Raw genomic sequence first — 57,671 nt, forward strand, 5'->3', positions numbered from 1 at the left:
CCTGCAAGTTTTTGTCAACTTCGGTGCGTTCGGCTGAAATGATGAAGTACAGCTGCAACAACTTCCATGCGCTCAAGATCACCTTCGCCAACGAGACAGCCCGCCTTTGCGATGCATTGGGTGTTGATGCGTTTGAGGTGATGGACCTGATGTGCCAGGACACCCATCTCAATATTTCACGCGCTTACCTCAAGCCTGGCTTCGCATTCGGTGGCTCCTGCCTGCCCAAGGATTTGCGCGCCACCACCTATCTCGCAAAAATACATGACGTCGAGATTCCCATGCTGGCGGGCATCATGCCGTCCAACCGCGATCATCTCGACCTGGCGCTGCAAAAGCTGTTGGCCACTGGCAAGCGCAAGATTGGGTTTGTTGGCCTGTCATTCAAGACCGGGACCGACGACCTGCGCGAGAGTCCGCTGGTCAGCCTGGCCGAACAATTGATTGGCAAGGGCATGCAGCTTTCCATTTATGACCCCGAGGTCCGTCTGGCCCAACTGCTGGGTGCCAATCGCATCTTTATCGAGAAGCATCTGCCACACATTGGCAAGATGTTGCGTGCCGATATGGAGGGCGTCATTGAAGAGTCTGAAGTGCTGGTTGTTGGGCTCGCCGATCGCACGGTTTTTGACACACTGGCTAGTCGCTGCCGACCCGACCAGGTCGTGCTTGACCTGGTCAATGTGCCCAACCGTGCTGCCATTCGGGCCAAGGTCGAAGGCTTATGTTGGTAGAGCGAGACCCTTGGCCGCGCTCCACATTTCGGTGGCGTCGCGGCGTCTGGCTCAGCCTGGCTGTGCTCGTACTTTCCGTGTTGTCGCTGGCCCCGTACCTGACTAGCTCCACCGAACTGGTGCGCATGCGCAATGCGTTGGTTTTGATCGATCATGACCAATCCAGCGCCGCCGACTTCAACTGGACGCCGGCCAGCGTTCCTCCCAGCTACCTGCAGGAGCGTGGGCCGACTGACCCGTTTTTTATTAATGTGGCACAGCAGCTAGGGCTGGCAGCATTGCCGGACGACTGGGCGCGCGCGTTAGCCATTGGCAGCCACCTGCTAGGCAGCAGCCCGGTGCTGAGAGGGGAGGCCATCAAGCTGGACCTGCGCGGAACCTACCGCAGCATTGTTGGCAGCGGGGAAGGCTACTGTGGCGATTTTGCGGATGTGTTCATAGCCATTGCCCTCGCCGCGGGCATGCCTGTGCGGTCCTGGGCGTTCTCTTTTGACGGGTTTGGTGGCGATGGGCATATTTGGCCCGAAATATGGAACCGGCAACTGGGGCGCTGGCAACTGGTTGATATTTTCAATAATTACCAATTTTTCGAATCAGTGGGGGTGCCACTGTCTGCCCTTGAGCTTCGTCAGGCCTTGCTCAGCAATTCAACACAGCTCAAGCTTGCTCCGCTTTACCCGGGTGCCAGGGTTGGCTGGTCTATTGAAGAAAAAGCCTGGCGCTATTACCGTAGCGGGTTACCCGAGTGGTATATGTGGTGGGGCAACAATGTGTTTACCTACGATCGGGCCTTGTTGGTTCGTACATTTTCTGGTGTCTCGCGCTCACTGGAGCAATTGGGGGCCATCGCGCAGGGGGTATTTCCGCCGGTGAAATTAATGGTCACTGAGGTTAACCGCGACCAGGCCAGCGCGCTGTGGCGTCTTCGATTCCATCTGTTTGTAGTGGCTTGTGTTTGTGTGTTGGCGTTTGTCGCTTTTCTCTTGTCGCTGTGCTTCTGGTTTTGTGCGCGGAGACGACCGAGCTACCAATCATGATTCGAAAGACTCGCACTCTTTTGTTCTCTAGCCTGTATCCAAGTAGTATCAGGCCGGGGCATGGAATTTTTGTTGAAACGCGGCTACGTGAGCTACTCGCCACTGGGAAAGTTGACGCAAGGGTCGTGTCACCGATTCCGTGGTTTTTTTCCACTCATCCGCGTTTCGGCGACTATGCGCGCATGGCCAGCATCCCTTTGAGGGAGAGTTACCACGGCATTGATGTGCAGCACCCCCGCTACATGTTGCCGCCCAAAGTCGGCATGAACGTCGCCCCCTTTGTCTTGGCCTTGGGGGCGATGCCCGCTGTTAAACGTCTGCTAGACGAAGGCTATAACTTTGATTTGATCGACTCCCACTACTATTACCCCGACGGCGTTGCGGCCGCGTTGCTGGCGTGGCACTTCAACAAGCCGTTCACCGTCACGGCTCGGGGTTCCGACATCAATCTCATTGCTGATCATGCGATCCCGCGCACACTCATGCGGTGGGCCTCAAGCCGCGCGATTGCCTCCATTGGTGTATCTCGGGCCTTGACTCTTGCCATGGAGCAGATGGGAATGTCTGCGTCCAAACTCATGATGATGCCAAACGGTGTTGATCTTGAACTGTTTCACATTCGACCCCAGACGGCCGCCCGGGCGGTACTCGGCTGGCCAGTGGGGCCTACCTTACTCAGTGTGGGCAACCTGGTAGAAAATAAGGGACACCACATTGCCATAGAGGCGCTCGCTTGCCTGCCGGGGTTTCGATTGGCCATTGCGGGCGAAGGTCCGGAGCGGCATGCGCTGGAAGCCTTGGCCGGCAAAATCAGTGTGTCTTCACGCCTCCAGTTCCTGGGTCGTGTCGATCAGACGCAGTTGGCCGAGTATTACAACGCGGCTGACATAGTGGTGTTGCCCTCCAGCCGGGAGGGCTGGCCCAATGTGTTGCTCGAGTCCATGGCTTGCGGCACGCCGGTCGTGGCTACCAGAGTTGGTGGTATTCCGGAAATCGTGACCTCGGCCGATACTGGGCGCTTGATGCGTGGGCGAACGGCGGCTGATCTGGTTGAGGCTGTTTCAGATTTGTGGCAACACTTGCCTGAGCGAACGACGGTGCGATCCTATGCACAGGGACGCAGTTGGAAAAGCACTACTGAGGCGCAGATTGGGCTTTTCAGTCGTATCGCCGATGGGGTGCTGGAGTCCTTCCATGCGTGACTTTGTCATTGGCCACTTTGGCAGAGTCTGCAAAACTCCTGCGATGGCTTGGTACAAGTTCCCGTACGTCCCAAGACAACTAACGGCTATTGGTGACACCTGTGGAGGGTCAAACTATGCGTGACATTTTGTTATTAGGCATTGTCCTTGGGGCATTGCCGTTCGCACTTCGTCACACCTGGATCGGCGTGTTGTTGTGGACTTGGCTCAGCATCATGAATCCGCACAAGCTGGCGTGGGGGTTTGCCTACAACGCACCGTGGGCAGCAACAGTAGCTGGCGTCACGATCCTTTCGCTGTTCATCACCCGCGACAAACTGAGTATGCCGTGGGAGCCGGCGGTAAAGGTGCTGTTTGCGTTTGTCGTCTGGATGTGCGTGACCACTGCCTTTGCTTTTTATCCCCTGCTCTCATGGGATCTACTCGCCAGGGTCTTGAAAATTCAGTTGATGACGGCTATCGCATTGGCGGCTCTGCGAGAGCGCAAGCACATCGAGCTGTTCATCTGGGTGAACGTTCTTTCCGTTGGCTTTTACGGTTTCAAGGGTGGAATTTTCACCATCGCGAGTGGCGGGGCACAGCGGGTTTTTGGCCCCCCGGGAGGCTTTTTTGAGAGCAACAATGAGGTGGGGCTTGCCCTCGTCGTGGTTATTCCGTTGATCAATTACCTGCGGATGGTTGCGACGAGAGGCTGGATTCGTCTAGGTCTATTGGTCTTGATGCTCCTGTCGGCAACCGCCGCATTGGGGACACAGTCGCGCGGTGCGTTCCTTGCCATTTCTGCGATGGGGTTGTTTCTGTGGCTGAAATCCAAGAAGAAAGGCACTTCAGCAATCTTCATAACCATCTTTGCTATCGCGCTGGTAGCGTTCATGCCGTCCACTTGGGAGGCAAGGATGCGATCCATCGGGAATTACGACCAGGACACCTCAGCCATGGGTCGAATAAACGCGTGGGGGATGGCGTTTAATCTAGCTAACGATCGTTTTTTCGGAGGTGGTTTTGAAGTCTATATAGCAGACATATTTCAAAGATACGCGCCCGTTCCAACAGACCTTCATGCTGCGCACAGCATCTATTTCCAAGTGTTGGGTGAACATGGATACGTTGGTTTGATTCTTTTTGTGCTAATTTGGTTTTTTGCTTTTAAAACAGCAGGGGAAATTCGCAAGGACGCGTCAAAAAAAGCAGAAACCCAGTGGCTTCACCATCTAGCAGGCATGTGCCAGGTTTCATTGGTCGGGTATGCGGTTGGGGGCGCATTTTTAAGTCTGGCTTATTTTGACCTTCCCTATAACATTCTCGTGGTGCTAGTGGTTTCCTTGCGTTGGCTTCGGGAAAAGCGATGGGAAAGTGAGCCACAAGGTGCTTTCGGTTCTACCACGCCATCGAGTCCAAGTCTGTTAACTGCCCAGAAAGCGGTTCAATAATGATCGTGAGAAGCATCGCTGGAGCGCTATCGCCAAGTGGGCAGCGGGCCCGTTTGTCAATTTTTATTTTTCATCGGGTTCTTTCGCAAATGGATGCACTGTTTCCTGGTGAGCAAGATGCTCGGCGTTTCAACGAAGTTTTGTCATGGGTGGGCCAGTGGTTTCAAGTCATGCCACTTGATGAGGCTGTATCACGACTTGGTGCTGGAACCTTGCCAGCGCGCGCAGCGGCAATCACGTTTGATGACGGCTATGCTGACAACGCCACCAATGCGCTACCGGTTCTGCAACATCATGGTATGGCGGCGACTTTTTTTATTGCCACTTCGTTTCTGGATGGAGGCCGCATGTGGAATGACTCAGTCATTGAAGCCGTTCGCGTCTTTCGTGGCAAAGAGCTGGATTTAAGTCACGCCGGACTCGGCTCATATTGTCTTGAATCACATGAGCAGCGCCGCGTCGCGATAGAGTCCTTGCTGGGACACATAAAGTACTTCCGGCCGTACCAGCGCCAAGAGGCAGTTGCCAAAATAGTTGATGTTGCCGGCGCACGCTTGCCAGATAACCTGATGTTGCGGTCGGAGCAAGTTCTTGCGCTGCGAAATGCGGGCATGCAAATTGGCGCGCATACCTGTTCGCACCCAATCCTGGAAAAAATCTCCGATGACGAGGCCCTTTCAGAGATTTCAAATGGCAAGGTCGGTCTTGAATCCTTGTTGGGTGAACCGGTCACCCATTTTGCGTATCCGAATGGAAAGCCGGACGTGGATTACTCTGCCAAGCACGTTGCCATGGTCCGGCAAGCGGGATTTGTTGCTGCATTTTCGACGGCGCCTGGCGTCGCAATGCAGACCGGCGACGTTCATCAGCTGCCGCGCTTTACTCCTTGGGATCGGACCCGATCAAGATATGGCATGCGCTTGCTAGCCAACATGCGCCGCAGTGCCCCACAAGTGGTTGCGAGCACCGTGGCTTAACAAGGCGCCTTCACAGGCGCTCGTTTCGAGGTCCGATGTAAGAGCGTGCAATGACCACAGCGTCCATCCTAAAGTGCATGTTTCGAGGGGCAGGAACCATACCGCCGTGGTACCAGTTGAGCCAGAATCCCTGAATTCCCATCTCGGGGTGCCGGCGCCACCGGAAATTTGTCCGTTCATAGGCCTGGACCCCATCCACCCAGACTCTGTACTCTCCATCCTTGATGGCCACGCCGTTGCCGGTTCCATCGAAGGGGCCCGCAATTGAGTTCATCTTGATGTATTGTTCAATGCAATACCAGCGGCCTTTCCCGACGACAATCCCCGGCCACCTGATTGACTCACCGTACGGGCCCTCTTGATCCAGATGGTACATGTAACTACCAATCCAGAAAAGATCATCGTAGGGGTTGCCATCGTTCGATCGAGTTCCACCGTGCCCCCGCATCGACGCTCCTTCGTACTCCCAACGATTTGCTTTTGCATTTCGTACCTTCAGTCCAGTGGGGCGTGACCCACCGTTACCGGTCGTGTTTTCCCAGTGGCCGGTGGAACTCCACCATCCAAATCGACCGTCCCACCCCGGCATCTTGTTGGCGTCGATCTCAGACCCCCAGTCCTCCTCCAGAAAAACATAGTAGCGGCCGTAAAGCTCAGTCTCAGTCTTGACCGGAACTCCGGCGCTGGTCCCGCCAACGATCGTCCGCTCAAGCGTGCACCCTACAGTCTCCCCCCTGGGAATCAGTCCCCGCAGGTAGGTCGATCCCGTGTTGGGGTCTTTCACTTGACTCGTGGTAGCGACCACGCCGCCAGTTTGCCATCGCTTTTTTGATATGTCAGAGAAATCGCCAGCGAAAACGACGCTTGGATGCGCACTCAATCCGCGATCAAACGGAAATTTGTCCGCCAACCCGGACCGTTTCATCAGCGTTACTGCTCCATTGCGAAACTCAGGCGGATTCAGCTCAAAGATATCCAAGGTGCCTGCGTTCTTGAGTGACAAGCAGGTCAGCGACAGCGTCGCGTTCAGGACTGGTTCGGTGATTAGTGAAATATCAAATTGCAGCGCCGCGAACCAGCTGCCTCGCGCGACCATGAACGTACCCCTGCTGTCTTTAGACTGGTACGTGCTGGGCGACCACATTGCATTGCACGAACATTCAATGACCTTCGTTCCGCTGCTCGACACAACTAGCAGTTGCGGACGGGCGCGCACCACGCTATGGGTTCGTCCTGCAAACGTAAATGCCCAGCTCTCTCCAGATCTAAGATAAAAGCCACGATTGACCCCTGAACTTACCCACCGATTCACCAAGCTGGTCACGTCAAGCCCAATAGGACCTAAGGAGACCTTACCTGCTGCATATGGCACGCCTCCCTGTGACGCTTGCTTGGCATCAAGCCAATCGCCGCGACCGGGATTCGCCCATGGCAACAGGAGCTTGCGGCTCCAAAATGCACGACTTGGACCACTGCCACCATCCCAGGTCTGAAACTGCCGGAATTCAAGGGGTTCAGGTTGCGCCGCAGTAGATGAGGTAGTGGCTGCGTTACCGATACCATCCCAACATGCGGGAAAAGTCAAGGCGCTTGCACCTGCAACGGTTCCAACGACAAACTCACGTCTATCCATTTTTATTCCTCAACACAAAAAAATGTCGACGGCCAGTGCTCAGGCGTCGAGCAGTTCTTCGGGCGTCATCGCGTACCGCCCGTTCCTGTGAACAGTTGTCGGAGCCGTTATTGCGAGTGCATCGCGGCAATCCGTAAATTTATAAAAAATCAGTCTCTAGCCCACGTCCCACCTGCGTAATTAGCTGCATAAACAGTAGCAATTTCAGCCACCCATCCTGAACGCAGGTGCCTTGGCGGACAGCCACTGCTCCAGCGTCATCAAAATCCAGACCATCTCGCCGAAGTAGCCCGGGTGTTCAGGCAGCCGTTGGGTCAGAAGAGTCTGGATGAAATCAGCCCGCACTACGCCACGCGCGGCGAGGCTGTGCAGCGAGTCCTTCGCCAGCGCCTTGAGCGCAGGGTGAGTGTTTACCCACACGCCAAAAGGTAGGCCAAAGCCTTGTTTCTTTTTGTTGATGATCTCCTCTGGCAAGAAGCCGCGCAGTGCTTCCTTGAAGAACCAGCGCAGCTGCAGGCCCTTGAGCTTGTATCGGGTAGGCAGCGTGAGCGAAAACGCCAGCAGCCGCTCGTCCAGCATAGGAAAGCCTACGCCCACCCCGGCACAGCCGGTAGCGCCCAGCACTTTGGGCAGGTCGCTCTCGGCCAGGGTGAAGCGCCAGTCATAGGCCAGCTCTCTATTCAGATGGCTGCAGTTCTGGGGCATCTGCCACACCGAGCGTTCCAGTTGCAGCGCTGCTGCCGTGTCAATTTGTGCCATCAGTTGTGGCGTTAGGACTTCGCTGGCACCCAGTCGCATGATCAAGTTGTACATCTGCAGCCGGTCAGGCATGGGCACGCGGGCCTGCTCCACGTAGCTGCCAGCCTTGCGGGTCAGGGCAAAGGCCGCCGCTGCGCGTGTGCCCAACAGTGGCTCCATCAAGCCCGTCTTAAGCAAGCTGGGTATGTGCTCATAGAAACCAAACACCCGCTGTTTGGCATAGCGACTGTTGCCACCAAACAGTTCGTCACCGCCGTCGCCAGCCAGCAGCTTGGTCACGCCGTCGTCACGCGCCATCTTGGCGCAGTAGTAGGTGGGCAGGGCGGATGAATTGCCAAAAGGCTGGTCGTAATGTGCTGCCACGGCCGAGATGCTGCGCACCAGGTCATCAGGCGTGACGTAATACTCGTGGTGCTCGGTCTTAAAATGTTTGGACGCGAGACGGGCGTATTCCATCTCATCGTAGCCCTGCGCATCAAAGCCAATTGAATAGGTGGCTGCCGGCCCGCCACTGGCCAGGGCAATCATGCCTGCCACGGTAGAGCTGTCGGTGCCCCCGCTCAAAAAGCAGGCCGGTTTGCTGCCATCGAGCTGAGTGGCGACAGCGTCGCGCAGCAGTTGCCTGAACTCATCTTTGAGCGCATCGAATGAGGGTGCGGTCTGCTCCTTAAAAATTGGCAACCAATACGGCGCTACCGTGAGCTGACCGTTTTCAAACAGCGCATAGTGCGCAGGCGGTAGCCGATAAATGCCCTTGTAGATAGTGCGTGGCGAGGGGATGACGTGAAAATACAGGTAATCAAAAATTGCCTGTGGGTCAATCTCGGTGTTGGCATCTGCCAGCTCATCTGCGCGGGGCGCAAACCGTAGCTTCCCATTGTCCACGCGGTAGCACAGGGATTGAATCGCAAAGTGGTCTACACGCAGAATCTCAGGGCCGGCGCCCTCTGTTTCTGAGGTGTTGATATCCTTCTGAATTTCTAGATCAGTTTTCAAGATTGTTCTTTTCAAGTCAAGAGGTTGATAGAGCTACCACCGCCCGCTTTGCGATAGTGTCGACGACTGCACGACAACGCAGCCAATAAGATGACCAGCAAAGCGCGTGGCAATACAGAAAAGCGCTGAGGTTCGAACGGTGGGGGAGCAGTGGTACCATAATTCACTTGGCCTGCGCCCGGATCAGTTGAGCGAGTTGCATGCGTTTGGCCAATAGCTTAGACCCTGCAATTGAGAGATGCCCACCGTCGCGGTAAATCATCGTGCCATTGATCAGTGTCTGGCAAATATGGGAATCGCAGAGCCATGAATCAAACCGAATTACGGCAACATCAGCGTCAGCTAATACTGCATGTAGAAAATCAAGCACGTCGGAACGTTTGGTTTCATAATTGGCGCGATCAATCGTGCAACCTTGTCGCCCACCGATTGCAACCTTGCCACTGAGCTGCCGCTCCAAGCAGCCACCGATATCAACATTACTTGACGGTAGCGGCGCAATGATCACGACTTTTTTACCAAGTGCTCTGATCGCCTTTACCGTGCGCCGCAACGCGGCCTGCGAGGCAGCAACGCTGCCAGGCAATGTCACAAATGACTGGCCGTCCTGACTCAACTGTTCATAGTTCTCCAGGTTGACGTAGGCGGAGAATGGACTTGACAAGACGACGACATCAATTGTTGGTGCGCTGTGGAGAAAATCAATGACCGATTGATTAAAGCCAATGCAACTTTCAGCCCATGCCCGATCCATGACAATGCCACCATGTTCCGGGTGAACCATTCTGAACGGCGCCAGCCCTAGAAACGGACCACAGGCGCTGCGGGTGGCTTGCATAACACCTTCGTGCTTCCACTCGTCGGCCAATCCCGGCACCAAGTGCATGGCGTACGAGTCGCCCCAGACTAAGAGCGTTGGATTTCTCTTGCTTTGACACTCGGCTTTTGGAGAAAAGCTTGTCTTGTATTCGCAGGCCTCGCCAAAGCCATAATTTCTTTTCCGAGCTTCGGCGAAATCAAAGTGTATTGGCATGGCTTGCATCGAAATCGGGGTAATCAAAACAAGGAGTACCGATGACAGTGCAGCTTTTCCGAGTAGGGACCTTGAGGAATCAAAGCTGCTCTTCCTGATTGGATCTTCTATAAACCTGTAAAGAAGGAAAGCAACGGAAAAAGAGAGAGTAAGTGCCCCGAATCTTAAATCGAGCGGCAGTTCAGGATCCCTGCCAACCCAGGCATTTTTCATGAAAGCAATGATGGGCCAATGCACCAAGTATAGGGAATACGAGAAATCACCAATACATGCGAGAATTCTGGCGGGCAAGGTGCAGTTGAGCCACGGACTGTTTCTCAGGATGACGACCAGCGTTGCAAAGCAAATGAGAAATGCATTTACCCCAGGATGCGTGCCCTCGAGAGGCATGAAAGGCAGAGCCAACAGACACAGCAGTGCAGGAAAAAACAGCAACTTTAAGATCCCGCTAATGGCTCGAGGAGTCCCAACTTGTGCTTCTAGCAGCCACAGCGCCCCAACGGAACCGATCAGCAATTCCCAAGCGCGAGTTGGCAGTAAATAGAAGGTGGCTATAGGCTTAACCATGCCTCCCACAACGCAAAGCCCAAGGCTGAGCAACACCAAAACAACCGCTCCCCTTAACCAGCGAGAAGGCGGTGTGAACAACAATGCTGCAGGCAGCACGAAATAGTACTGTTCTTCAATGGCCAGCGACCAGACGTGCAACAACGGCTTGAGGTCACCCACGCCTTCAAAATAGCCGGTTTGCTGCCAAAGCACGATGTTGCCGGTGAAGGTGATTGCCCCAACAACCTGGGTGGCAAAATCTCGCAGCTCTTGCTGGTTCAAAAACCAGGGCGCGAAAAGTGCCGTGACAAGAAATGTCACGTAGGCGGCTGGCAATAAACGCTTTGCGCGCCTGAAATAAAACTCTGGCAGCTTGAAAGTTCCGCGATGAATGCCATTGGCAACCAGCGTGGTAATGAGAAAGCCGGATATAACAAAAAAAAACGTCAACGCCCAGGTAGCCCCCATGCAAACCACCAATTTTTGTGTGGTACAGCACCACCATCAACACTGCCAGTCCACGCAGGGCCTGGATGTCTACACGCGCAGATTTCATGGCCTTGTGCCCCGCTCCGCTTGCGTACATTTAACAGCTGCAAAAAGCCAGTAGACCCAAACTTTGGGCTTTAACGGGGAATACTTAAGTGCGGCACTGAAAGCCTCTTGTGCCACTTTGGGGTCGCCATTGCGAATATGGAAATAGCCATGGCTAAAGCACAGGTCAAATAGTCGCGAACGCAGGGAGCTTTTGGATGCTGCCACACCGTCTGGGCCTTTAAGTCCATAGGCCGCTATTGCTTGCAGCAGTACCTTGTATTCATTGTTTTCTTTGCGGGGCACTTGTGTAATGCTGGCCGCATGCATGCGGTAGTAGGCCAAAGTTCGGGCCAATTTGTCGGCGCGAAACTGTTGCGAAACCCTGAGCCAAAATTCATAATCTTCACCCGTGCTCAGTGACTCATTCATGTTGCCCACTTCTTCAACCACTGTCCGGCGGATCATCGCGGTGATGATGTGGATCACGTTGTCAAATAGTAGCGCAGTGTAAACCCAACCCGAGTGCTCTGCGACCAGTGAAAATTCTTTGCAGGTAGTGTTAGAGGCAGAAAGCGGAGCAGAAAATGTGCCATCAGGCTGACAATGCCATCGCACAAAAGCACCAAACACCACGCCTACATCTGGGTGATCTTGTAAGTATTGCACCTGTAGCGCTACCTTGCCAGGCAGCCAAACATCATCCGCATCTAGAAAGGCAATGAATTCGCCGCTTGCCGCCGCAATGCCACGGTTTCGGGCGGCTGCCGGCCCGGCATTTTGCTGGCGAAGTACCTTCACTCTGTGGCCGTATTGCTCCGCCAACTCAGGAGTGCCATCGCTTGAGCCGTCGTCGATCACCACTAACTCAATGTTCGGGTAATCCTGAGTCAACACACTTCGAATAGCCTCTTCGACAAATGGTCGCGCGTTGTAGGCAGGCATGATCACGGACACCAATGGGTGTGTGCAAATGGTCTCATGTTTGACTGGCATGAATCGCGGGATACGACTGGTGCAGCAATCTTGAGGTCTCATGACCTCGTTGATCTTCTGCTCAGCTTTACCAGTCCTTTTTCGCATTCAAGATGAGTTTGTTCAAACTCGGCAAACTCCTGTTTCCATCGCCTCAATATTTCGACTTCATCACTTCGGTCTGCATCGTCGAGCATCACGGTGCAGTTTTCAGACATGCGTGGATGCAGTCGTGGTAACGCAGGGTATCGTGCCAACGGGGCTGTTGATGCAGGCGGGCCATCCACAACCAACATATCAATAGCCGTCAGTTCTGCAGGAATTGCGCTTTCGTCATACCACGGCGATTGAGTAGACTGTGTGACGAGTGGCGCATCCAAAACAGTTGCCCAGTCTGCGAGTCCGTGCTGCTCCAACAGCGCACGGGTTTTGATCGCGAATTCTGGCGAATTCTCCAAACTGTACACATGACCAGTGCCATTGAGTTGCAGGCAACGCGCAAGCACAACGGTTGACACGCCAGAACTGCACTCCATGACGGTTTGCGGTTTGCGACGCAGGGCTTCTTCTGCTGTCTTCAATAAGAAGTCAGGTGAACCCGCCCAGCCCCGCATCGACGGTAAAGCATCGTGTAGGCCAAGCTTTCGCTCCAGCGCCAGCAAGTATTGCACTTGTGAAAACAGGCTCTCAACCTCTCGCCGGGTGGCGTTACTGTTACGGAGCAGCTCAAAGCTCACTAAATGCACTTTTTTTATTTTATAAAGACAGACAGTCAGATATGCGGTGATCAGGCTCAATAGAATGGCCGTCGACACTAGAAGTATTAATTCAATAGTCATTCTGAAATCCTGTTTGGTGTGGGAAAGGGGCAAAACTGGTTGGAGGAGAACATTATTGGATTCTGATATCGTCGGCTAAGCGTTGCTTGAAAACTTGTTTATCTCAATGCTTGAAAACGGCGGGTCAAGCATTTAATAATCAAGAAACACGGCTTCTGTCATATAAGTGATAATATGTGTGAGTGGAGATATGAAATGAATTTATCGATAACCACTTCTTTTGATATATCTTCCTGTCTGCTCCGTTCGAGTGCTGCAGCAGATATACTCGAATACACCTCTGACTTATCCCACAACAACGAGAGCGCGTGGTCCCACCGCTCAATATTTGCCTCGTGTGGCACTATCAATCCCCCAGCTCCGACAGATTCAGGCAATCCCCCACGATCGGAGGCAATTACTGGAATGCCACTAAACTGCGCCTCCGTAACCACCCGTCCCCACGCCTCTTCACAAAGACTTGGCGCCAACAAAACGCTGGCTCGGCCGTAGAACTCTTTCATATTAGTCGAACGTCGTAGGATTTCCACATTCCTAAGTTCTTTAGCGCGTTCTTGATAACCGATGAACTCGTTTTTTGAAACAGGCCAAGATTCAATGAACCTAAAAGGGATATCTGGTCGACGGCCCGCTAGAGCAAAAGATATCTCAATACCCTTTTCCTGCGCGAGGCCGACATGTACGACTGTTTCACGGCTGCTCTCTACCCTGTATATTTCGGGATCAACAAGTGGCGGGAGAACAAGAGCATGAATCGCAAGCAGGTCTGCTAATCTACTTGCTGTGAATTTTGAGTTTGCAATGAATCCAACATATCTATTAAGTTCCAATGGTTCCGTGTTGCGCTGAAACTCAATATCTCTTGCGTAAAGGACTACTGGAATTTTCATTGCGGAAAAAATATTAACGAGCTCGAAAGGCAATCCCGCCTGTACAACGACGATGTCGGGGGGGAATCTCTTAATAACCTCAGGAATCCCTTTCTTCACGTTGTACCCACGAAATACAGGATAGGGTAGGCGTCGATCCTGGACAAATTTATAGCCAGACAACTTCGAGGCAATTCTGTTGGCAATCCAGACCGCATCAAACATTCCAAGCGAACAGATCACCGCAACTTCGACCCCCCTCTCCAAGAGGGCAATGCAAAGATCATTCGTCGATGATTCTGATCCACCGGTTCGCTGCGGTAAATAGTTAAAGTTACTGGCGAAAAGAATCTTCATAAAAATTCCGAATTTAATTCGATTGCATTAATTGCTGATATATATTATTAGTATAATTTATTGACAGCCTGAATTCGAGAAAAATTGGCAATTTTCGTAACTATTGCTATTTGTGATATTAGAACTTTCAATTTTTCCGGAATGCTTAAGCCGGCCCAGCCAATTTTTTTTGATGTCTTTATTACAGTATGAAATTCTTTTTTTGAAAATCCGGACCAAACTATTTCATGCTGACTTTTGTTGATGGCATTGATCAGGGCGCTGCGCTCGTCATCTGTGAGATCGTGGTTGAGCAGGATGGTTTCCCAAATATGAGTTCGACCTAGCGCATTTAACAGGCTAGAACATGAGTCATTGCCCGGGTGGGTCCGGTAGCGCATCGTGGAGTCCCAAATTACTCCGAGTTGACCATTTTTTATTGCCCGAAATGTAAATTCGTTGTCTTCAGACTTTATGCCTCTAAGACCCTCATTCCAGCCCCCGATTTGCTCAAAAAAATCGCGCCGCATGATTAGCGTTCCACCCCAAAAAGGAGACGTTGGAAATAGTCGCGTCGTGGGAAAGCTGCCGACAACTGAATAGGCGGCGTCTGGTTCACGAGGGATGTCGTCCCAGAACCCTGCTTGTTGCTGTGCGATCTCATCGAATACGCCAGAGGGCGCAATCCAACCCTCTCCAAACTTGGTGAAATCTCCTGCTATTACAGTGACCTGGCCGGTCGCTGCCAGTTCGAAGGCAATCGAATGTCTTTCGGGCAGCCAAAGGTCATCATCGTCAAGAAATGCAATCCACTCGCCAGAGGATTCTCTGACGCCATGATTGCGTGCACTTTGCTGGCCAGCATTGGGCTGCCAAAAGTAATGAAATTGCGAGCCAAACCGCTCCACCACCTCACGGGCGGATCCGCTGCCGCCGTCGTCCACCACGACCACTTCGTGTAGAGGGCGTGTCTGGGCCGCCAGCGATGCAAGGCACTCGGCCAGCATGTCGTCTCTGCGATATGTAGTAACGATGACGGATACGCGGTCGTGGGTCATAGGCCGGATGGTTTCGCGAAAAGGCCGTTGATCGCAACCCTGCATGCTTGGGCCAAGCGTAAGCAACGCAGCTGGATGGAGCCCGGATAGCCCCTACTCAGCCTGAATAGACCTGTCGCGACAGAGCGCCTGACCGTGCGGCCCGCCCGCGAACGCGGCAACTCAGAAATCAATTCTTGAAAGTGTTCCCATTGATCGGTAATTGCAAGCGCTGCATGGCCGGTGCAAATGGCTTCAGTAATGGCTTCCAGTTGGCAGTCGGCAGGTACTTCATCAGGCGGCAACAATGCAAGAAGTGCTCGCAGGTCCTCCATCATTTCGGGCATGCAGCCTTTGCTGGCCATGACAATCATGCGGGCAAGCAGTGCTTGCCGTTGCGCGGTGGATGTTGAAATAACTGTCTGCCTGGGACTGAGGTAGTCGCCAAGATTCAACCTGGCCCTGAGCTTTTGACCAATACGGTGATCGAATTTTCGGAATACGCGACTCCGCTGGTTTTCGCTATGACGAATAATTTTTGCGCCACGCAGGCCAGTATGTTGACGAAAAATGAAGCTGGGGGCTGGGCTGTAGGCGGCCGGGAACGCCTGAGCTAGACGCAGTTGCATGTCGTAGTCTTCGGAACTGAGCAGTTCGGTGTCAAAGCCACCAACGGCGCGGTAGGCTTCTGCGCGAACCAAGGCGGTGGCGAGATGAAAGAAGCAGCCTTTCATAAGTTCATACAGAAAGGTGTCTTGACGGTGGATGGATAAGGGGTGTAAACGGCCTTTGATAATCTTTCCATCTTGTCCATCGCGGCCATAGAAATGCGGCGTGTACACAAAGCCAGCGCTTGGCATGGCTTGCAGTGCCATGACGCGGTTTGCAATGGCTTGTGGCAGCGCCACATCGTCGTCGTCAAATATCCAAATCAGCTCCCCTTGTGCCAAAGTCAATCCCAAGTTGACAGCGGTCGGTTTGCCGCCATTTTCTTTGCGAACATACCGGATGCGATCACCGTAGTTGCGCAGGAGCTCAGCAGTTCTGTCTTCTGAGCCGTCATCGATCACAATAACTTCAAGCGCGGCCATGGTCTGCGCCAGCAAGCTGTCAATGCATTCAGTGATGTAGTTCGCGCGGTTAAATGTTGGTACTAGCACGGATACACGCAAGCCGGGTATGGGCTGCGTGGGCACACCAGACGCCTGGGTGAGGTCAAAATTGTGGTTCATTTTCCCCGTCTCACGTATGGCGCTTCAGTTTGTAAAAGACCTCTTTGGCGTCGTCCACATGATGTGGGGAGATTAAGAGAGAGGTGGCGACGTAAAAGAGCATGCCGATGGCAACTAGGCATCCGAGTTGAGCTGAAATGCTGATAACCCAAGTCTGTATGAAGTGGCGCGAAGAGGCGATCAAAAGCCACATGGCGCCCGCCGCAATAAACGGAGTTCCCAAAATTTGCCAGAGATGCCGGAATCCCATCTGGACAAGCCCAAGCGATATCCGGAATGTGACCACGCCTACCCCTGCAAGCGCGAGCCGGGACCATGCCACACCCATCAAGCCCCACTGGCTGCCAAATAAGAGGAATGCAACAGACAAACTGGTGCTAATGGCAAATATCTTGAACGACAAGCCAACGCGGTTTGTCGCATTAAAGATTGACGACCCAACGGAGCCGGCCGCACCAAGGCCAGTCGCGAGGGAGATCACCTGCAGAATCGGAATCATAGGTAACCATTGCACACCATAAAGAACCCTGACAAGTTCTGGCGCCACGGCCGCTACTCCCACGCCGACAGGTGTAAAGGCCAATGCAAGCAGGCGACTGCTGCGCAAAATGCCATCACGAAATCTGTCAGGGTCATTCTGCATGGCAGAAAAAGCAGGAAACAGGACACGTTGCAGCGGCTGAACCATTCGCACCCGAATCTCGTCAGTTAGGGAGCGCGCGTTTTGATATTGTCCCAGCAGACTTGCGCCCAGCATACGACCCACCAAAAAGAAGTCGACGTTGGCATTCACGTAAAAAAGGATGCCATTGCCAAAGTATCCGCCATTCGTTCGCCAGGTTGATTGAAGAAACGAAACACTGAATTTCAGGCGCGGCACGTAGCCTGATATGACCGAATAGGCCAACGCATATAGCGCCACCCCAGTGAGAGCCCCGCCGACAAGACTCCAAACGCCCAACCCGCTGAGCGCCATCGTGATGGCGGTACCCGTTCGCGCCAGCAAGATGCCGCTTTGAATGAAAAAGTCTTGCTGGAACAGCATGCGCCTCGAAAAGAGGCTGCGGGGCACCATGGTCAATTCTTCCAGAATGAAGATGAGGCACAGCACCTTCAGCAGGGGCCCCACCATGTCATCCTGAAAGACATGACTTGCAAAGAAAGACAGGCCAAATACGACAGAGGTCAAGATGACGCCAAGTCCGATCGCGCACCAATGCATGGTGTCGATCTGAATGCGTGAAATGCTCGTCCGCTGAATCAAGATGGAGCCAAAACCGAAGTTTGAAAAAACAGCGGCCAGTTCGGTGATGACCGTCGCCATGGCAACATGGCCGAAATCAGTTGGTGTCAGCAAACGTGCCAACACCGCCATTGACCCCACGGTGATGCCCAGGCGAAGTGCAATGCCAAAGAACGTGAAGGCGGCGCCGGTAATGACGCGCTGCCCTATGTTGTTAACGCTTGGTCGGAACGCTTTTTGAACCCAACTGCGCTGCCGTGGTGGAGCCAACATCCTATTCGCTTGTTGGGATAAGTGGCAGCGGTGTTACCAGGGCCTCTGGTTCGCGCCATTTCCCGGCGGCAACCAGTCTGTCACGCAGGGCCGACTGTCCTAACCCAAGTGCTATCGCTTTATGAGCCTGCTGCAGTGCTTTCTCATAGTCCATCAGATCCAGGTAAGCTAGTCCCAGGTTGTAGTGGGTAAATGCGTTATCTCCTGCCAGGTGAGTGACTTGCTCAAGCTGCACTCGTGCGTCCGCGCCGCGGGCGTTTAACGTCAAAAAATTCGCATACATCATGCGAGCCACTGCGTCGTCGGGACGAAAACGCAAGGCGCGCTGAAAGTAACATTCCACACTGAATTCTGCATCTTTGGGTTGTCGAGTCTTGAGCTTCTGGCCATAACGCATCATTGTCAACAAGGCACGGTGGTGGTTGGGGAAAGCTCTCAGGGTGTACGACAGATCTCCCCCGATACTGGTTGTATGCCCCCGAACGAGGGCCTCGATCTTCGTTGTAAAGTGGGCCCGGTTGACCACGTCAAGCGTTTCACCACGGTCGGTACGGTAGTCGAATGGCCCGTAGTGGTTGCTCAGTCCGCCGCACGCCCAAGAGTCAGTGGCCGCAAAGCCATTGCAGCTCACCATCAGCGCCGCAGTGGCGGCCAGCCAGGGCCTATAGGATCGACCCATTCTTGGCGCTTGGTTTTTCATGGTTCGTTGCGCTCCTTGTTACGCAGAGTGATTGAAAAGATGCACTAATAGCCAATCCCGTGCACATGATGAAAGACAGCAAAGCAACCGAACTCTTGCGCCACAGATATGCACTGAACGTTGGTTAGGGCACGGCGACTTTCCCAGAAAACTTGTGCCCGATTGCCGCCTTGAATGACTCACGTTTCAAGTCCCGTATTGAATTTTGCATTATCGAGGCGAGTTCTCATTGCGTTGGACAAACTACGCGTATCCTTGAGAACAATCAAGTTGGGGGGCGAGTGCAACCGACACCTGAGGCGGGATTTGTTGTCGCCGAGACGGGGTGGCTCCAGTAGCTTCCACGTCTGCAGGTCCTAACTGCAGATTGGCTGGTCGTTGCGAATAATCAATTTTTGCGCGCATGATTTTGTACACACTTCCCGTGCGGGTTGGGGTTGGTCAGTCCATGTTGACTCTGCGAGCTTGTATATCATTTACTCCTGCCCACTGTCGGCATTATGTTCAATCTTCAAAAACTGTTCGTTTATGCTGTCTCAGTGAAGCGCCGGGTGCGAAAGCCATACCATCAGCAGTTCAAAGAAATTGCCGGACTGGCTTCTGGGAAGCAGCGTTTGGGTGCTTCCGAGTACTACGAGCTGGGCGTGTTTGATGATGCCGTCTACCCGCCTGAAAGAAAGTCGGATTGCGTAGGCTGGCGGGCCAGTCACCTGATTGACCAGTGTTTGAATCACCCGCATTGGCGGGCCGCAGCAAACGACAAAGTGCTCAACTACGCCATATTGAAGCACTATGGGTTTCCTATTCCGGAGACCATGGCCTGCTATTGCACCGACGGCAATTTCATAGGGGGCGAGCAGCGCGTTCAGAGTGTTGAGGCTCTGACGGGCTACCTTCGGCATGCGTTGACGTTTCCGGTGTTTATTAAGCCGATTCATGGCAGCTATGGTCGGGGTACCTATCAGCTTGACTCGTATGATGCTGCTTCAGGGTGCTTTGTGGATTCACACCAGAACATGATCAAGTTTGACGATTTGGTCAGCGCATGCGTCACGCAGGGCTTTCATGGCATGCTATTCCAAAAATGTCTGAAGCCCCATGATGACGTTCGCAAGCTTGTGGGCAGCAGCACGAGCTGTGCGCGCGTGATTGTTGCGCTTACCCATTCTGGTCCAAAGATTCTCATGGCATTTTGGAAAATAGCGCGAGCACACAACATCACCGACAACTTTTGTATGGGTGAAACTGGCAATCTGCTGGCGTGGCTCAACAAGGATTCCGGCACCGTTGAACGCATCGTGACCGGCCTCTGGCCGGACGGTGAGGAGGTGACTCTGCACCCTGACACTGGCAAGACTTTGCTGAGCGCAAAGCTGCCGCAGTGGCAGGAGGCCACGGCGATGTGTCTTTCGGCGGCAGGCCATTTTCCCGGCTTGAAGTTGCAGCATTGGGATGTTGCCTTCTGTGTCGCAGGGCCTGTACTGATGGAGCTGAACACGGAAGCAGATCTGGGGGTTCCTCAATATCTTGGTCGAACGCCATTTATTGATCAGACCATCAAGACAATGATGGAAGCGGCTGAGGGCGGATGAAACATGCAGGCCTTAAGTGCTAACTCATTTGGCCGATTTGCGGGCCACGTCAATGAATACCGCCGGTGGGCGCTGCTGGCGCGAGCGCAGACCGGCAAGAGTCTTGTCACGCAGCTTCGTGAAATTGGGGCCCTGCAAGGCATGGGTGGGCGCTGCGGGCTCTCCGATTATTACGGTTATAAGCTCTACGACGACCGATACTTGCATGGTGAGGGACGCCATGATTTCCTGGGTTGGCGTATGCAGGCCAAGTTCAGCCTCGCGTTGAACTCAAGGAGCGCCGTATTACCGGCTTGGGACAAGTATGCATTTATGCTGATGGCGAGCTCAGCGGGATTGCCAGTGGCACCCGTACGTGCCTGTTATCACCGGTCTGCGAAAATTTCAGACACGCTGGGACTTCATCTCAGGAACAAAGGAGATGTTGCCGCTTTCTTACGGGACGCCTCACTCTACCCCATGTTTGGCAAACCAGCGTTTTCACAGCAGGGGTATGGCTCGGCTTACCTTGCCAGCTACGATCCTGCGACAGATCATCTCAATTTGCTGGATGGCGAGACACTGCGGGTGGATGAGTTTTTATGCCGACTCGATCAGTCGGTAGACCGACGCTATCACAAGCCCGAGTGTGGCTACATGTTCCAAGAGACGTTTGCACTTGCGCCGGAAATAAAGGCCATTACACATTGGCCGGCTATTTGCGGTGTCCGGGTGATCTGTCTCAATGGTCTGGAAGGCGTAACGCCCATCCGGGCGATCTGGAAAATTGCCACGCCACCCAACCATGTCGATAATTTCAGTCTTGGGAAGTACGGCAACTTGCTGGCCAATGTTGATCTGACGACCGGTGAAGTCAGCCGGGTCGTCGGGGGCTTCTGGCCGTCAACGCAGGTGTTTGCAGAGCATCCGATCACAGGGCAAAGCATGGAGGGCTTTCGGCTACCTGGGTGGAGCCTGATTCTGGATGCCTGTCAGCGCGGCGGCGCTGCCTTTCCTTTGATGAAGATTCATCACTGGGACTTTGCCTTGACCGATCAAGGACCGATGATCCTGGAGCTCAATGACCTGGGAGGTACAGAGATTGCCCAGCTCCATGGGCACGGCCTGCTGACTCGGGAAACCAGATTGTTTCTGAAAAATAACGCTGACGCGCAATCACATCCCTGGGTCAGCGCGCTTTAGCGCGATTGTCTACGAGTTTAAGTACGTGTACCTGGGCGGCAACGAGGGCCAGGTCCGTGGCTGTGCGGTTTTCTGCATCAAAAGCAGTCAGAACATATTCAACGGGATTTGACCTTGCGACTTTTGATCCAACGCCGACCTTTACCCGCCGGAATGCGTCGGTTTGAAATGCCTCCAGAATTGAAGCGACGCCTCGATGGCCGCCTGCACTGCCGTTTAGTCGGGTGCGCACAGCGCCGATTGGTGTGTCGAGATCGTCGTACACAAGAATGCATTGCTCATGGGTGAATGCCATCTTTTCCGAAAGAAATTTCAGTCCTGAGCCGGTCAGGTTGATGGCAGTCCGGACTTTTATCAAACACACCTGTTGGCCTTTGGACGAACCGCGTGCGATCCAGGCCTCGGGAGTCGCAACCCAGTTGAGTCCCAATGAAGCAGCGAGTTTCTCCACAAGCTCATGGCCAATATTGTGAGGTGTTCCAATATATCTGGCGTCGGCATTGCCAAGACCCACGACAACCTGTTCATTGGAGTCAAGGTCCCATTGGACGGTGGGTTGAAATTGAGGTGCAGCCATCCCATTGGTGTGTAGCTGAAACAAAGACGGAGCGCCGGAAGGTTTGGTTCGATCCGGGCATAGATCGCAGAATGTGTCACGCTTGCAGTCGTTGCGCCAGCAGGCGACATCGTTCTCGCGAGCCAGTAGGATGCGAAGTAGATGGTCTTGTTTGTTGGTGCCTTTTAGCAACACCAGATCACCCTCGCGGGCCATTGTGTTGACGTATTCGGCAGCATCGCGGACATTGCCAAAGACGCGCAATACGTTTTTTATATCCGGCCCTTTGGCCTTGAGTACGCTGGATGCTGATGGCCCCACAAATACGGTCACATCAGCAACTTGCTGGGCAAGAAGGGCAACTCTGGCGTATTGCACTCCTTTACTCTGGGAGCCCATGTCTGAAAGCTCTCCTATAACGACTATTTTTCGCCTGGCGCGCGCGGCTTTCATGAATTCAAGGCAGGTGTCGATCGCCCACAAGGGGGCCTTGAAGTCATCCCGGATGAACGTTACCCCATCGTGTGTTGTGATCGGTTGCATACGTCCATCAAAGGGCGCAACGCTCGCAATTGCGGTAGCGCATTCCTTAAGGGACAGACCAGCGGCCAAGCCGCCGCCAACCGCACCGAGTACTGACGAAATCCAGTGCGTTCCGCAAAGCTGCGTGCGCGCCGGTGCGCATTCATCACCATAGACAAGGTTCATCTTCAGGCGATCCGGCCAGACCGCACTGACATCCTCTGCGCGCAGGTCGGCACTGGCGGTGACCCCGTAAGTGATGACTTTGGCGACGCAATGGGCCGCCATGGAGGCGACCAACTCGTCGTCGGCATTGAGGACGGCGGTGCCTTTGGCGGGCAGGTATGCGATGAGCTTAGCCATTTCTGTCGCGATGGCGTCGCGTGACTCGTACTTACTCAAGTGGTCATAGCCAACCACCGTCACTATTCCAATGCTTGGCTGCAGCAGCGCGAGCTGCGCTCGCATCGCGTCAGGTTGATCTTCACTTAATTCGGCTACGCAGAAATCGTGGCTCGGCAGAACTCTCAAGATGGTCTTGCCCACTTCCGGGAGCACGTTGAGAGACGCGGGGTTTCCACTTCCCTTGCCATTGGACGACAAGATTGCGACCAAGAGTTCCTTTGTCGTCGTTTTGCCAGCACTTCCGGTGATGCCAATGAAGACCGGCTTCTTGAGAAATGGACGCCAGCGTTGCGCGATCCTGACGATCGTGCGATCTATCAGCGCATCGCCCAACAATTCCCTGATACGCCAGTCGCATGCGTCCCGGACGCGTACAAGGACTTTTCTCACTCTCCAGGGCATATCATGTAACTCCATTGCATTTGAGTATCGGTCGATTGCCAACTGGCCGGGTCATTGGTGTATTTTTCGCATCTGCGCCCGTGCGCGCTTGGCAATGGCTCACTCTGCCAGTCGGTCAAAAATCAATTCCCAGGTCTCGGCATTTTTCTCAGTACGCTCTTGGTGCGTGATACAAGCGGCTTTAGCTCCCTGCCCAACAGTTCCTGGCCCAGGCCGAACAGCCCACTGATGGTTCTTGGGTTGTAGGCCATGATTCCGAAACGCTCTCGCCGGTGGCTCATCCAGGACTCTTTGTAAGAATCATCCCCAATGAGGTAGTCCACTTCCGTTACTCGATCTTTCTCGATGGCGTGCTCCATCAGCATTGCCGTCACCAAAGTGCCGGGGGCATAACACTTGTGGGATTCGTCATAGGCAAGTTTGTAAATATCGGCCTTGCGGTTAGCCACGATCCATATCTGCGCTGCAATTGGGATTCCATTTAGCCAGGCCACCCCGAGGCGAAGCCAATTGTTGGCGGCGCAGGTGCGAATTAGTTCAGGAATAAAGTTTGGGTAGGGTTCGGGTTTCTTCCAACTCGAGGCGTAGACCTGTTGGTAGGCTGCCAACCCTCGTTCCAATTGGCTGCCATTGGTTATGAGCTCTAACACGCCGCCCTGTGCCGTCAGCTTGGCTTTCATCCGCCGGATGGTGTTACGCAGTTTGCCTTCCCGACTTTGCAGGTATTCTTTCCAGTCGCAACTGACGGGCAGATACCAGTTCCCAAAACAAAAGAACCGAAAGGTTGCGAACCCGCTTAAACGAAGAGCCTCTAGCAGGGTGCAGAAGCTGCCAGACTCCGGATCCATCGGCGCAAACCTGAATGAGTTGAGCGGCTTGTACGCTTCTTTGGCTGCGTTGAGTAGATGAGCCAAGTCGCGAGCCCTGAGGTCTGGGTCAATTAGCGGCGCATAGATTGACGTGTAGTAGTTGCCCAACGATTCCATCCACTTGCCCGACAGACGTTGTTTGACCAGCATCGGCAAGGCGGCCACCGTCCGTCCACCTTTTCTCAGCACATAGATGCAGATGCCATTGTGGTTGTCGTAAACCGTGTTCAAGAGATTGCGGTACCACGCGGCGCTGAACTCCACGTTGTCTTTGGTCCTTTCTTCAAAGAACTGCTGCACATCGTGCGGAAACTCGTCGGTATGGTGATACACGCTGATGGCAAGCGTGTCGCTCACCAGCACAGGAGGTTTGGGTTCAAAGGTCACCATCTGCCGAGACGCCCACAACAGCTGAAGAATGTTCTCGGTTGTGACGCTACGCGCCACACTGACATGTTTCATCCAGCGTTTTCCGGTGGCCCATGCCAAGTTGTCGGCGTTGGCGTCTGTATAAAACTCAAGGACCTTGCCGCGGTGGCTGGTAAAAAGACTCTCGATGATCGCCTTCAAAAGCTGGCGTCCAGGTGCATAGCGTTCAAGCGCTTCATCGTAGGTGGTTTTGAGAATGACCAGCATATCCGCAGAGCCAATAACCAACCGGGATGCCGCTAGCTGCGCGCCGAACCACAACTCAAAGACAATGGCATTTCCGGTGAGCGAGAACCGGTTTAACAGTGAGGTGTAGAAACGGCCTTGACGGCTGTCGATGCTGATGGCTGTTCCAAGTTCGGCTTTCCACCCCTTGGATTCAAGTTCGGCGTATCGCGCCAAGGCAGGACCGACGGCGTCGGGCCCGCAAATGCACAAAAACCTTGGATCAAGGTGGTCGATAGCAAGACGCCGCTCATAGCGGTCCATATTTTTTTTTAGGTTTTTGGAGCGTTGCGCCCAATAGCGTTCAAAAGTTTCGTCCAAACGAATGTTCATGGTAAGCGCGTGGTTTTGGCCTGTGGTCGTTACGCAATTCCCTTTTGACAGGTTGCCGAGCTCGGGGTCAGTGCACAATAAATCGAGTCGCGTGACGATGCCTGGCAAACTCCGCATCAAATCCTGCAGGGCATTCGGGTTGGGCATTAAGGTAGGGCCGAGTTGCGCTTGGGACGGCAGAAAGGAGCGCCAGACGCCGAGTCTCCCTCGTTGAAGCAAACACATCGCCTCTGGCTCACCGTTGGTCGTCAGGATGCAGAGATGTTCTGACCCCTCTCCGAAATGTTCCAGCAAGGTGTCTACAAAGCGACTGTCCAGCAGCGGGTGGGCATTGAAACGGCGCATGTTCAGGGCGTCCCACTGCGCGGCATACTCGCCAAGCCCGCTTGATACGCGAGCGATCTGCCACTGGTTCACTATAGCCACTTATAAGAGGCCGGAGCCACATTGCAGGCCGTTCAGCAGGCTTGTCATGGGCCTGTTGAGCATATCTGGCCGTCTTTTGTGGTGCAGTTTCATTCCGCAGATTGTCGAGTCGATCGGTTGCCGCGCATTGCGTAATCTCAAAGTTGGCGCATGACCAACTGCACGGCTGAAGTCATCCAGAGCATCTGCTCTGCCGTTAATTCCTGGTGACAGGGTAGATGTAATAGTCTTAGGCGAAAGTCCGTTGCAACTGGGCAAGTCGAAACTGCTAGATCATCCCAACGCCACACAGGCACCCCCAGCATCTTCAGTGCATAAAAGTGCGTTTCCGGCTGCTCAAGGTAGAGTGGAAATGCATACGGAACGACATCATGTGGCAGTTCCGGAAACAGCGTCCGGCAATGTGGCAAGCCTGCCATTGCATTCACCCATTGCTGGTAATGCAGGCGCCTTCGATCGACCAGGCGGGTGATGTTGGTGTGGCGCATGATCCACCGAGAGCCCGCCAGACTTTGAAGCGACGCATCGGCCTCCACGTAGTGTTGAGACGCGTGCTCATCGTGCACTGGTCCGTCTTGGCCAGTGGGCAGGGGGAGGCTTGTCCATGCATTGATTTGATCGGACAAGGTGCTGGGATCTGGAAGCAGGGGGGCGGCGCATGCGTGTTGCGCCGCACGCAGCCATGATTTGACTTCATTGAATAATTTCGGACGACGTTGCTTGTGACAGAGAAGGCCTTGCGCTGTCGTGGCCCACAACGTTCCGCCGTCTTCGCAAGAGAAAAATTTATAGGGGCTGGCAACGCAGAAGCGTCCGGATTTACCCAAGGCGGTGCCCGCGGCTGCCGGCACAATTCTGTCCGAACCAGCAAACAGGACGTGCGAGCAGTCTTCAATCAAGGCGATAGCGTACCGATCGCATAGGCTCTTGACTTGCGCAAGATTTTGACCGAAGCCAAAGTAGTGCGTTGCCAGAAGGGCTTTGACCGGATGCTGACATTTTTCCAGTGCGGTGACTAAGGCGCTGAGGTCAACTGAAAGGTCGGGATTCAAACGATAAAGAATGACTTTGGCCCCCAGGCAGATGGCCGGGTCCAGCATGGTGCGACAGTGGTAGGCGGGCGCCATCAGCCCGCCCTCCAGGCCAACGCCGGATTGACGGTAGGCCTCCAGCAGGGCATACCGTGCCCGGCTGAAATGGCAGACACTATGACCGTCATCAGCGGGGTTCTTTGAATTGGCTTGGCCGTATCCCAGCGTGTGCCGGCTAAAGGGCGCGAGCATGGGCACTCGCGGTTTGGGGAAATCGCAACCGCTGGGGTCAAAGCGTTGATAGTGCATCTCAGGCCACCACACTGTCACGGCTGGGTTGGCCCGGTGCGGACTGCTTTGTCAGCCAGTCCAGCGTGAGCTGCTCAACCCATTGGCGTGATGCTGCGCTGGAGCAGGTGTGATCGACCTCGCGCAAGCTGTGACGCTGCAAATGGGGGTGGGCCCAGCTGTCCTTCCAGGCAACATCCGTGGTGACGTATTCCAAAAATTCCTTGGCCACGTAATCATCACCGCTGAGTAGCAACAAAATGGGTCCGTCAAAGCGCTGCCAGCCCAGGGCCATGCCTTGCTGAAAGCCTTGCTTCTCAGTGCGCAGCCGGCCTGAGCCTGAGGTGGAAAGCCGGATGTTGTCGGTCAGGTCACTGAGCGCGTCCAGCGCCATCCTGCCACTCAGCAACTTCTTCCAGAACGCCAGTTGCATCAGGCGCTGCGTGTAGTAGTGCTTGATCTGGGTGCGCGCCAGGCTGGCCTCGGAACGCACCCACGGGTTGAGCAGGCACAAGCCGCGCACACGCTGATCGTTGATCCCAAAGCAGTAAAGCAGCGCCGCCGAGGCGCCGTCGCATAGTCCCCATAAGACCACTTGCCGCACCGAAGCCACCCGCTGCTGCAGGGCGTTAATGGCCTCCGCGATGTCGGCGCTGGCCGTCTCAAACTGTCTGGGCTGGCCTTCACTGTCGCCCATGCCCCGGTAGTCAAAGCGCAGCACCGCGTAGCCAGCCGCGGCCAGCGCGCGCGACAACAGCACAAATTGCCGATGGCTGCCGACCCGGTACTGCGGGCCGCCCACAATCACGACCACACCGGTGTTCGTCGGGATCTCTGGTTTGGCCAGAATGCCCAGCAAGGTGTCGCCTTCGCAGGCGAAGAGGGTGGTCTCTTCGGTGTAGTTCATGCGGGCGTGCCGACGAGGGCGGCCGTGGTCGCAGCAATCAAGGCCGGAGCATCTTCTATTTCGGTGGTTTGCCAGAACGCTGGGCCACGTACGATGTGGCTGCCAACCTTATAGCCCGCTTGCCGCCACTGAACGATGGTTCCTGCCGAGATCGGGCCCAAACCGGCATCCTCACGCGTGGACAGCTCGAACCATTCCAGTCGCTGTGTCGGGCCTTGGCCGGCAGGTGGCACCAGGCTCGCTTGCTCCAGGCCGGATGCAAGTCCAGGCGACAACAGGTAGCCCGCAATTTCTACCGGCGAGCCAGCGGCCAACTGCTGGCGCATACCCTCCATGACGCCCTTAGCCTGGCCGCCCAACAGGTCGCCCGCCACTTTGAGGCGCAAGAACTGCTGCAATAAGAGCTTGCCGGCAGCGGGCGGCTGCCAGAACAGAAAGTTGCAGGGCGCGCCAAGCTGCGTAGCTGCCTCCACCGCCAGCAGGCAGCCGGAGCGCAGGCCCCACAGCCACAGCGGCAGTTGGTGCGAATCCGCGCCAGGCGTGTTGCTTTGCATGCGCAGCCAATGGCAGCCTTGCACCACGTCGCTCACCCAACTTTGCCAGCTGGCGTCGCCAAAGTCGCCCGAACTGTCGCCACAACCGAGCAGGTCCATCTGCAGCACGGCGTAACCCGCCTGGGCCAGCGCACGAGCCTGCAAGGCCGCCATGCGGCGGGTCTTGTTCATCTCTTCGGCAAAGGGGTGGATGTACAGCACCAGGCCGCGGGCAGCACCGCCACTCGCGTCACATTCAGCCGGGTAAAACAGGCAAAAGCGTTGGTCGCTTTGGCTGGACTGCGCAGCCAAGGTTGGCAGAAAAAAAGCGTCCGGCTGCACAGAAGGGGCGCTTCAAGCAGCCAGTTTGCCGCTGACAAAGTCAGTCAGCGAGCCCACTGTGGCAAAGGTTGAGCCATCGATGTCGTCATCGTCAACCACCAGGCCAAACTGTTCTTCAAGGGTGGTGATGAGCGTCACAACCGCCATTGAATCGAGCTCGGGGATGGCGCCCAGCAACGGTGTGTCGCGCGTGAAGGTGGCGGAGCGTCCATTCAGACTTAGAACTTCGTCAACAACACGAAGTACTTCTTGTGCTATGTTCAATTAAATCTCCCTGGGAGGCAACTTTGTCGATCAGGATTATTCTAGGGTTCAAAAGCGCGTGCGGGTTGTGTGATGTCTTGTGTCCGCATGGTTTTTCTCAATTGGCATGATTTTTTCTTGAATTTCTATGACCGAATCCACACTCCTACCCGAACTGATAACCCTCACGGCCCAGCGCACGCCGAAGGCGATTGCACTCACCAGTGGCACCTCACATTTGAGTTACGCAGAGCTCAGCACCAGCGTCAGCCAGTTTGCCGCTGGCTTGTTGGGCCTGGGCCTGGATCGTGGTGAGCGGGTCGCCATTTATCTTGAAAAACGTTTCGAAACTGTCATCGCCAGCTTTGGCGCACCGGCGGCTGGGGCGGTGTTTGTGCCGGTCAACCCGCTGCTGAAACCGGAGCAGGTGGCCTTCATTTTGCGTGACTGCAATGTGCGCGTGCTGGTGACGTCGCCGGAGCGTCTGGCCTTGATGAAGGACGTGCTGGCTGAGTGCCATGACCTGCGCCATGTGGTGGTGACCGATGCTGTGGCCCCTTCAACCCCAGCCGACCTCACCCTGCCAGGCCCGTTGGCCTTGGTCTCCTGGCGTGACCTGCTCAGCAGCCCGGCCCGGCCTGGGCACCGTGTGATTGACGTCGACATGGTGGCCATTCTTTACACCTCGGGCAGTACCGGCAGGCCTAAGGGCGTGGTGCTGTCGCACCGCAACATGGTGGCGGGTGCCAAGAGCGTGGCGTCTTACCTGGAGAACAAGCCCGAAGACGTGCTGCTGGCGGCGCTGCCTTTGTCGTTTGATGCGGGCTTCAGCCAACTCACCACGGCGTTTCATGCCGGCGCGCGCGTCGTGTTGCTCAATTACCTGATGCCGCGCGATGTGCTCAAGGCGATGGAGCGCGAAAAAGTGACCGGGCTGACCGCCGTGCCGCCGCTGTACATCCAGCTGGCGCAACTGGAGTGGCCCGCCGCCATCAATGAGAAGTTGCGCTACTTCGCCAACACGGGCGGACGCATGCCGCGCGAGACACTGAATCTGCTGCGCCAGCGCGTGCCCCAGGCCAAACCGTTTCTGATGTATGGCCTGACCGAAGCATTCCGCTCCACCTACCTGCCGCCGGATGAGGTTGACCGCCGCCCCGATTCGATTGGCAAGGCCATCCCGAATGCTGAAATTTTGGTGCTGCGTGAAGACGGGTCTGCGTGCAGCCCGGAGGAGCCTGGCGAACTGGTGCATCGCGGCGCGCTGGTGGGCATGGGTTACTGGAATGATGCCGAGAAGACGGCGGAGCGCTACAAGTTGCTGGCCGCGGACGCCCCCGGACGCCAGCCTGGCCTGCAATTGCCTGAATACGCGGTTTTTTCGGGTGACACGGTGCGCAAAGATGCCGAGGGGTTCTTGTATTTCATTGGCCGACGCGATGAAATGATGAAAACATCGGGCTACCGGGTCAGCCCCACCGAGGTGGAAGAGATTTTGTACGCCACCCAAATGGTGGGCGAGTGCGTGGCCTTTGGCGTGGATCACCCCAGTTTGGGTCATGCTATACAAGTAATAGCTACTAATGCAGTAGGTACGCGGGCTAGAGGCCTAAATGATCTAATAAATGAATGCCGTGCCCGTATGCCCGCCTACATGGTGCCATCAGGCATCGAGATAGTCGCCGGGCCGCTGCCGCGCAATCCCAACGGCAAGATCGACCGCAAATTGCTGGCAACCGAGTGGCTTGAGCGGCATGCCGCTTGAGCACCGCTTCGTCCTGAAGTTGAAAGCGGAACCCACCTTATGACCCTCACTGAACGCCAACTGCCCGTGCATGCCCCCATGAACCAGTTCTCCGTGCGTGACGGCGAATTGACAGTGGGTGGCGAGCGTTTGTCACTGCTGGCCGCGCGCGCGGGGCAAACGCCTTTTTATGCCTATGACCGTTCGTTGTTGCGCGCCCGGGTGGCAGCGCTGCGCGGTGTGCTGCCCGGGACGGTCAAGCTGCACTACGCGATGAAGGCCAACCCCATGCCCGCGGTCGTGGGTTTGATGGCGGGTTTGGTAGACGGTATTGACGTGGCCTCGGCGGGCGAGCTGAAGGTGGCACTGGATGCCGGCGCCAACCCGCTGGAAATCAGCTTTGCCGGACCGGGCAAGCGCGATGCCGAGCTGCGCCAGGCGGTGGCTGCGCGCGTGCTGATCAACCTTGAATCGTTTCGCGAAGTGGCGGCGCTGGAGGCCATTTGCGGCGAATTGGGCTTGAACGCGCGGGTGGCGGTGCGGGTCAACCCCGACTTTGAACTCAAGGGTTCAGGCATGAAAATGGGCGGTGGCCCCAAGCAGTTTGGTGTGGATGTGGAGCAAATCCCCGAACTGCTGGCCAGCATTGGCCGTGCCGGTCTGGCCTTTGAAGGCTTTCATTTGTTTGCCGGTTCGCAGAATTTGCGTTCGGATTCGATTTGCGAAGCGCAGCAAAAGTCTTACGAACTGGCGCTGCGGCTGGCACAGCATGCGCCGGCGCCGGTGCGTTTTCTGAATCTGGGTGGCGGCTTTGGCATTCCCTACTTTCCGGGTGAACAGCGGCTGGACCTGGCCCCGATTGGCGACAACTTGGCCCAACTGGTTCAGCGGGCGCAGACCGAGTTGCCCGACGCCGCGTTGGTGATCGAGCTGGGTCGTTACTTGGTGGGCGAAGCCGGGGTTTACGTGGCCCGCATTGTGGACCGCAAGGTATCGCGCGGGCAGGTGTATCTGGTGGCGGACGGCGGGCTGCATCACCATCTGTCAGCGTCCGGCAACTTTGGCCAGGTGATACGCAAAAACTACCCTGTGACGATTGGCAACAAGGCCGACTCGTCGGAGACAGAAACAGCGTCGGTGGTCGGGCCTTTGTGCACGCCGCTGGACCTGCTGGCCGACCGCATGGCTTTGCCGGTGGCGCAGGTCGACGATCTGGTGGTGGTATTCCAGTCGGGCGCTTATGGCGCCAGCGCCAGCCCGCAAGGCTTTTTGGGACATCCCGCTTGTCTTGAAGTACTTGTTTAGGGGCGGCCCCCTGAAGCATCCCCTCTGGTTGCTCGTTGCTTTGGGCAGCTTGTGTGCCGGGGCGGCGCTGGCCTGGCACCACCCTTTGTGGCCGATGTCGGTGTTGGCCGCCTTTTCGATCTGGTGCTTGATCGCGGCGTGGCGGCCGGGCCTGTGGCTTTTTGTGCTGCCCGCCTTGCTGCCGCTGCTGAATTTTTCAAGCTGGACCGGCTGGCTTGTTTTTGAGGAATTCGACATCTTGCTGCTGGGCGCCCTGGCCGGAGCTTATGGACGCCTAGTTTGGTCGGTGCGGACAGGCAGCGCGTCAGAAATGCCTCTTGCTTCGTGGCGGACCATGGCCGTGCTGGGTCTTTTTGGAATCACGGGTCTGCTGGCCTTGTGGCGCGGCTTCATCGACGCCGGTGGTTTTAGCTTTAACTGGTTTGCCGGTTACACCGATGCGCTGAACAGCTTGCGCGTGTTCAAGAGTCTGGGCTTTGCGCTGCTTTTTGTTCCCCTGTTGCAGCGTGAACTCAAGCATTCAGGACAGTTGGCCGGTCAGCGGCTCGCGGGCGGCATGGTGGTCGGTTTGACGGTGGTCACGCTGGCGGTTTTGTGGGAGCGTGCCGCGTTTCCCAGTTTGTTGGATTTTTCCACGCCATATCGCACCGTTGCCCTGTTTTGGGAAATGCATGTAGGCGGCGCGGCGATAGACGGCTACCTGGCGTTGGCAACGCCGTTTGTGGTGTGGGCCTTGTTCGCGGCCCAACGCCCCCTGTTGTGGATCGCCGCTGCCGCACTCGCTTTGCTGACGGCCTATGCTTGCCTGACCACATTTTCCCGTGGCGTCTACCTGGCGGTTGCCGCGCCATTGCTGTTGCTGGGCTGGCTGCTGTGGGCGCAAAAGACCGACTTCAATGCGCGCGCCTTTTTTGGCCCGGCGTGGCGGCGCTACCGGCCCGAGGGCTGGCGGGCGAGGGCCAGTGCGGTGCTGATGTTGGCGCTGGTGGCCGAGGTGGCAGCGGTGCTGGGGGGAGGTTCATTCATGATGGATCGCCTGGCCAGCGCGGATCGGGACTTCGGTAGTCGTGTTGAACATTGGCGCCGGGGCCTTGATTTGCTGGATGGCCCCACCGACTGGCTGCTGGGTAAGGGGCTTGGGCGTTTGCCAGCCAACTATGCGGTTCATGGTCCTCAAGGTGAGTTCTCGGGCGAGGTGACGTTGCGAGAGGAGCAAGAGCCGAGCGAGGCAGCCAACGTTTTTGTGACGGTGCGCGGTCCCCCTACTTTGAAAAGATTGGGGGGCCAGTATGCTTTGACGCAGTGTGTGGTCAACGTATCCAAAGCCGTCCATCGCGTCAGTCTGGATGTTCGGGTTCAGCACACCGCCGACGTCTACCTGGAGTTGTGCGAACGGCATTTGCTCTATGACGGTCGTTGCCAAGTGGTATTGATTCGGGTCTTGCCAGGTAAAAACGAATGGCAGAACATGGTGCTGCCACTCCATGGGCCGACGTTCGCGGGTGGGCGCTGGCATGCCCCCCGTTTGTCCATGCTGTCCTTGTCGGTTGTGAATGCGGGTGGGGCTGCCGATTTTGACAACGTGAGCCTGATGGGGGGGTATCCGGCGCAGCCACTTGACAATGGCGACTTCGCCGGCGGCATGGCGCACTGGTTCCCGCTAGCACAGTCCTACTTTGTGCCGTGGCACATCGACAACCTGTTTCTAGAACTGCTGATTGAGCGCGGCCTTGTGGGTTTGCTGCTGTCTGCCGCGTTGGTGGCGTATGCCCTTTGGCATCTGGTCTTCGGCCGCGCCCGGGCCAGCGCGCAGGCCCCCTATCTGGCGGCCTCATTGAGCGGGGCTTTGCTCGTTGGGCTGGTCAGCAGCCTGATGGATGTGCCCAGGGTGGCTTTCCTGCTGTTTCTCTTGCTATCGTTTTCACTGCAAGCTGCGCAAGAGCTTGAGTGACCGCTTACCCCCAGCGTTTTCTCTATTGCATTGCAGCGGTCCCGGTCCTCGCCCGCGCTTGCCCGCCACAAAAATCTGCCAATGCGCAAACTTGACCTAAGTCAGGTCCCGTTTCTCTTGGTCGGTTGCGAAAAATCAAACGCTTCAAGGCTTGGCAGGGCAGACTCGATTTCGGGTAAGGGACTGTGGAGCTTGAACATGATAAAAATATTCGATCACTATTTTCACAAGCGGACGTTTTTGCAGGTGTGCTTTGACTTGGGGCTGCTGGTCGTGACCGTCGTGGTCGCGGTTTTGTCGCAGGCGGCAGATCCAGCATCAGTTTCCCCCATGGTGGTGGTGCTGGTGACCGTCCTGTCTGCCATCGGCATCTTGGTAATCAATATGGGTCTGGGTTTCTATCAGCGCGTGCACAACCGCACTTTGGGCCAGACGCGCGCTCGCGCCGCCTTGTCCATGTGTCTTTCGTTGTCACTGGCCTACATCATCTTTCGTTTGTCACCGCTCACACCGCTGGACGAGGCAACGTTTTTGTTGGCGCTGATTGTTGCTGTGGCCCTGATGCTGATGCACCGCATCTACATGGCGCACGCCACACCGCGCGCCATGATGCGCCAGCGTGTGCTGGTGTTTGGCTCGGGGGAACGGGCCAAGCTGGTGGGGCGCACCCTGAAGAACGCAGACCCCAGTGTGGACCTGGTCGGCTATTACGCCAGTCCCAATGAAGCGGTAGCTGCGATCTCCGGTTGGGATCTGCTGTCGCCTGAAAAATCATTGACCGACATTGTGATGGACGAGCGCGTCGATGAGATTGTGGTCGCTTTGAGCGAGCGCCGGGGCGGCAGCATGCCCTTGCGTGAATTGCTGGACTGCAAGCTGCATGGTGTGCGGGTAGTCGACATTGCCACCCACTTTGAGACGACCTTAGGGCAGATTCGCCGTGACGCGGTCTCGGCGGGGTGGCTGATTTTTGGGGATGGATTCAAACAAGGCCTGGCGCGCACTGTGGTTAAGCGGCTCTTTGATCTGGTGTGCGCGACCTTGTTGATCCTGCTGACCTTGCCGGTGATGTTTCTGACCTGCATCCTGATTCTGTTGGAGAGTGGTGGGCCGATTTTTTACCGGCAGGAACGCGTCGGCTTGAACGGGCGGCTCTTCAACGTCATCAAGTTTCGTAGCATGCGCCAGGACGCCGAGCAAGACGGCAAACCCCGCTGGGCCCAGGCGGCTGATGACCGCGTCACGCGCGTCGGCCGGATTATCCGAAAGCTGCGTATTGATGAGCTGCCGCAGCTGTTCAGCGTGCTCGGCGGCGACATGAGTCTGGTCGGGCCGCGTCCAGAGCGGCCTTACTTTGTGGACAAGCTGACACAAGAGCTGCCGTACTACGCAGTGCGTCAAAGTGTCAAACCGGGTGTCACCGGATGGGCGCAGGTGCGCTACCACTACGGTGCTTCGGTTGAAGACGCGGCTGAAAAGTTGCAGTACGACCTTTACTACGTTAAAAATCACTCGCTGTTTCTTGACTTGGTCGTGCTGTTTGAGACGGTTGGCGTCGTCCTGATGGGCGCGGGTGCTCATTAACATGATTCGTACTCTCTTGACGAGGCCGCTGCCGTGCGGCTTGAGTTGAGTTATGGATAAGACCAATCTTGCGCTGACGACGTGGAGTTATGGCCTGGTGGGTTTGGCCTATTCGGCGTTTGCCCTGCGGCTGCTCCAGCTCGGCTACGGGCGGGCCAAGCGCGAGTGGTCCAAAGTCGCGGTGCTCGCGGCTGTGTCATGGAGCGCAATGTGGGGTTGGTTTGGCTTGGCGCTGCTATTGACCGGCGCACCCGTATTCCTGCTGTTGAGCACCGTAGCTGACCTGTTGCGCTACGCCTGTTGGTATGCTTTTCTTCTGATTCTGTTGCAGCCCAGCCGAGCAACGGGGGCCGCCATCGGCACGGCCTGGATGGTTCCGCTGGCGGCAGCGGTAGTGGGGTTTGGGCTGCTGGCCATCGCCTTTGCTGCCCTGCGCATTCAGGTGCTGGGAGATGCGTCAAGACAGATTCTGTTGAGCTCCATGGCGTTGTCAGTATTGGCTATGATTTTGCTGGAGCAGGTTTTTAGAAACGTGGCAGAAGAGTCGCGCTGGAACATCAAGCCCCTGTGCCTGGGTTTGGCGAGCGCATTTTTGTTCGACTTGTATTTGTTTTCAGAGGCCACGTTGTTCAACCGTCTGGACGGCGATGCGCTCAGCATCCGTGGCGCTGTGCATACGCTGGTGGTGCCGCTATTGTTGCTCTCAACCACGCGGCGAAGCGACTGGGTCGCCAGCATCCGGCTGTCACCCAAGGCCGCATTCCATTCAGCGACGTTGCTGATGGCTGGTATTTACCTGCTGTTCATATCCGGCGTCGGCTACTACGTGCGCTACTTTGGTGGCGAATGGGGCCGAGCACTCCAACTGGCGCTGGTATTTGTGGCTCTGGTGGTCCTCTCGGTGCTGATGCTGTCAGGGTCGGTGCGGGCCCGCCTTCGGGTATTTCTGGGAAAGCATTTTTTTCGTTACCGTTTTGACTACCGCGAGGAATGGCTCAAATTTACCCGCACCTTGTCGGCCAAAGACTCGCCCCAAGAGATGGGGCAGCAGGTGATCCGAGGTTTGGCAGACATGCTGGAGAGTCCGGCCGGTGGTTTGTGGATGAGGTCAAAGGGTGAAACTGCTTTCAGCCAGACAGCGCGCTGGAATCTGGCGCAGGCGCTAGAGAAAGAGGACGTCAACTCCCCGCTCTGCCAGTTCTTGGCGAGCAGTGGCTGGGTCGTCAATCTGGAAGAATACCGGTCCTATTCCCGGCGCTATGGCGCACTGAAATTGCCACGCTGGCTGCAGGACCTGGAGCAGGCCTGGCTGGTGGTGCCGCTGATGGTCGGGTCGGAGCTGACTGGTTTTGTCGTGCTGGCCAGCGCACGAACGCGGGTCGATGTGAACTGGGAAGTGATCGATCTGTTAAAAACTGCTGGGCAGCAGGCGGCCAGCTTTCTGGCCCAGATGCAAGCGACCGAAGCCCTGCTGGAAGTGCGCAAGTTTGATGCGTTCAATCGCATGTCGGCCTTTGTGGTGCACGATCTGAAAAACATTGTGACGCAGCTCTCGCTCATGATGAAAAACGCCAAGCGGCTGGGCGATAACCCGGAATTTCAGCAAGACATGTTGTTGACCGTCGAAAATTCACTCGACCGAATGCGCCAGTTGATGCTGCAGTTGCGCGAAGGCGCGACGCCGCCAGGGACGGCATTCGGCGTTAACCTGGGCGGCATCATTCAACGCATTGAGGCGCAGGCGGCCGGCCAGGGTCGAACGCTGGAGGTCAATCTGTCAGAGCCCGTGGTGACGCGCGGTCATGAGGAGCGCCTGGAGCGGGTCATCGGCCATGTGGTGCAGAACGCATTGGACGCGACCGACCCGTCGGGGCGGGTCTGGCTCAATCTGGATCGCGCGCGCGGTCAAGCCAGAATTGTCGTTGGCGACACCGGGAATGGCATGTCGCAAGACTTCATACGGGAGCGGCTGTTCAAGCCGTTTCAAAGCACCAAGCTCTCCGGCATGGGCATTGGTGCCTATGAAAGTTTTCAGTACGTCAAAGAACTGGGCGGCCAGATTGAGGTCGACAGCTCGCCCAATCAAGGAACGACCGTCAAGATGTTATTACCCCTGTTTGAGGCACAAAATACCTCTGACCTTCACGCGCTGGAGGCTGCATGACGCCGGAGACCGTGCGCTCGTTGCTGATCGTGGAAGACGATCTGGCGCTGCAAAAGCAAATCAAATGGTCGCTTGACCGCTTTGAGTCGGTGACCGCCCATGATCGCAGCAGCGCCTTGCTGCAAATGCGCAAATGCCTGCCCGCGGTGATCACGATGGACCTGGGGCTGCCGCCCGATGCCGACTCGGTGTCCGAAGGACTCAAGTTGCTGGAGCAGGTGATGGCTTTTGATCCTGACATCAAGGTGATTGTCCTGACCGGACAGAACGATCAGGCCAATGCCCTGCGTGCGGTGGCCATGGGGGCCTATGATTTTTTCGCCAAACCGTTCGAGCCGGAGTTGCTCAATTTGACGGTGGAGCGTGCCTTCAAGATGTTTGAGCTGCAAAGGGAGAACCGGCGGCTCCAGGCGCTGCACCAACCCGATGCGCTCTCGGGCTTGACGACGCGCGACCCCGAGATGTTGCGCATTTGCCGCACGATTGAAAAAGTGGCGAGCAGCAATGCCACCGTCATGCTGCTGGGCGAAAGCGGCACGGGCAAAGAGGTGCTGGCGCGTGGTCTGCACCAGGCGTCACCCCGGCGGGTGGAGAAGTTCGTGGCCATCAACTGTGCGGCCATTCCAGAGAACTTGCTGGAGAGTGAATTGTTTGGCTATGAAAAAGGGGCATTCACCGGCGCTGCCAAGCTGACGCTGGGAAAAATTGAAATGGCCCACGGCGGCACCTTGATGCTCGATGAAATCGGGGATTTGCCCTTGTCATTGCAGGCCAAGCTACTGCGCTTTTTGCAGGAGCGAGTGATCGAGCGCGTCGGCGGTCGGCAAGAAATTGCGGTCGATGTCCGCATCGTGTGTGCAACCCATCAGGACCTGGCCGCGTTGAGCAAAGATGGCCGTTTTCGCGAAGATCTCTATTACCGACTGGCCGAGATCGTGGTCAAGATCCCGCCCCTGCGGGAGCGCGTGGGCGACGCTGCGTTGCTGGCGCACGCCTTTGTGCGACGTTTTGTCCAAGAACAGAACCGGTCTGCCATGACGCTGGCCGACGATGCGGTGCAGGCGGTTGAAAACCATCTTTGGCCGGGCAACATTCGTGAGCTTGAGAATTGCATCAGACGCGCCACCATCATGGCCGATGGCAGTCAAATCGGCTGCGATGACCTGGGTCTGAAAGGTCCGCAGAACGATGAAGCCGACACCTCCCTGGATCTGCGTGTGATCCGTGACGACGCCGAGAAACGGGCGATTGTGGCGGCGCTGGGTCGCGTCAACGGCAACATGGTCAGGGCCGCTGATCTACTTGGGGTGAGTCGCCCCACCTTGTACGACCTGATGCACCGACTCGCTTTGAAATAGTGCCGCTTTTCTTTCACTGTTATTTCAGGATAGCCTAATGAACGTTAGAAAATTTCAGCCTCAAATCGCTTTGTCGGCGCTGCTGGTGTCGATGTTGCTGACAGCCTGCAGCGACAAGCCCGATGTCATGCTTGCCTCGGCCAAAGACTACATGGCCAAGAACGACAACAAGGCAGCGGTCATTCAAATCAAGAATGCGCTGCAGAGCAACCCCGACTTGCCTGAGGCGCGCTACTTGTTGGGTACCGCACTGCTCGACACGGGAGACCCGGCTGGCGCCGAACTGGAACTGCGCAAGGCGCTGGACATGAAGCACCCGCAAGATGCGGTGGTGCCGCAACTGGCCAAAGCGTTACTGGCGCAAGGGCAGGCCCGCAAACTGACGGACGAGTTTGCCAAGACCGAGCTCGGCGCGGCGTCGGCCAAAGCCAGTCTGCAGGTGTCGCTCACTTCGGCCTACGCGATGCAGGGCAAGACCGAGCAAGCGCAGGCGAGCCTGCAGGCCGCGTTGCTGGCGGACCCGGGTTTTGCGCCGGCGCTGCTGGTACAGGCCCGGAAAAAGGCGGGGCAGCGCGAGTTCGACCAGGCGCTGGCCATGACCGAGGAGGTGATCGCCAAGTCGCCTGGCAGCATGGAGGCCTGGGTCTTCAAAGGCGACTTGCTGCTGTATGGCAAGAATCAGCCGGACGAGGCCTTGGCCGCCTACCGCAAGGCGCTTGAGATCAGGCCCGATTTCATGCCGGGTCAAGTGTCTTTGATCACGCTGTTGCTGCAGCAGGGCAAGCTCACGGATGCCGCACAGCAAATTGAACACTTGAAAAAAACAGCGGCCCGCCAACCGCAAACCCAATACCTGGAAGCGCAACTGGCCTATCAAAAGAAAGATTTCAAATTGGCCCGGCAAATCCTGCAGCTGGTTGTGCAGCAGGTTCCCAAGAGTGCTCAGGTTTTGCAGCTGGCGGGGCTGGTTGAGCTGCAACTCAATGCCTTGCCAGCGGCGCAGGACTATTTGAGCCGGGCGGTGCAGGGCGCTCCGGCTTCCCTGCTGGCGCGGCGGGCGCTGGTCGTGAGCTATATGCGCGCCGGGCAAGCGGCCAAGGCCCTGGACGCCTTGGCGCCAGGTCTGAGCCGGGAAAGCGTTGATCCACAATTGCTGTCCGTGGCGGGCGAGGTCTATCTGCTCAACGGCGACCTGAAGAAGGCCGAGGAGTATTTTGCCAAGGCTGCCCAGCAGTCACCCCAGGACGGAAGAAAGCGAACGTCGCTGGCGCTCACCCGTTTGGTGAGTGGCGCGACCGACGGCGCCTTTGATGAGTTGCAGAACATCGCCGCGTCAGATACAGGCACCAGTGCCGACCTGGCCCTGATCAGCGTGCACTTGAAACGACAGGAATTTGACCAAGCCTTGAAAGCGATTGATGGCTTGGAGAAAAAGCAGCCGGATAAGCCGTTTGCGGCGCAACTGCGGGCCAGAACGCTGTTGGCCAAAAATGATGTGAGCGGTGCCAAAACGAGTTTGCAGCGCGCGCTGGCGATTGATCCCAATTATTTCCCGGCAGTGGCCAGCCTGGCCGGGCTCGACCTGGCAGAGAAGAAGCCCGACGCAGCAAAAAAACGCTTTGAGGCGGTGCTTGCCAAGGACCCCAAAAACAACCAGGCGTGGTTGGCGCTGGCCGAACTCGCGGTCAGGTCGGGGGCGGCCAAAGATGAAGTTGCGAAGCTGATGGGCAGTGCGGTGTCTGCCAACCCCGCAGACGTGAATTCGCGCTTGCTGCTGATTGATTTTGATCTGCGCCAGAAGGACTTCAAAGCGGCGGTGTCTGCGGCCCAGGAGGGTGTGGCCGCCTTGCCAGACAGCCCTGAGCTGCTTGATGCGTTGGGTCGTACGCAACAGGCGGCAGGCGAGTCCAACCAGGCCATTGCCAGCTACGCCAAGCTGGCTGCGATGCAGCCCCTGTCGGTGTTGCCCCATATGCGCTTGGCGGAGGTGCATCTGGCAGCCAAGAACACGCAGGCGGCGCTTGCCAGCCTGCACCGGGCGATCGAGATCAAGCCCGACCTGCTGGAGGCGCAGCGCGCCTTGATTGCGCTGGCGCTGGACGGCAAGAAGCCCGAGGACGCACTGACTGTGGCGCGCTCGGTGCAGCAACAACGCCCCGCAGAGGCGGTGGGCTACGCCCTGGAGGGCGACATCCATGCCTCGCAGAAGGAATGGGACCGCGCCATCACCGCCTATCGCGGCGGGCTAAAACGCGTGATGGCGCCGGAGCTGGCGATCAAGCTGCACGCGGTCTTGGGGGCGGCCGGTCAAGACGCCGAGGCGGACAAGTTTTCCAACAGCTGGCAGAAAGAGCATCCGAAAGATGCTGCCTTCTTGCTGCATCTGGGTGATGCCGCCCTGGCACGCAAGGACTACGTCAGTGCTGAAAAAAATTATGCGGCAGTGGTCAAGGTGGAGCCGAATAGCGCAATGGCCTACAACAACCTGGCCTGGGTGAGCGGAAAACTCAACAAGGAGGGCGCCGTGGGCTTTGCCGAGAAGGCCAATGCCCTGGCACCTAACCAGCCCGCATTCATGGACACGCTGGCGGTGTTGTTGTCAGACAAAGGTGAGTACGCCAAAGCGGTCGCGCTTCAGAACAAGGCGCTGGCGCTGCAGCCACAAAACGCCTTGTTCAAACTCAATTTGGCCAAAATTCACCTCAAGGGCGGCAGCAGAGAGCTGGCCAGGAAGGAACTCGACGAGCTCGCCAAAATGGGTGACAAATTCGCGGATCAGACAGAGGTTGCAAGTCTGTTAAAGACTTTATAGAAGATAAGCGCAATGGCTCGATGTGCTTGGTCTTGCTACTGTCGAAAAAGTTGACAGGCCGCTATTTGAATGATTTGTTTGGTTCAGAATTTTCTTATGAATCAATGGTTTGCAGTGATGGGCATAAAAATTGCATGAACTGAAAAGTCTCTGCCGATCGAAACGGTCTGCTTGAGTTTTATCAAGGTTTGTAACCTTGTACCAGCATCAAAATGAATTGAATTGAAAGACGCAAAGTTGCGTGAGTGAGCTGGTGGAAGGTGTAACGTGGGGTGCGTTTATGAGTAATATTCAATCTGACTCGCGGCATGTGCCAAAGGGTTCTGGGCATGGCGGCATTGGCCGCAGGCGGTTGTTGCGTGCTGGGCTGGCTGCGGCGCCTGTCGTTTTGGCTGTGAGCGGGCGTTCTGCCATGGCTGCGGCCTGCCCTCCCGGGCTGTCCGGACCGACTATGACATCAATTAATCCTTCCGGTGACGGTGTTAACTGCATTGCATCCTCTCATACCCACACGGCGGGCAGCAGTCGTCTTGGGTTGTCACCAGGCTACTGGAAACCCAACCCCAACGGACGGACCTTTCAGCCCCCGTATCCTTGGCCGATTGCTCCGTTTGAAACGATCACGACCCAAGGAAACAAGACCTATTCATTTGAACAAGGGTTAAGGAAAACTGAGCGCAAGTCAGATAGAACTGAAGGCACGACCTATACCTGGAATCCGAGCGATTATTTGCAGTACAGGGGACTTCCCCAAAATGCGGATGGCTGGGACACGGGCACCAAATACAACGCTGTCTTTACGAGCTCTTTTGAACGCCGCAGTTTCAGTCGCATTTTGCTGGAGGCAAATGGCTCTCTTGAGTGGCACTTTTGTGCCGCCTACCTGAATGCGGCCGCCATGCCTGGCACCTATGTCCTGTCGATTCAGGACGTGCTGGAGATTGCTTCTGCCGGCCGCTTGGTGCCGGGCGGCAGTCAATTGACAGACGGGCAGATCAAGGCTTTTCTTTCGCAAACTTGGAGCTGAGTCTTGGCGGCCAACCTGGGGGCTGACGCGTTGCTACTGGTAGATCGTGTTGGCGATGTGGTCGGTGTCCAATTTTCAGGTGAAGATGAGGTCGCTCTTTTCATTCCCGGTTCGGGTGATGTGTTGCTGTGTACCGCAAGCCAGTGGCGCAGTCTGAAGGACATGCCGGTTGCCAGACTGATCGGCCTGTTGAACGTGCCAGTACCAAACGCGAGCCTTGAAAACTATGTTTCCGGCGCCGATCTAGAGTCAACGCTTCTCAGCCTCGGAGCCTGCCTTGCAATAAGCCATGTCAGTCCTGCCGGTTTCGCCTTGGCAATGAGGCCATGAGTTCCACCCGGATGGGCGAGCTTTCCGAACTCGACATCGAGCACTGCTTGCGTGGTGAGGGTTTGCAGGTGGCGTCATTTCGCTGTCTTGTTCGTTCGGATACGGGGCTACTGTCAAGCCCGTTGTGCCAGTTGTACCAAGACCATGCCGTCGAGACGGAGCCCTGCGGTTTTTATGATTTTCGCATTCGGCTCGCAAAAACCCGACCGAATTTTTGGAAACCTTGGGAAGTTGTGTTCGACTGGGACGGCAGCAGTCCGTTCCCGGCGATGCCGCTGGCGCAGACCCACCCGCTTTTTGAATGGGGCCTGAACTGGTGCGTGGCCAGCGCCAGCGGCCTGCACACGGTCATCCACTCGGCGGTGGTTGAACGCGCGGGTCAGGCGTTGGTGCTGCCGGGCCAGCCGGGGTCGGGCAAAAGTACGTTGTGTGCGGCGCTCACCTTTGGCGGCTGGCGCCTGCTGTCTGATGAATTGACAATTGTCTCCCAGTCCGATGGCATGGTTCAGGCTGTTCCCCGGCCTATCAGCCTCAAAGGAACGTCGATTGGCCTGATCGGGAGTCAGTTCCCATGCGCCGACATGACGGTGCCGGTGGCGGACACCCACAAGGGCTCGATTGCCTACGCTCGCGCTGCAAGCGCTGCTGTGACAGCAGGCGAGAAACCGGCGCCCATCGGTTATGTGGTTTTTCCTCGATTCAGATCGGGCGCTGAACTGGTGTTTGAACCGCTCTCACGCGCGGCTACCCTGACGGAGTTGATGAAAAACACCTTTAATGTCGGCCTGCTGGGCGCTGATGGTTTTGAAGCGCTGGCCCACGCCATCGTCCACGCGAAATGTTACGCGGTGGAATATGGCGATCTCTCCTCCATCCTGCAATGGGTTGATGCAACGTGTCGGCATCCAGACTGATTGCGCTTTTGCGCTCACCCCAGGGTATCAGCGATGTGACTGATCCACACTGGAATGAGATCATTGAGCAAGGTCGCAATACCCAGTTGCTGGGGCAAGTGGCAGCTTCGCTTCAGCGCGCACAACTGCTCGACCAGGTGCCCGCGCCAGTGCAGCGTCATCTGGCTCTGGCCAATCGGACCGTCACGCGGCGCAACGAATCGGTTAGTTGGGAGACGTCCACCCTGCGTCGCGCCGTAAACCCGACCATTCCCCTGGTGTTGCTCAAGGGCTGTGCCTATGTCGCCTGCGCGGACGACAACGCAGCCGGACGCATCTTCTCGGACATTGATGTTCTGGTGCGTCGACAAGATATGCAGGCGGTCGAGGCCGATCTCGCTTCTGTCGGTTGGAAGCCCAGCCGGGTCAATGACTACGACCTTGCGTACTACCGCAACTGGATGCATGAAGTGCCCCCGATGGAACATGTGCGGCGCCATACCGTGGTTGATTTGCACCACGCCATCAACCCCCCGGTCTCGCGCTATTACGTCAATCCCGATCAGCTGTTTGAACGCATGGTGGAGATTCGCCCGGGTATCTTCGTCCTTTCGGCGACGGACCGTGTCATTCACTGCGCCCTGCATTTGCTGCAAGAGGGGGAACCGAAGAAACTGATGCGGGATTTGTACGACCTCCATTTGCTGCTGCGCCAACACCATGGTTCAGCCGCAGGCATGGAACAACTCCATAATCGTGCCTGTGAGCTAAATGTTGATGCGTTGACCGGAGTTGCCATCGGCGCCGCCCGCGCCCTGTTTGCAAAAGACCTCGTTGAAGGTGAGCGTGCCGGGTGGCTTCAGGCCTGTGTTGACCGTGCCGCCAGGCAAACCAGTGGCAACACCACGGTGGCTGGTGAATTGGCCGGCATGGCCTTACTAACCTACTCTCATTGGATGAAAATGCCCATGCATCTCCTGGTGCCGCACCTGATTCGCAAGAGTCTCCTGCGCATGACGTCCAGCAAGGACATTCGGATCGGGCAGACTTAAGCTATGGAATTGAAATCAGGGGGCGCCGCAAAATGAAGTCAATGCCATTTTTCATGGCTGTCTTTGTGAGTGTCTTTTTTGCCGGACCGCTCAAAGCCGACCTGCCCAGCGCCATTGTCAAAGTGAAACCGTCGGTGCTGTTGGTGGGTATCTACAAGAGAACCGACAGTCCGCGCTTTTCCTTGCGCGGCACCGGCTTTGTCGTGGCCCATGGAAATCTGGGCAGCAGCAACCTGGCCATCACCAACGCCCATGTGCTGCAGCCGCCGGGGAAAGAAGATGTCGAGGCGGCGCTGGTGGTCCACGTCAAGGTCGGTGACAACGAATGGCAGGTGCGCCAGGCGACCGTGCTTGAAGTGGACAAGCGCCATGACCTGGCCTTGTTGCGGTTTGACGGCCCGGCGGCACCGGCGCTGCGGCTGGGCGATTCGGGCGCCGTACGCGAGGGGCAGGCGATTGCCTTCATGGGCTTTCCCATTGGGGGCGCATTAGGTTTCTCACCGGTCACGCACCGCGCCATGGTGTCTTCGATTGTGGCGGCGGCCTTGCCCAGCCCGTCAGGACAGCGTCTCAATGAAAAAGCGATCCTCAGCCTGCGTGATGGCGCCAGCTTCGATATCTTCCAGCTCGATGGCACGGCTTATCCCGGCAACAGTGGCGGGCCCGCATTTGACCCGGACACCGGTGCAGTGCTGGGCGTGGTCAACATGGTGTTCATCAAGGGTACCCGGGAGTCGGCCTTGACCCATCCCTCGGGCATCAGCTACGCCATACCTGCCAACCATATTCTGCCGTTGCTGCAACGCAGGCAGAACAACTGAGTCCCCGGCTGGGTCGCGAATGAGCGCTTAGCGCCCGTACATATCCTCAAAGCGCACGATATCGTCCTCACCCAGGTACGAACCCGACTGCACCTCGATCATCTCCAGCGCCACCCGGCCCGGGTTTTCCAGCCGGTGCGTCGTGCCCAAGGGGATGAAGGTGGACTGGTTTTCCGACAACAAAAATGCCTTGTCACCGCAGGTGACCCTGGCCGTGCCGCTGACCACAATCCAGTGCTCGGCGCGGTGGTGGTGCATCTGCAATGACAGCGTGCCGCCCGGCTTGACCACAATGCGCTTGACCTGAAAGCGCTCTCCTGCATCAACGCCGTCGTACCAGCCCCAGGGGCGAAATACCTTGCGGTGGATGATGCCCTCGGAGCGGCCCTGCTGTTTGAGACGATCGACGATCTTCTTCACGTCCTGCGTCTTGTCCTTGTGCGCGACCAGAATGGCGTCGACCGTTTCCACCACCACCAGGTCGCTCACGCCAACGCAGGCGATCAGGCGACCTTCCGACAGCGCCAGCGTGTTCTCGCAATCCTGCAACAGCACGTCGCCCTGGCTGACGTTGCCGCAGGCGTCTTTGGGTAGCACCTGCCACAGGGCATCCCAGGCACCGACGTCTGACCAGCCGGCAGTCAAGGGAATGACCACGCCGATGGGCAACCCGGGCGCACCAGCGTCAGATTTGCTTGCGCCTGCCGCAATGCGCTCCATCACCGCGTAATCGATCGAGTCGCTCGGGCACTGGGCAAAAGCATCCTTGCCGACACGCACAAATTCGCCATCGGTGCTGCCCTGCCGCCAGGCGCTTTCGCAGGCCGCCAGAATGTCGGGCCGGCAGGTGTTCATGGCGGCCAGCCAGACCGAGGCGCGCAGCATGAACAGGCCGCTGTTCCACAGGTAAGAGCCTGCGGCCAGATAGCCTTGCGCGGTGGCCAGGTCGGGCTTCTCGACAAAGCGGGCCATCAGGCGGGCGTTGGCGTCTGGCGTGCCTGATTTTCCGGCGTAAGCGGCGCCGGACTGGATGTAGCCGTAGCCGGTCTCAGGCGCATCGGGCGTGATGCCAAAGGTGACCACCGCGCCATCAAAGGCGAGCCGTGCGCCCTGGCTGACCACGCTTTGAAACGCGCCGATGTCGGTGATGACATGGTCGGCCGGCATCACCAGCAACACCGGGTCTGCATCGTTTTTAATAGCTGCTAACGCAGACAGAGTAAGGGCTGGAGCCGTATTTCGTCCAAAAGGCTCCAGCACGATGGTGCCCGGCTTGCCCAAGAGGCGCAGTTGCTCGGCAATGACAAAGCGGTATTCCTCGTTGCACACCACCATCGGTGGCGCCATATCCAAATTGGCAATGCCGTCGACGCGGCGCACGGTGGCCTGCAACAGCGAGTCAGTGCCCATCAGCGGCAGCAACTGCTTCGGATATTTTTCGCGCGACAGCGGCCACAGGCGCGTGCCCGAGCCACCAGAGAGAACAACGGGTTGGATCAATACGGGAGATGTCATGTCAAGGTCAAAAAGTGGGTTGCAGGGCAGTGGCTATCAGGCGCGGGCGTCGCCCCAACGCAACTGGGACGTGTCGTCGCCGCGGTACAAGGTTTCGCCGTGGCGGTCCACGCAGTAGTCAGGCGAGACAATCATCTCGGTAAAGCGCATGTCGGCCGCAATGCGGGTGTATTCAAACAAGATGCTGCGCACCACCTTGGCGCCGGTGCGAATGTGGCAACCGTGCCCGATCCAGGCTGGGCCGGTGATGGTGGCGCCGGGCTCGATGCGCACGCTGGCGCCGATATAGACCGGGCCTTCAATCGTGACCTCGTCCCAGGCAATATTGGTGTTGAGCCCGACCCAGATGCCGGGTTTGACTTCGCGCCCGGGCATTTTCATCTGCTCCACTTCACCGCGCAGCACGCGCTGCAACACCGACCAGTAGTCACTGACCCGGCCAATGTCGATCCAGTTGAAAGGCCGGTTCTGGACATAAAACGGCAGCTTTTGCTCGACCAGTTGCGGAAACAACTGCGAGCCGATGTCATAAATCGTGTTGGGGGGTATCAGTTTGAGCACCTCGGGCTCAAAAATATAGATGCCGGTACTGGCCAGCGTCGATTTGGCCTCGGCAGGTGCAGGCTTTTCCTGAAAGGCTTCAATGCGCCCGTCCGGTCCTGCCACCACAATGCCGTAAGCCTGCACGTCGGCCAGCGGCACATCGAGTGCGACGACGCTGGCGATGGCACCTTTGGCCTTGTGTTCAGCAATGGCCGCCGTGATGTCGAGGTCAATCAAGGCATCGGCGCACAGCACCAGCGTGGTCTGATCAAAAAAGCCGCCGAAGTCCTGGATGCGCCGCATGCCGCCGGCTGAGCCCATGGGACGGGGCAGAATGTCGCCGTGGTCACGCACGCCTTCGTAGGCATAGCCAATCTCCACGCCCCAACGACTGCCATCACCAAAATATTCTTCAATTTTCTGGTGGTTCCAGGCGACGTTGACCATGATCTCGGTGATGCCGTGGCGGGCCAGATGCTCAATCAGGTACTCCATCACCGGCTTGCCGAGAATCGGCACCATCGGCTTGGGCAGGTCAAGGGTCAGGGGGCGCACGCGGGTGCCTTGGCCGGCGGCCAGAATCATGCCTTTGGTCATATTTTTCCTGTTCTTTTTCGGTTGCATATCTTTTTCCCTTGGTGGTTGCAATTCAGGCGGGCGCATAGCCTTGCGGGTTGCTGCTCTGCCAGCGCCAGGCATCTGCGCACATGGCGTCCAGGCCACGCTCGGCGCGCCAACCCAACAGCGACAAGGCCAGCGCCGGATCGGCGTAGCAGGCGGCGATATCACCGGCGCGGCGCGGCGCAATTTTGTAGGGTACGGGCTTGCCGCTGGCCTGCTCGAACGCGTGCACCATGTCCAGCACGCTGTAGCCAACGCCGGTGCCCAGGTTGATCGCCTGGCACTCGGTGTGCTGTTGCAGCCGCTCCAGCGCCTTGAGGTGACCCAACGCCAGATCGACCACATGGATGTAATCGCGCACGCCGGTGCCGTCCGCCGTGGCGTAGTCATCGCCCCACACATTCAGATATTCGCGTCGCCCGACAGCGACCTGGGCCACAAACGGCAGCAGGTTGTTGGGCAGGCCCTGCGGATCTTCACCGATCAGGCCGCTGGCATGCGCACCGACCGGGTTGAAGTAGCGCAGCAGGCTGATGCGCCAGCTTGGGTCGCTCTGGTACAGGTCGCGCAGCATGTTTTCGATCACCAGCTTGGTCTGGCCATACGGGTTGGTGGCTGAGAGCGGATGGTCTTCGGTCAACGGCAGGCGCTGCGGGTCACCATAGACCGTGGCCGAGGAACTGAACACCAGCGTCTTGACGCCGCACTCAAGCATCGCCTCTAGCAGGCGCAGCGTCCCGACCACGTTGTTGTCGTAATAGGCCAGCGGCTGTTGCACCGACTCGCCCACCGCCTTGAGACCGGCGAAATGGATCACGGCGCTCGCGCCGCTCTGCGCCAAGGCCGCGACCAGCGCGGCGCGGTCGCGAATGTCGCCCTGCACCAGGTGTGGCTGCCGGCCGGTAATGCGTTGCATCCGCGCCAGCGCTTCGGGCTGGCTGTTGCAGAAGTTGTCAAACACGGTGACCTCATGGCCCGCACTGAGCAATTCGACGCAGGTGTGGGAGCCGATATAACCGGCGCCGCCGGTGACAAAAATCATGGGCATGGGGTGTTTTGGCGTGAGGGCATGGCGGTGCTGGTTTAGCTGAGGGTTTCCGTCAGCATGCGCGCCACGCCTTGCTGCCAGGGCGGCAGGGCCAGCCCGAAAGCCGCTTGCAGTTTGCGCGTGTTCAGGCGCGAATTCAGCGGTCGGCGCGCCGGGGTCGGGTAACTGGCGGTCGGCGTGGGTGACACTTGATCCGGCCCGGCCTTGAGCTGGCAGCCCAGTGCCTGCGCCTGGCCCAGCACGTAGCGGGCGTAGCCGTACCAACTGGTCTCGCCGCCGGCCACGCAGTGGTACAGACCGGCCAACTCGGGCTCCCGCATCGCCTTGACCAGTGCGTGCGCCGTCACGTCGGCCAGCAGTTCGGCCGAAGTCGGCGCGCCGATCTGGTCGTCAATCACGGTTAGCGTCTCGCGCTCGCCGGCCAGGCGCAGCATGGTCTTGGCAAAGTTGCCACCGCGGGCGGCGTAGACCCAGCTGGTGCGGAAAATCAGATGTTTGGTGCATGCGGCCACCGCCTGCTCGCCTGCACGCTTGGTCTGGCCGTAGACACTCAAGGGGCCGGTGGCGTCGCCCTCGCGCCAGGCTTGCTGGCCGCTGCCGTCAAAGACATAGTCGGTGGAGTAATGCAGCAGCCAGGCGCCCAGTTTTTGCGCCTCGCTGGCCAGCACGCCGGGGGCCAGTGCGTTCAGGGTGCGGGCCAGCTCGGGCTCGGCCTCGGCTTTGTCCACGGCGGTGTGCGCGGCGGCATTCACGATCACGTCGGGTTTGACACGGCGGATCGTTTCGGCCAGCCCGGGAAGATTGCTGAAGTCGCCGCACAGGCCGTCCGGGTTGTGGGATGCGTCAAAGTCCAGCGCCACCAGCTCGCCCAGCACCGACAGACTGCGCTGCAGCTCCCAGCCGACCTGGCCGCCACGGCCAAAAAGAAGAATTTTCATGACGTAGAGCTTTGCATTGAATTCTTGAGTAACTATAAATTGAGTAGCAATATAACGAGGTAGGACGGGGGATAGCGGCCAATAACGTATACATCAATTGACCATCAATGGCCATACTGTTTTGCCACCCAATCGCGGTAGCCGCCGCTTTGCACATTGGCAACCCAATCGGGGTGGTCCAGGTACCACTGCACGGTTTTGCGGATGCCGCTCTCGAAGGTCTCGGCCGGTTTCCAGCCCAGTTCCTGTTCGATCTTGCGTGCGTCGATGGCGTAGCGCCGGTCGTGACCGGGGCGGTCGGTGACGTAGGTAATTTGATCTTTATAAGGCTTGCCGTCGGCACGCGGTTTGAGTTCGTCGAGCAGGGCGCAGACGATGTGCACGATCTCTAAGTTGGGCTTTTCGTTCCAGCCGCCCACGTTGTAAACCTCACCCACCCGGCCCGCTTCGAGCACGCGGCGGATCGCGCTGCAATGGTCTTTGACATACAGCCAGTCGCGAACCTGCTGGCCGTCGCCGTACACCGGCAGCGGCTTGCCGGCCTGCGCGTTGACGATCATCAGCGGTATCAGCTTTTCGGGGAAGTGAAACGGTCCGTAGTTGTTGGAGCAATTGGTGGTCAGCACCGGCAGGCCGTAGGTGTGGTGGTAGGCGCGCACCAAGTGGTCGCTGGCCGCTTTGGAGGCTGAATACGGGCTGTTGGGCTCGTAACGATGGGTCTCGGTGAAAGCGGGCTCGGTTTTGGACAGCGAGCCATAGACCTCGTCGGTGGAGACGTGCAGCAGCCGGAAGGCGGCCTTGGGCGCGGCGTCCAGCGTGCTCCAAAAGGCCCGCACCGCCTCTAACAGATTGAAGGTGCCCACGATGTTGGTCTGGATGAACTCACCCGGCCCGAGGATGGAACGATCCACATGCGACTCGGCGGCAAAGTTCACCACCGCGCGCGGCTGGTGCTGCGCCAGCAAGCCCGCCACCAGCGCGCTATCGCCAATATCACCCTGCACAAACACATGGCGCGCATCGCCGGCGAGCGCGGCCAGGTTTTGCAGATTGCCCGCGTAGGTGAGCTTGTCGAGATTGATCACCGGCTCATCCGATGCGCCAAGCCAATCGAGGACGAAGTTGCTGCCAATAAAGCCGGCGCCGCCGGTGACGAGGATACTCATAGGGGGGTCGTTCCTGAACAGACATAAGACTGACTTGATTATCACTGCTGAGCCGGTCTCCGGTCTGACGCAGCCAGTGGGGCATTTTTCACATGAAATCGGCCGCTAGCCCTCGTCTTTATTGGCTGTTAACTCCTTTTTTTATAGTGAATGAAGAGATGCGTTGACGGCCATCATGTCAGCCCCTGTGTATCTGATCGCTGGCAGTGACCCGCCGTTGCGATTTATCAATCCGTCCGCATTACAGCAGCTGCATTTTGCGTGCGGCCTCCAGCAGCTCGGTGCGGAAATCCGGGTGCGCAATCGAGATCATCTCCTGCGCCCGCTGTTTGGCCGACTTGCCGCGCAGTTGCGCCACACCATATTCAGTCACGACATAGTTGATGTCGTTCTTGCTGGTGCTCATGTGGGTGCCAGGCGCCAGCGTCGGCACGATGCGCGTGAGGCGGTCGTTCTGGGCGGTGGACGGCAGCACGATGAAGGCCTTGCCGCCGCGCGAGCGGTTGGCAGCGCGCACAAAATCGGCCTGGCCACCAGTGCCGGAATAGGGCACCGAACCCAGACTCTCGGAGCCGCATTGGCCGAGCAGATCGATCTGCAGCGTGGCATTGATCGCTACCAGCTTGTCGTTTTTGGCCGCCAGATACGGATCGTTGGTGTAGTCCGCCGGGTGGATCTCCAGCGCCGGGTTGCGGTCCATGAACTGGTACAGTTTTTTGGATCCCAGCGCAAAGGTGGCGACCATCTTGCCCGGTAGATAGCTCTTCTTGCGGTTGGTGACGGCGCCGCTTTCAACCAGCGTCAGGATGCCGTCGCCAATCATCTCGGTGTGCACGCCCAGGTCATGCTTGTGCGTGAGTTGCATCACCACCGCGTCCGGGATGCCGCCGTAGCCGATTTGCAGCGTGGAGCCGTCGTCGATCATGTCGGCCACATACTTGCCAATCGCGACCTGCACCGGGCCAATTTTGGGCAAGCTGACCTCCATCACCGGATCGATACTCTCAACCAGCGCCGCCACTTGGGAGATATGCACATGGCAATTGCCATAGGCAAACGGCACATTCGGGTTGACTTCCAGCACCACGGCACGCGCCTTGGCCACCGCGGCCATGGTGTAGTCGGCGCCCAGGCTGAGCGAAAAATAGCCGTGCGGGTCCATCGGCGATGCCATCGAAAACACCACGTCGGCCGGAATCTGGCCGCGCTCGATCAGGCTCGGCATCTCCGAGAAATAGCTGGGAATGAAATCGATCCAGCCGCTCTGACCACCAGGGCGGGTCGAGGCACCAAAGAAGAACGCCACGTGGCGCACATGCTCCGCCGTTTCCGGGTCGATGTAGCCAAACTTGCGCACCGCCAGAATCTGCCCCACCTTGACGTCGCGGAAGCGCCGGCGCTGCTCTGACAGCGCGGTCAAAAGCGCGGGCGGCTCGCCAACCCCGGTGGGAACAATGATGAAGTCGCCGTTCTGGACATGAGAAATGGCATCGTCGGCGCTGCCAAGTTTGCTTTGGTATTGAGTCTTGAATGACATGGTGCGGTGGGTTCTCTCGACGGTTCACGGTGACTGGGCAGGCGTTGGAACAAGACAACCCGCGCCTGCCCGGCGCGAGCTGACCTGGTCGGTCTTCAAACAGGGTGGCCTGCTTGGCGTTATTGCGCTGTGATCAGCCGCCGCTTTCGACGCTGAAAGCGGCGTGCTGGTCTTGTCCGAGCAGTTCGACCAATTGGGGCAAGGTCAGCTGCAATGCCGCCTTTAAGGTGTGCGGCGGGTTGATGATGAACATGCCGCTGGCGGGCAGGCCCGGGCGGATGACTTCGCCCTCTTCATCGGCGGTCAGCTTGCTGGACTTGACGGTGAGCGTCGCGTTCAGCCACGGCCTGCCGGCTTTGGTGGCCAGGGTTTTCAGCTTGCGCGGCACGTCGTGCGCCTCGGGGCGGGGAATGATCGGGTACCAGACGGCATAGGTGCCGGTGGCGAAGCGGGTCAAGGCATCGGCCACCATGGCGACCACGCGGGCGTAATCGGTCTTGATCTCATAGCTCGGGTCACTCAGCACCAGTGCGCGGCGCGCGGGCGGTGGCAGGAATTTCTTGATGCCCTCAAAGCCATCCTCGCGGAGCACCGCCACCTGGCGCCCGGCTTCGAGTTGCGCAATATTGGCCGACAGTGTCTTGGCGTCGGTCGGGTGGATTTCAAACACCTTGAGCTTGTCGCGTTCGCCCAGCAGGCGCTGGATGATGAACGGGGAGCCGGGATAGACCTTGTGGCTGCCCTTGTTGTTGAAGCTTGCCACCAGGTCCAGGTAGTCTTTCAGGGCCGGGGCCAATGTCTCAGTTGTCGTTTTTTGTTTAGCTACTTTTTTGGTAGCTGTCGGCGCTTTACCGGCGGGGGCTACAGGATCGTTTAATGCAGAAACAAGACGCAAAAAACCCTGGCCCGCTTCTCCGCTGGTGGCGGCGTACTCACCATCAAGCCGGTACAAACCGGCGCCGGCATGGGTGTCGAACACGGTCAGCGCCGTGTCTTTTTGCAGCAAATGTCGCAAAACGGCCAGCAGCACGGTGTGTTTGAGGACGTCGGCATGGTTGCCGGCATGAAAGGCGTGGCGGTAACTAAACATGGGGCTAATGGTAACCGGCAGCGAAGTGTCTTACTGCCATTGGGCTGCCGTTGCCAGTGGAGGGGCGGTGGTTTGGGCTGGCGGACCGGGTATCCGCTCTTTGGCCCACGCTCGCGGACTTGCAGGGCTGGTTTGCAGTCGCTACGGCCTCAATTTGTCTTTTATGTGTGCCTGCATCGTGGTCACCGCGAATGGGGCCGCTGATCGGACACCCGGTCCACCAGCCCAAGTGGCGATTTGGACGGCTGGAGGAGTCAGATGTGATGCTGAAAGTTGGGGAGTAAATATTGAAGTCTCCTGCCTGCCTGGTGCCTTCAGCCGAGCCTTGCGCCCTGGATTTTGACGCCAACATCTTTCAAATTTGCGCGACCACTTCTACCCTTTTGATCAGCCAATGCCCCTTTTCGTTGGTTGTCATTCCAATTTGCCGGCATTTCATGACGCCTGCTTACAACTGCAACAGCTTCCTAACGCAAGAAGCAACAAACACTTAAGACCATACAAATAAAATGGAATTGCGTTCAATCAAAACACGCACTAATTCACCAAGGATTTACGCATGAAACGAATTCGAATTTTGTTTATCGGGCTGGCGCTGTCTGCCGGGTTTGCAAGCTCACAGGCCCAGGTTGATCAACCCGGTCGCCTGCTGGCTTCCAATTGCTTCCAATGCCATGGCACCAATGGGAAAGGGCCTGGCTTCGACGCCATTGCTGGCAAATCGGTCGGTGAAATCTACAAAAAGCTCAAGGAGTTCCAGGCCGGCAAAGAAGGCAACGGCATCATGGCCAAACATGCCCTGGGCTTCACCGACCCGCAAATGCAAGCCCTTGACAAATGGCTGGCCAGCCAGCACTAGACCCCTAATCACCGAACATAACTTGGAGAGCTACATGGAAAGACGTCATTTTTTGAATGTGACTGGGGCCGGATTGGCCGCCAGCTTATTGGCGGCGTGCGGCGGTGGCGGATCTGATCCGAGCGCCGAAAGTGCTGCACCCCAGCCCGCGATGGACAGGAGTACGCGACCAGCGGTGAACACGGGAGCCAAGTCCCGCGTGATCGTGATCGGCGGCGGCATGGGCGGCGCAACTGTGGCCAAGTACCTGCGCCTGTGGGGTGATGCCATCGACGTGACATTGGTGGAGCGCATGACCACCTACACGTCCAGCATCATGAGCAGCATGGTGCTGACCGGCCAGCGCACAATGAGCAGCCTGTCCTTCAACTACGACACGCTGCGCAGCAAGTACGGGGTCAAGACCGTGTTTGGCGAGGTGGTCGCGATCGATCCCGTGGGCGTCAAGGTCACGCTGGCCGACGGCACCATTCTCACGGCCGACCGCATCGTCATGGCACCGGGCATCAGTTTCGATGCGGTCCCCGGCCTGGGCACTTCCGACAAGATGCCGCACGCCTGGCAAGCCGGCCCGCAGACCGCCCTGCTGGCCCGCCAGCTCAATGCGATGGCCAGCGGGCTGAACCACAATGTGGTGTTGACCATCCCCAAGACACCCTACCGTTGCCCGCCCGGCCCCTATGAACGTGCCTGCCTGATCGCCGACTGGCTCAAGGTGAAGAAGCCCGGTTCCAGGCTCATCGTGCTCGATGCCAACCCGGGCATCGTCACCGAGGTGGACAATTTCACCAGCGCCTTCATGGGCGTGCACGGCAACGTCATCGACTACCACCCCAACGCCGAAGTCACCCAGGTTGACCCGGCCACGATGTCGCTCATCACCACCGCGGGCACGTTCCGCGGCGATGTGATCAACATGATTCCGCGCCAGCGTGCCGGCGCCCTGGTCACCACGGCAGGTTTGAACAACGCCACCGAAGGCCGCTTTGCCGGCGTCAACGTGCTGAGCTACGCCAGCACCGTGTCGGGCGCAGACAAGGTCCACATCATCGGCGACGCCAGCGCCACGACCCAGCCCAAGGCCGGTCACATCGCCAACCAGGAAGCCAAAGTCTGCGCGGATGCCGTCAGCCGCATCCTGTCCGGTGGCTCGCCTGACCCGGCGCCGGTGACCAACTCGGCCTGCTTCTCCACCATCACCATGAGCCAGGCCTCTTGGCTGACGGCGGTGTTCCAGTACAACCCGGCCTGGACCAACCCGGCGACATCGATCACCGGGCCGGCCATGGTGCCTGTGGCCGCCAGTTCTGCCGCCTCAACCGGCTGGAACAGTGACAGCTTTGAAGACATGGGCAAATGGTTCAATGCCCTGATGAGCGACTCCTTCGCCTGACGCAGCCACTCGCCCATCGCCCGCCTGGCACAGAAGAAACGGGGCATTCCTCCGAATCTTCTATAATGTTCGGCTTCGCAGCGCTTTTGTGGCTCCGCGGCGAAGCTTGTACCCCACCTAAGAGATTCCCATCAGAGGAACGCCGACCGTGGAAAAGAGCCCGACAAACCCTTCTACTAGTAGAAAACTCATGACCAAAACTTTCAGCGCTAAAGCAGCTGACGTGGTGCACGAGTGGTTTGTGATTGACGCGACCGACAAGGTCCTCGGACGAGTAGCCAGCGAAGTTGCTCTCCGTTTGCGCGGCAAACACAAGGCCATTTACGCCTCACGTCGATACCGGTGACTTCATCGTCATCATCAATGCAGCCCAGCTGCGTGTCACCGGCGCCAAGTCGACCGACAAAATCTATTACAGCCATTCTGGCTATCCGGGCGGCATCTCCAGCGTCAATTTCCGCGATATGCAAGCCAAATTCCCGGGTCGTGCCCTGGAAAAAGCGGTCAAGGGCATGCTGCCCAAAGGCCCGCTTGGCTACGCCATGATCAAGAAGCTCAAGGTGTACGGTGGTGCTGAGCACCCGCACACTGCCCAGCAACCCAAAGTGTTGGAACTTTAAGGAGCCACTGATGATTGGTGAATGGAACAATGGTACCGGCCGTCGCAAATCGAGCGTCGCCCGTGTTTTCCTGAAAAAAGGCTCCGGCCAGATCGTGGTCAACGGCAAGGCAATTGAAAAATTCTTTGGCCGGGCAACCTCCATCATGATTTGCAAGCAGCCTCTGCTGCTGACCAACCACGCTGAAACGTTTGACATCATGATCAACGTGGCTGGCGGCGGCGAGTCGGGTCAAGCCGGCGCGGTGCGCCACGGCATTACCCGTGCCCTGATTGACTACGATGCCACGCTCAAGCCTGAGTTGAGCAAGGCCGGTTTCGTCACGCGCGATGCACGTGAAGTGGAACGTAAGAAAGTTGGCTTCCACGGTGCACGTCGCCGTAAACAGTTCAGCAAGCGTTAATTTCAGTTCGAATTACGCCAACGACATGTTGCCAAAAAACAGCCGCCAGAATGCAGATTCCGGCGGCTGTTTATTTTTTTGAACTTGTGGGACAGACCGCAGTTACACGCCGTGAACAAGCTCTGTCCCCAACTGAATGTCGGATGTTGGCTGTTCAACTTGTGGGACAGACCGCAGTTACACGCCGTGAACAAGCTCTGTCCCCAACTTACTAGGTTTCTGGC

General features: G+C 57.3%; 45 protein-coding genes and 1 pseudogene. 23 read left to right on the top strand and 23 right to left on the bottom strand.

Annotation, left to right across the window (positions count from 1 at the left end):
* From GZ093_RS05750 to GZ093_RS05770, 5 genes are all read left to right on the top strand, one after another.
* The coding region (locus GZ093_RS05750; protein WP_296483322.1) for a UDP binding domain-containing protein at positions 1-734 on the top strand (734 nt) is incomplete at its 5' end.
* A 125-nt stretch (positions 735-859) separates the two neighbouring features.
* The gene (locus GZ093_RS05755; protein ID WP_296483324.1) at positions 860-1,771 is read left to right on the top strand and encodes a transglutaminase domain-containing protein; all 912 of its coding nucleotides are present in this window, start codon (positions 860-862) and stop codon (positions 1,769-1,771) included.
* The gene (locus GZ093_RS05760; protein ID WP_296483326.1) at positions 1,768-2,973 is read left to right on the top strand and encodes a glycosyltransferase; all 1,206 of its coding nucleotides are present in this window, start codon (positions 1,768-1,770) and stop codon (positions 2,971-2,973) included. Before GZ093_RS05755 ends, GZ093_RS05760 begins: the two co-directional genes overlap by 4 nt.
* A gap of 116 nt (positions 2,974-3,089) precedes the next feature.
* The gene (locus GZ093_RS05765; RefSeq protein WP_296483328.1) at positions 3,090-4,403 is read left to right on the top strand and encodes a putative O-glycosylation ligase, exosortase A system-associated; all 1,314 of its coding nucleotides are present in this window, start codon (positions 3,090-3,092) and stop codon (positions 4,401-4,403) included.
* Positions 4,403-5,380 (top strand): polysaccharide deacetylase family protein, encoded by a 978-nt coding sequence (locus GZ093_RS05770; protein ID WP_296483331.1) that lies wholly within the window; start codon positions 4,403-4,405, stop codon positions 5,378-5,380. Before GZ093_RS05765 ends, GZ093_RS05770 begins: the two co-directional genes overlap by 1 nt.
* A gap of 10 nt (positions 5,381-5,390) precedes the next feature.
* Here GZ093_RS05770 and GZ093_RS05775 read toward each other — a convergent pair whose 3' ends face one another.
* The 10 genes from GZ093_RS05775 to GZ093_RS05820 form a co-directional block, all read right to left on the bottom strand.
* Positions 5,391-7,013, bottom strand: coding sequence for a hypothetical protein (locus GZ093_RS05775; protein ID WP_296483334.1), 1,623 nt, complete (start codon positions 7,011-7,013; stop codon positions 5,391-5,393).
* Between the two features lie 204 nt (positions 7,014-7,217).
* On the bottom strand, positions 7,218-8,768 hold the full coding sequence (locus GZ093_RS05780) for an asparagine synthase C-terminal domain-containing protein (protein WP_296483337.1): 1,551 nt from the start codon (positions 8,766-8,768) through the stop codon (positions 7,218-7,220).
* A gap of 163 nt (positions 8,769-8,931) precedes the next feature.
* Entirely contained in the window at positions 8,932-10,818 is a 1,887-nt protein-coding gene (locus GZ093_RS05785) for an acyltransferase family protein (protein ID WP_296483340.1), read from the bottom strand.
* Positions 10,819-10,902: 84 nt separating this feature from the next.
* A complete protein-coding gene (locus GZ093_RS05790) occupies positions 10,903-11,829 on the bottom strand; it encodes a glycosyltransferase (RefSeq protein WP_363260269.1) in 927 nt (308 codons plus the stop codon).
* Between the two features lie 89 nt (positions 11,830-11,918).
* Positions 11,919-12,698 (bottom strand): class I SAM-dependent methyltransferase, encoded by a 780-nt coding sequence (locus tag GZ093_RS05795; protein ID WP_296483344.1) that lies wholly within the window; start codon positions 12,696-12,698, stop codon positions 11,919-11,921.
* A 158-nt stretch (positions 12,699-12,856) separates the two neighbouring features.
* Positions 12,857-13,924, bottom strand: coding sequence for a glycosyltransferase (locus GZ093_RS05800; protein WP_296483345.1), 1,068 nt, complete (start codon positions 13,922-13,924; stop codon positions 12,857-12,859).
* A 47-nt stretch (positions 13,925-13,971) separates the two neighbouring features.
* Complete coding sequence (locus GZ093_RS05805) at positions 13,972-14,961, bottom strand: glycosyltransferase family 2 protein (protein WP_296483348.1); 990 nt, start codon at positions 14,959-14,961, stop codon at positions 13,972-13,974.
* The gene (locus tag GZ093_RS05810; protein WP_296483350.1) at positions 14,958-16,172 is read right to left on the bottom strand and encodes a glycosyltransferase family A protein; all 1,215 of its coding nucleotides are present in this window, start codon (positions 16,170-16,172) and stop codon (positions 14,958-14,960) included. The genes GZ093_RS05805 and GZ093_RS05810 overlap by 4 nt, the downstream gene beginning before the upstream one ends.
* A gap of 10 nt (positions 16,173-16,182) precedes the next feature.
* Positions 16,183-17,688: a lipopolysaccharide biosynthesis protein gene (locus GZ093_RS05815; RefSeq protein WP_296483353.1), complete on the bottom strand. Its 1,506-nt coding sequence runs from the start codon at positions 17,686-17,688 to the stop codon at positions 16,183-16,185.
* Position 17,689: 1 nt separating this feature from the next.
* On the bottom strand, positions 17,690-18,388 hold the full coding sequence (locus GZ093_RS05820) for a tetratricopeptide repeat protein (protein ID WP_296483358.1): 699 nt from the start codon (positions 18,386-18,388) through the stop codon (positions 17,690-17,692).
* Between the two features lie 500 nt (positions 18,389-18,888).
* Between GZ093_RS05820 and GZ093_RS05825 the strand changes: the two genes are divergently transcribed.
* Together GZ093_RS05825 and GZ093_RS05830 are read left to right on the top strand one after the other, a co-directional pair.
* Complete coding sequence (locus GZ093_RS05825) at positions 18,889-19,980, top strand: sugar-transfer associated ATP-grasp domain-containing protein (protein ID WP_296483360.1); 1,092 nt, start codon at positions 18,889-18,891, stop codon at positions 19,978-19,980.
* 3 nt (positions 19,981-19,983) lie between these two features.
* Positions 19,984-21,162: a sugar-transfer associated ATP-grasp domain-containing protein gene (locus tag GZ093_RS05830; protein WP_296483363.1), complete on the top strand. Its 1,179-nt coding sequence runs from the start codon at positions 19,984-19,986 to the stop codon at positions 21,160-21,162.
* Here the strand turns inward: GZ093_RS05830 and pth are convergent.
* From pth to GZ093_RS05860, 6 genes are all read right to left on the bottom strand, one after another.
* Entirely contained in the window at positions 21,149-23,062 is a 1,914-nt protein-coding gene (gene pth / locus GZ093_RS05835; protein WP_296483364.1) for an aminoacyl-tRNA hydrolase, read from the bottom strand. The genes GZ093_RS05830 and pth overlap by 14 nt on opposite strands.
* A 107-nt stretch (positions 23,063-23,169) precedes the next feature.
* Positions 23,170-25,320, bottom strand: a complete 2,151-nt coding sequence (locus GZ093_RS05840; protein WP_296483366.1) for a GNAT family N-acetyltransferase — start codon at positions 25,318-25,320, stop codon at positions 23,170-23,172.
* 146 nt (positions 25,321-25,466) lie between these two features.
* Entirely contained in the window at positions 25,467-26,669 is a 1,203-nt protein-coding gene (locus GZ093_RS05845) for a DegT/DnrJ/EryC1/StrS family aminotransferase (protein ID WP_296483368.1), read from the bottom strand.
* A gap of 1 nt (position 26,670) precedes the next feature.
* Positions 26,671-27,555 (bottom strand): hydrolase 1, exosortase A system-associated, encoded by an 885-nt coding sequence (locus GZ093_RS05850; protein ID WP_296483371.1) that lies wholly within the window; start codon positions 27,553-27,555, stop codon positions 26,671-26,673.
* Positions 27,552-28,400, bottom strand: coding sequence for a hydrolase 2, exosortase A system-associated (locus GZ093_RS05855; protein WP_296483374.1), 849 nt, complete (start codon positions 28,398-28,400; stop codon positions 27,552-27,554). The genes GZ093_RS05850 and GZ093_RS05855 overlap by 4 nt, the downstream gene beginning before the upstream one ends.
* A gap of 42 nt (positions 28,401-28,442) precedes the next feature.
* Positions 28,443-28,694 (bottom strand): phosphopantetheine-binding protein, encoded by a 252-nt coding sequence (locus tag GZ093_RS05860; RefSeq protein WP_296483376.1) that lies wholly within the window; start codon positions 28,692-28,694, stop codon positions 28,443-28,445.
* 127 nt (positions 28,695-28,821) lie between these two features.
* Here GZ093_RS05860 and GZ093_RS05865 point away from each other — a divergent pair, with 127 nt between their 5' ends.
* The 12 genes from GZ093_RS05865 (at position 28,822) to GZ093_RS05920 (ending at position 45,714) form a co-directional block, all read left to right on the top strand.
* Entirely contained in the window at positions 28,822-30,438 is a 1,617-nt protein-coding gene (locus tag GZ093_RS05865) for an acyl-CoA ligase (AMP-forming), exosortase A system-associated (protein WP_296483379.1), read from the top strand.
* Positions 30,439-30,477: 39 nt separating this feature from the next.
* A complete protein-coding gene (locus tag GZ093_RS05870; protein ID WP_296483382.1) occupies positions 30,478-31,722 on the top strand; it encodes a pyridoxal-dependent decarboxylase, exosortase A system-associated in 1,245 nt (414 codons plus the stop codon).
* On the top strand, positions 31,706-33,673 hold the full coding sequence (locus tag GZ093_RS05875; RefSeq protein WP_296483385.1) for an O-antigen ligase family protein: 1,968 nt from the start codon (positions 31,706-31,708) through the stop codon (positions 33,671-33,673). The genes GZ093_RS05870 and GZ093_RS05875 overlap by 17 nt, the downstream gene beginning before the upstream one ends.
* Before the next feature lie 198 nt (positions 33,674-33,871).
* Positions 33,872-35,257 (top strand): TIGR03013 family XrtA/PEP-CTERM system glycosyltransferase, encoded by a 1,386-nt coding sequence (locus GZ093_RS05880; protein WP_296483388.1) that lies wholly within the window; start codon positions 33,872-33,874, stop codon positions 35,255-35,257.
* A gap of 52 nt (positions 35,258-35,309) precedes the next feature.
* Complete coding sequence (gene prsK / locus GZ093_RS05885) at positions 35,310-37,421, top strand: XrtA/PEP-CTERM system histidine kinase PrsK (protein ID WP_296483390.1); 2,112 nt, start codon at positions 35,310-35,312, stop codon at positions 37,419-37,421.
* A complete protein-coding gene (gene prsR / locus GZ093_RS05890) occupies positions 37,418-38,779 on the top strand; it encodes a PEP-CTERM-box response regulator transcription factor (protein ID WP_296483393.1) in 1,362 nt (453 codons plus the stop codon). The genes prsK and prsR overlap by 4 nt, the downstream gene beginning before the upstream one ends.
* 37 nt (positions 38,780-38,816) lie before the next feature.
* Positions 38,817-41,591 (top strand): XrtA/PEP-CTERM system TPR-repeat protein PrsT, encoded by a 2,775-nt coding sequence (gene prsT, locus GZ093_RS05895; RefSeq protein ID WP_296483395.1) that lies wholly within the window; start codon positions 38,817-38,819, stop codon positions 41,589-41,591.
* A gap of 280 nt (positions 41,592-41,871) precedes the next feature.
* Entirely contained in the window at positions 41,872-42,618 is a 747-nt protein-coding gene (locus GZ093_RS05900; RefSeq protein ID WP_296483398.1) for a hypothetical protein, read from the top strand.
* A gap of 3 nt (positions 42,619-42,621) precedes the next feature.
* A complete protein-coding gene (locus GZ093_RS05905; protein WP_296483401.1) occupies positions 42,622-42,948 on the top strand; it encodes a hypothetical protein in 327 nt (108 codons plus the stop codon).
* Entirely contained in the window at positions 42,945-43,862 is a 918-nt protein-coding gene (locus GZ093_RS05910) for an HprK-related kinase A (RefSeq protein WP_296483404.1), read from the top strand. Before GZ093_RS05905 ends, GZ093_RS05910 begins: the two co-directional genes overlap by 4 nt.
* Before the next feature lie 35 nt (positions 43,863-43,897).
* A complete protein-coding gene (locus GZ093_RS05915; protein ID WP_296483407.1) occupies positions 43,898-44,893 on the top strand; it encodes a nucleotidyltransferase family protein in 996 nt (331 codons plus the stop codon).
* A gap of 53 nt (positions 44,894-44,946) precedes the next feature.
* Entirely contained in the window at positions 44,947-45,714 is a 768-nt protein-coding gene (locus GZ093_RS05920) for a serine protease (protein WP_296483409.1), read from the top strand.
* A 27-nt stretch (positions 45,715-45,741) separates the two neighbouring features.
* Here the strand turns inward: GZ093_RS05920 and GZ093_RS05925 are convergent, their stop codons facing one another.
* The 7 genes from GZ093_RS05925 to rlmJ form a co-directional block, all read right to left on the bottom strand.
* Positions 45,742-47,229, bottom strand: coding sequence for a mannose-1-phosphate guanylyltransferase/mannose-6-phosphate isomerase (locus GZ093_RS05925; RefSeq protein ID WP_296483412.1), 1,488 nt, complete (start codon positions 47,227-47,229; stop codon positions 45,742-45,744).
* 36 nt (positions 47,230-47,265) lie between these two features.
* A complete protein-coding gene (locus GZ093_RS05930; protein ID WP_296483415.1) occupies positions 47,266-48,396 on the bottom strand; it encodes an NDP-sugar synthase in 1,131 nt (376 codons plus the stop codon).
* A gap of 25 nt (positions 48,397-48,421) precedes the next feature.
* Positions 48,422-49,441: a UDP-glucose 4-epimerase GalE gene (gene galE / locus GZ093_RS05935; RefSeq protein ID WP_296483418.1), complete on the bottom strand. Its 1,020-nt coding sequence runs from the start codon at positions 49,439-49,441 to the stop codon at positions 48,422-48,424.
* 35 nt (positions 49,442-49,476) lie between these two features.
* Positions 49,477-50,379, bottom strand: coding sequence for a dTDP-4-dehydrorhamnose reductase (gene rfbD, locus GZ093_RS05940; protein ID WP_296483420.1), 903 nt, complete (start codon positions 50,377-50,379; stop codon positions 49,477-49,479).
* 104 nt (positions 50,380-50,483) lie between these two features.
* Positions 50,484-51,545, bottom strand: coding sequence for a dTDP-glucose 4,6-dehydratase (rfbB, locus tag GZ093_RS05945; RefSeq protein WP_296483423.1), 1,062 nt, complete (start codon positions 51,543-51,545; stop codon positions 50,484-50,486).
* A gap of 241 nt (positions 51,546-51,786) precedes the next feature.
* The gene (locus GZ093_RS05950; protein ID WP_296483426.1) at positions 51,787-53,082 is read right to left on the bottom strand and encodes an acetyl-CoA hydrolase/transferase C-terminal domain-containing protein; all 1,296 of its coding nucleotides are present in this window, start codon (positions 53,080-53,082) and stop codon (positions 51,787-51,789) included.
* A 133-nt stretch (positions 53,083-53,215) separates the two neighbouring features.
* A complete protein-coding gene (gene rlmJ, locus GZ093_RS05955; protein WP_296483428.1) occupies positions 53,216-54,172 on the bottom strand; it encodes a 23S rRNA (adenine(2030)-N(6))-methyltransferase RlmJ in 957 nt (318 codons plus the stop codon).
* Between the two features lie 559 nt (positions 54,173-54,731).
* Here rlmJ and GZ093_RS05960 point away from each other — a divergent pair.
* The 4 genes and pseudogenes from GZ093_RS05960 (at position 54,732) to rpsI (ending at position 57,447) form a co-directional block, all read left to right on the top strand.
* A complete protein-coding gene (locus GZ093_RS05960) occupies positions 54,732-55,031 on the top strand; it encodes a c-type cytochrome (RefSeq protein ID WP_296483431.1) in 300 nt (99 codons plus the stop codon).
* A 34-nt stretch (positions 55,032-55,065) separates the two neighbouring features.
* A complete protein-coding gene (locus tag GZ093_RS05965; RefSeq protein ID WP_296483433.1) occupies positions 55,066-56,424 on the top strand; it encodes an FAD/NAD(P)-binding oxidoreductase in 1,359 nt (452 codons plus the stop codon).
* Between the two features lie 190 nt (positions 56,425-56,614).
* Positions 56,615-57,044 (top strand): annotated as a pseudogene (gene rplM / locus GZ093_RS05970) (50S ribosomal protein L13).
* A 10-nt stretch (positions 57,045-57,054) separates the two neighbouring features.
* Positions 57,055-57,447, top strand: coding sequence for a 30S ribosomal protein S9 (gene rpsI / locus GZ093_RS05975; RefSeq protein WP_296483438.1), 393 nt, complete (start codon positions 57,055-57,057; stop codon positions 57,445-57,447).
* The last annotated feature ends 224 nt before the right edge of the window (positions 57,448-57,671 follow it).

Origin of the sequence: Rhodoferax sp. (assembly GCF_010365055.1) — a bacterium.
Taxonomy (GTDB): Bacteria; Pseudomonadota; Gammaproteobacteria; order Burkholderiales; family Burkholderiaceae_C; genus Rhodoferax.

What these genes read in the sequence shown, in the direction of transcription:
- GZ093_RS05755 (WP_296483324.1), top strand. Translation starts at nt 860, where the DNA reads ATGCGCAATGCGTTGGTTTTGATCGATCATGACCAATCCAGCGCCGCC.
- GZ093_RS05760 (WP_296483326.1), top strand. Translation starts at nt 1,768, where the DNA reads ATGATTCGAAAGACTCGCACTCTTTTGTTCTCTAGCCTGTATCCAAGT.
- GZ093_RS05765 (WP_296483328.1), top strand. Translation starts at nt 3,090, where the DNA reads ATGCGTGACATTTTGTTATTAGGCATTGTCCTTGGGGCATTGCCGTTC.
- GZ093_RS05770 (WP_296483331.1), top strand. Translation starts at nt 4,403, where the DNA reads ATGATCGTGAGAAGCATCGCTGGAGCGCTATCGCCAAGTGGGCAGCGG.
- GZ093_RS05775 (WP_296483334.1), bottom strand. Translation starts at nt 7,013, where the DNA reads ATGGATAGACGTGAGTTTGTCGTTGGAACCGTTGCAGGTGCAAGCGCC.
- GZ093_RS05785 (WP_296483340.1), bottom strand. Translation starts at nt 10,818, where the DNA reads ATGGGGGCTACCTGGGCGTTGACGTTTTTTTTTGTTATATCCGGCTTT.
- GZ093_RS05790 (WP_363260269.1), bottom strand. Translation starts at nt 11,829, where the DNA reads ATGCCTGCCTACAACGCGCGACCATTTGTCGAAGAGGCTATTCGAAGT.
- GZ093_RS05795 (WP_296483344.1), bottom strand. Translation starts at nt 12,698, where the DNA reads ATGACTATTGAATTAATACTTCTAGTGTCGACGGCCATTCTATTGAGC.
- GZ093_RS05800 (WP_296483345.1), bottom strand. Translation starts at nt 13,924, where the DNA reads ATGAAGATTCTTTTCGCCAGTAACTTTAACTATTTACCGCAGCGAACC.
- GZ093_RS05805 (WP_296483348.1), bottom strand. Translation starts at nt 14,961, where the DNA reads ATGACCCACGACCGCGTATCCGTCATCGTTACTACATATCGCAGAGAC.
- GZ093_RS05810 (WP_296483350.1), bottom strand. Translation starts at nt 16,172, where the DNA reads ATGAACCACAATTTTGACCTCACCCAGGCGTCTGGTGTGCCCACGCAG.
- GZ093_RS05815 (WP_296483353.1), bottom strand. Translation starts at nt 17,688, where the DNA reads ATGTTGGCTCCACCACGGCAGCGCAGTTGGGTTCAAAAAGCGTTCCGA.
- GZ093_RS05820 (WP_296483358.1), bottom strand. Translation starts at nt 18,388, where the DNA reads ATGAAAAACCAAGCGCCAAGAATGGGTCGATCCTATAGGCCCTGGCTG.
- GZ093_RS05825 (WP_296483360.1), top strand. Translation starts at nt 18,889, where the DNA reads ATGTTCAATCTTCAAAAACTGTTCGTTTATGCTGTCTCAGTGAAGCGC.
- GZ093_RS05830 (WP_296483363.1), top strand. Translation starts at nt 19,984, where the DNA reads ATGCAGGCCTTAAGTGCTAACTCATTTGGCCGATTTGCGGGCCACGTC.
- pth (WP_296483364.1), bottom strand. Translation starts at nt 23,062, where the DNA reads ATGGAGTTACATGATATGCCCTGGAGAGTGAGAAAAGTCCTTGTACGC.
- GZ093_RS05845 (WP_296483368.1), bottom strand. Translation starts at nt 26,669, where the DNA reads ATGCACTATCAACGCTTTGACCCCAGCGGTTGCGATTTCCCCAAACCG.
- GZ093_RS05850 (WP_296483371.1), bottom strand. Translation starts at nt 27,555, where the DNA reads ATGAACTACACCGAAGAGACCACCCTCTTCGCCTGCGAAGGCGACACC.
- GZ093_RS05865 (WP_296483379.1), top strand. Translation starts at nt 28,822, where the DNA reads ATGACCGAATCCACACTCCTACCCGAACTGATAACCCTCACGGCCCAG.
- GZ093_RS05870 (WP_296483382.1), top strand. Translation starts at nt 30,478, where the DNA reads ATGACCCTCACTGAACGCCAACTGCCCGTGCATGCCCCCATGAACCAG.
- GZ093_RS05880 (WP_296483388.1), top strand. Translation starts at nt 33,872, where the DNA reads ATGATAAAAATATTCGATCACTATTTTCACAAGCGGACGTTTTTGCAG.
- prsK (WP_296483390.1), top strand. Translation starts at nt 35,310, where the DNA reads ATGGATAAGACCAATCTTGCGCTGACGACGTGGAGTTATGGCCTGGTG.
- prsR (WP_296483393.1), top strand. Translation starts at nt 37,418, where the DNA reads ATGACGCCGGAGACCGTGCGCTCGTTGCTGATCGTGGAAGACGATCTG.
- prsT (WP_296483395.1), top strand. Translation starts at nt 38,817, where the DNA reads ATGAACGTTAGAAAATTTCAGCCTCAAATCGCTTTGTCGGCGCTGCTG.
- GZ093_RS05900 (WP_296483398.1), top strand. Translation starts at nt 41,872, where the DNA reads ATGAGTAATATTCAATCTGACTCGCGGCATGTGCCAAAGGGTTCTGGG.
- GZ093_RS05910 (WP_296483404.1), top strand. Translation starts at nt 42,945, where the DNA reads ATGAGTTCCACCCGGATGGGCGAGCTTTCCGAACTCGACATCGAGCAC.
- GZ093_RS05920 (WP_296483409.1), top strand. Translation starts at nt 44,947, where the DNA reads ATGGCTGTCTTTGTGAGTGTCTTTTTTGCCGGACCGCTCAAAGCCGAC.
- GZ093_RS05925 (WP_296483412.1), bottom strand. Translation starts at nt 47,229, where the DNA reads ATGACATCTCCCGTATTGATCCAACCCGTTGTTCTCTCTGGTGGCTCG.
- GZ093_RS05930 (WP_296483415.1), bottom strand. Translation starts at nt 48,396, where the DNA reads ATGCAACCGAAAAAGAACAGGAAAAATATGACCAAAGGCATGATTCTG.
- galE (WP_296483418.1), bottom strand. Translation starts at nt 49,441, where the DNA reads ATGCCCATGATTTTTGTCACCGGCGGCGCCGGTTATATCGGCTCCCAC.
- rfbD (WP_296483420.1), bottom strand. Translation starts at nt 50,379, where the DNA reads ATGAAAATTCTTCTTTTTGGCCGTGGCGGCCAGGTCGGCTGGGAGCTG.
- rfbB (WP_296483423.1), bottom strand. Translation starts at nt 51,545, where the DNA reads ATGAGTATCCTCGTCACCGGCGGCGCCGGCTTTATTGGCAGCAACTTC.
- GZ093_RS05950 (WP_296483426.1), bottom strand. Translation starts at nt 53,082, where the DNA reads ATGTCATTCAAGACTCAATACCAAAGCAAACTTGGCAGCGCCGACGAT.
- rlmJ (WP_296483428.1), bottom strand. Translation starts at nt 54,172, where the DNA reads ATGTTTAGTTACCGCCACGCCTTTCATGCCGGCAACCATGCCGACGTC.
- GZ093_RS05960 (WP_296483431.1), top strand. Translation starts at nt 54,732, where the DNA reads ATGAAACGAATTCGAATTTTGTTTATCGGGCTGGCGCTGTCTGCCGGG.
- GZ093_RS05965 (WP_296483433.1), top strand. Translation starts at nt 55,066, where the DNA reads ATGGAAAGACGTCATTTTTTGAATGTGACTGGGGCCGGATTGGCCGCC.
- rpsI (WP_296483438.1), top strand. Translation starts at nt 57,055, where the DNA reads ATGATTGGTGAATGGAACAATGGTACCGGCCGTCGCAAATCGAGCGTC.